The 57,671-nt window shown below is 29.0% G+C and carries 34 protein-coding genes, 1 tRNA gene and 2 pseudogenes (2 of these 37 running past the window's edge); 9 read left to right on the top strand and 28 right to left on the bottom strand.

Features of this window, described 5'->3' with window-relative positions; genetic code table 11:
- From APAC_RS05840 to APAC_RS05830, 3 genes are all read right to left on the bottom strand, one after another.
- On the bottom strand, nucleotides 1–908 hold the 5' portion of the coding sequence (locus APAC_RS05840; RefSeq protein WP_130233224.1) for a type II toxin-antitoxin system HipA family toxin. Its footprint begins 301 nt before the window's first position; the window shows 908 of its 1,209 coding nt (coding positions 1–908); the start codon lies at nucleotides 906–908; the stop codon falls past the left edge of the window.
- A gap of 76 nt (nucleotides 909–984) precedes the next feature.
- Entirely contained in the window at nucleotides 985–2,085 is a 1,101-nt protein-coding gene (dapE, locus tag APAC_RS05835) for a succinyl-diaminopimelate desuccinylase (RefSeq protein WP_130233223.1), read from the bottom strand.
- Between the two features lie 66 nt (nucleotides 2,086–2,151).
- Nucleotides 2,152–2,952: a DUF1853 family protein gene (locus APAC_RS05830; protein WP_130233222.1), complete on the bottom strand. Its 801-nt coding sequence runs from the start codon at nucleotides 2,950–2,952 to the stop codon at nucleotides 2,152–2,154.
- 91 nt (nucleotides 2,953–3,043) lie between these two features.
- Between APAC_RS05830 and APAC_RS05825 the strand changes: the two genes are divergently transcribed.
- From APAC_RS05825 to APAC_RS05815, 3 genes are all read left to right on the top strand, one after another.
- Entirely contained in the window at nucleotides 3,044–6,265 is a 3,222-nt protein-coding gene (locus APAC_RS05825) for a DUF748 domain-containing protein (protein WP_130233221.1), read from the top strand.
- 86 nt (nucleotides 6,266–6,351) lie between these two features.
- Nucleotides 6,352–6,900 carry a hypothetical protein gene (locus tag APAC_RS05820; protein WP_170170123.1) on the top strand — a complete coding sequence of 183 codons (549 nt, stop codon included), beginning with the start codon at nucleotides 6,352–6,354 and terminating at the stop codon, nucleotides 6,898–6,900.
- The gene (locus APAC_RS05815; RefSeq protein WP_130233219.1) at nucleotides 6,901–7,290 is read left to right on the top strand and encodes a DUF6858 family protein; all 390 of its coding nucleotides are present in this window, start codon (nucleotides 6,901–6,903) and stop codon (nucleotides 7,288–7,290) included. It begins immediately after the preceding gene.
- Between the two features lie 20 nt (nucleotides 7,291–7,310).
- Here the strand turns inward: APAC_RS05815 and APAC_RS05810 are convergent, their stop codons facing one another.
- The 5 genes and pseudogenes from APAC_RS05810 to APAC_RS05790 form a co-directional block, all read right to left on the bottom strand.
- Nucleotides 7,311–7,712 (bottom strand): PAS domain-containing protein, encoded by a 402-nt coding sequence (locus APAC_RS05810; RefSeq protein ID WP_130233218.1) that lies wholly within the window; start codon nucleotides 7,710–7,712, stop codon nucleotides 7,311–7,313.
- Between the two features lie 12 nt (nucleotides 7,713–7,724).
- Nucleotides 7,725–8,462: pseudogene (locus APAC_RS13525) on the bottom strand (methyl-accepting chemotaxis protein); the annotation flags it as partial.
- A 556-nt stretch (nucleotides 8,463–9,018) separates the two neighbouring features.
- The gene (locus tag APAC_RS05800; RefSeq protein WP_130233217.1) at nucleotides 9,019–10,602 is read right to left on the bottom strand and encodes a PAS domain-containing sensor histidine kinase; all 1,584 of its coding nucleotides are present in this window, start codon (nucleotides 10,600–10,602) and stop codon (nucleotides 9,019–9,021) included.
- A 15-nt stretch (nucleotides 10,603–10,617) separates the two neighbouring features.
- Nucleotides 10,618–11,268 carry a response regulator transcription factor gene (locus APAC_RS05795; RefSeq protein ID WP_170170122.1) on the bottom strand — a complete coding sequence of 217 codons (651 nt, stop codon included), beginning with the start codon at nucleotides 11,266–11,268 and terminating at the stop codon, nucleotides 10,618–10,620.
- Between the two features lie 40 nt (nucleotides 11,269–11,308).
- Nucleotides 11,309–11,668 (bottom strand): annotated as a pseudogene (locus APAC_RS05790) (GGDEF domain-containing protein); the annotation flags it as partial.
- Nucleotides 11,669–11,877: 209 nt separating this feature from the next.
- Here APAC_RS05790 and APAC_RS05785 point away from each other — a divergent pair.
- On the top strand, nucleotides 11,878–13,242 hold the full coding sequence (locus APAC_RS05785; RefSeq protein WP_130232179.1) for an IS4 family transposase: 1,365 nt from the start codon (nucleotides 11,878–11,880) through the stop codon (nucleotides 13,240–13,242).
- On the opposite strand, the gene APAC_RS05780 is transcribed toward APAC_RS05785, so the two are convergent.
- The 14 genes from APAC_RS05780 to APAC_RS05715 all read right to left on the bottom strand — a co-directional run bounded on the left by APAC_RS05780 (nucleotide 13,226) and on the right by APAC_RS05715 (nucleotide 30,956).
- On the bottom strand, nucleotides 13,226–14,275 hold the full coding sequence (locus tag APAC_RS05780; RefSeq protein ID WP_130233214.1) for a transporter substrate-binding domain-containing diguanylate cyclase: 1,050 nt from the start codon (nucleotides 14,273–14,275) through the stop codon (nucleotides 13,226–13,228). The two genes, APAC_RS05785 and APAC_RS05780, sit on opposite strands and share 17 nt — an antisense overlap.
- Nucleotides 14,253–15,617 (bottom strand): IS4 family transposase, encoded by a 1,365-nt coding sequence (locus tag APAC_RS05775; protein WP_130232179.1) that lies wholly within the window; start codon nucleotides 15,615–15,617, stop codon nucleotides 14,253–14,255. Before APAC_RS05775 ends, APAC_RS05780 begins: the two co-directional genes overlap by 23 nt.
- Nucleotides 15,618–15,810: 193 nt before the next feature.
- Nucleotides 15,811–17,811 (bottom strand): ABC transporter substrate-binding protein, encoded by a 2,001-nt coding sequence (locus APAC_RS05770; RefSeq protein ID WP_130233213.1) that lies wholly within the window; start codon nucleotides 17,809–17,811, stop codon nucleotides 15,811–15,813.
- Nucleotides 17,808–19,760, bottom strand: a complete 1,953-nt coding sequence (locus APAC_RS05765; protein ID WP_170170121.1) for a sensor histidine kinase — start codon at nucleotides 19,758–19,760, stop codon at nucleotides 17,808–17,810. Before APAC_RS05765 ends, APAC_RS05770 begins: the two co-directional genes overlap by 4 nt.
- A gap of 70 nt (nucleotides 19,761–19,830) precedes the next feature.
- Nucleotides 19,831–20,472 (bottom strand): rhodanese-like domain-containing protein, encoded by a 642-nt coding sequence (locus tag APAC_RS05760; RefSeq protein WP_130233211.1) that lies wholly within the window; start codon nucleotides 20,470–20,472, stop codon nucleotides 19,831–19,833.
- A 106-nt stretch (nucleotides 20,473–20,578) separates the two neighbouring features.
- On the bottom strand, nucleotides 20,579–22,783 hold the full coding sequence (locus APAC_RS05755) for an endonuclease MutS2 (RefSeq protein WP_130233210.1): 2,205 nt from the start codon (nucleotides 22,781–22,783) through the stop codon (nucleotides 20,579–20,581).
- Nucleotides 22,784–22,815: 32 nt separating this feature from the next.
- Nucleotides 22,816–24,150, bottom strand: coding sequence for an SLC13 family permease (locus APAC_RS05750; protein ID WP_130233209.1), 1,335 nt, complete (start codon nucleotides 24,148–24,150; stop codon nucleotides 22,816–22,818).
- Between the two features lie 9 nt (nucleotides 24,151–24,159).
- Entirely contained in the window at nucleotides 24,160–24,699 is a 540-nt protein-coding gene (gene mog, locus APAC_RS05745) for a molybdopterin adenylyltransferase (RefSeq protein WP_130233208.1), read from the bottom strand.
- The gene (bioV, locus tag APAC_RS05740) at nucleotides 24,696–25,214 is read right to left on the bottom strand and encodes a pimelyl-ACP methyl ester esterase BioV (protein WP_130233207.1); all 519 of its coding nucleotides are present in this window, start codon (nucleotides 25,212–25,214) and stop codon (nucleotides 24,696–24,698) included. Before bioV ends, mog begins: the two co-directional genes overlap by 4 nt.
- A complete protein-coding gene (locus tag APAC_RS05735; RefSeq protein ID WP_130233206.1) occupies nucleotides 25,201–26,673 on the bottom strand; it encodes an AAA family ATPase in 1,473 nt (490 codons plus the stop codon). The genes bioV and APAC_RS05735 overlap by 14 nt, the downstream gene beginning before the upstream one ends.
- Complete coding sequence (gene mtaB / locus APAC_RS05730; RefSeq protein WP_130233205.1) at nucleotides 26,654–27,922, bottom strand: tRNA (N(6)-L-threonylcarbamoyladenosine(37)-C(2))-methylthiotransferase MtaB; 1,269 nt, start codon at nucleotides 27,920–27,922, stop codon at nucleotides 26,654–26,656. The genes APAC_RS05735 and mtaB overlap by 20 nt, the downstream gene beginning before the upstream one ends.
- 23 nt (nucleotides 27,923–27,945) lie before the next feature.
- A complete protein-coding gene (locus APAC_RS05725; protein ID WP_130233204.1) occupies nucleotides 27,946–29,682 on the bottom strand; it encodes a mechanosensitive ion channel domain-containing protein in 1,737 nt (578 codons plus the stop codon).
- Nucleotides 29,683–30,717 (bottom strand): 3-dehydroquinate synthase, encoded by a 1,035-nt coding sequence (aroB, locus tag APAC_RS05720; RefSeq protein ID WP_130233203.1) that lies wholly within the window; start codon nucleotides 30,715–30,717, stop codon nucleotides 29,683–29,685.
- Between the two features lie 86 nt (nucleotides 30,718–30,803).
- Nucleotides 30,804–30,956, bottom strand: a complete 153-nt coding sequence (locus APAC_RS05715; RefSeq protein WP_130233202.1) for a diguanylate cyclase domain-containing protein — start codon at nucleotides 30,954–30,956, stop codon at nucleotides 30,804–30,806.
- Nucleotides 30,957–31,140: 184 nt separating this feature from the next.
- On the opposite strand from APAC_RS05715, the gene APAC_RS05710 reads away from it, so the two are divergent.
- The 3 genes from APAC_RS05710 to APAC_RS05700 all read left to right on the top strand — a co-directional run bounded on the left by APAC_RS05710 (nucleotide 31,141) and on the right by APAC_RS05700 (nucleotide 34,051).
- The gene (locus APAC_RS05710; protein ID WP_130232179.1) at nucleotides 31,141–32,505 is read left to right on the top strand and encodes an IS4 family transposase; all 1,365 of its coding nucleotides are present in this window, start codon (nucleotides 31,141–31,143) and stop codon (nucleotides 32,503–32,505) included.
- A 42-nt stretch (nucleotides 32,506–32,547) separates the two neighbouring features.
- Nucleotides 32,548–32,682, top strand: a complete 135-nt coding sequence (locus APAC_RS13520; protein WP_130234591.1) for a tyrosine-type recombinase/integrase — start codon at nucleotides 32,548–32,550, stop codon at nucleotides 32,680–32,682.
- Between the two features lie 172 nt (nucleotides 32,683–32,854).
- Complete coding sequence (locus tag APAC_RS05700) at nucleotides 32,855–34,051, top strand: Fic family protein (protein WP_130233201.1); 1,197 nt, start codon at nucleotides 32,855–32,857, stop codon at nucleotides 34,049–34,051.
- A gap of 87 nt (nucleotides 34,052–34,138) precedes the next feature.
- On the opposite strand, the gene APAC_RS13215 is transcribed toward APAC_RS05700, so the two are convergent.
- The 4 genes from APAC_RS13215 to APAC_RS05685 all read right to left on the bottom strand — a co-directional run bounded on the left by APAC_RS13215 (nucleotide 34,139) and on the right by APAC_RS05685 (nucleotide 54,053).
- Nucleotides 34,139–34,214, bottom strand: a tRNA-Glu gene (locus APAC_RS13215).
- A gap of 71 nt (nucleotides 34,215–34,285) precedes the next feature.
- On the bottom strand, nucleotides 34,286–49,426 hold the full coding sequence (locus APAC_RS05695) for a cadherin repeat domain-containing protein (RefSeq protein WP_130233200.1): 15,141 nt from the start codon (nucleotides 49,424–49,426) through the stop codon (nucleotides 34,286–34,288).
- Nucleotides 49,427–49,569: 143 nt separating this feature from the next.
- Nucleotides 49,570–51,759, bottom strand: a complete 2,190-nt coding sequence (locus APAC_RS05690) for a type I secretion system permease/ATPase (protein WP_188353753.1) — start codon at nucleotides 51,757–51,759, stop codon at nucleotides 49,570–49,572.
- Nucleotides 51,760–51,764: 5 nt separating this feature from the next.
- Nucleotides 51,765–54,053, bottom strand: coding sequence for a TolC family protein (locus APAC_RS05685; RefSeq protein WP_130233199.1), 2,289 nt, complete (start codon nucleotides 54,051–54,053; stop codon nucleotides 51,765–51,767).
- A gap of 118 nt (nucleotides 54,054–54,171) precedes the next feature.
- On the opposite strand from APAC_RS05685, the gene APAC_RS05680 reads away from it, so the two are divergent.
- Nucleotides 54,172–55,908 (top strand): HlyD family type I secretion periplasmic adaptor subunit, encoded by a 1,737-nt coding sequence (locus APAC_RS05680; RefSeq protein ID WP_130233198.1) that lies wholly within the window; start codon nucleotides 54,172–54,174, stop codon nucleotides 55,906–55,908.
- Nucleotides 55,905–56,513, top strand: coding sequence for a response regulator transcription factor (locus tag APAC_RS05675; RefSeq protein ID WP_130233197.1), 609 nt, complete (start codon nucleotides 55,905–55,907; stop codon nucleotides 56,511–56,513). Before APAC_RS05680 ends, APAC_RS05675 begins: the two co-directional genes overlap by 4 nt.
- A gap of 1 nt (nucleotide 56,514) precedes the next feature.
- On the opposite strand, the gene APAC_RS05670 is transcribed toward APAC_RS05675, so the two are convergent.
- Both APAC_RS05670 and carB read right to left on the bottom strand, forming a co-directional pair.
- Nucleotides 56,515–56,958, bottom strand: coding sequence for a Sua5 YciO YrdC YwlC family protein (locus APAC_RS05670; protein WP_130233196.1), 444 nt, complete (start codon nucleotides 56,956–56,958; stop codon nucleotides 56,515–56,517).
- Between the two features lies 1 nt (nucleotide 56,959).
- On the bottom strand, nucleotides 56,960–57,671 hold the 3' end of the coding sequence (carB, locus tag APAC_RS05665) for a carbamoyl-phosphate synthase large subunit (protein ID WP_130233195.1). 2,528 nt of this gene lie beyond the right edge of the window; only the last 712 of its 3,240 coding nucleotides appear in the window; the start codon falls outside the window, past its right edge — the gene reads right to left on this strand; it ends in the stop codon at nucleotides 56,960–56,962.

Here is a 57,671-nt window from a genome sequence, read left to right as displayed (position 1 = left end):
ACTGTATTTACTACATCATAGGCTGGACTAAACCATATTTTTGAGAAATCTTTATCGTATAAAACACCAAAGTTTTTAAGATGTGCATCACCATTTTTAAGTAAATAATTCATAACTATCACTTTATATAAACTCCTCATATCTTCAAGTTTTTGGGTACTTACACTATATATTACTTTTGCTATTTGTTCATAACTTCCTGAGTATTTTTCATCTTTGTTTTTACCAACTAAAGTTAAAATTTCTTCAAAACCTAAAAAACTATTATTTTCTTTTGCATAATTAAATCTCTCAACCAATAAAAATTTATTGTTTTTTGATAATTGTATATTTGGTATTTTCACACTTGATTTTTCAATTGCTTTTAAACAAAAATATTCATTTAATGCAAGTTGTTGATACTCTTCACCCCAAGTTTTTATAATATACTCTTTTGAAGAGATACTCTCTTTATCTTTTAATATAGCAAGTGATTTTGGCTGAACTCCTGATATTGCATTTTTATCTAAAAATGCAGTTACAATTTTAGTAAAAGTATCACTGCTATCATTTTGTAAAACTTCATTTAAATCAAATGATAAAAACTCTTTGGATTTAGTTTTAGTTTCATAGCTAAGTCTTCCTTGAATATTTGAGCATATGTGAGAAAAGACTAAAAAATCATCTATATATCCATAACTCTTAGTAAGATACTTTTTAAATAATTCAAATAAATACCCCTCAGGCATATTCATATCAAAAATAGGATGAAGTTTATAACTCCAAATATAAGATGATGATCTATAGGGCATAATTAGGGAGATAGGTTTAAAATCAACTGTATAGTTAAATCCATATTGATTTTTTTCTTTTTCAAAAAAAAGTTTTCCTACCTCTTTTGAGTCTACTTTTACTTTTATATCTTCCATATTTTTCACTCATAATGATAATTTTAGTTATCATTATAAGATATTTAATTAAAAATGTAAAGTAAATTTATCATTATTAAAAACTTTTGATTAAATCTTCATATACTTTACAAAGACCCTCTACTTCTTTAACTGTTGTTCTCTCACCAACACTATGTATAGTGTCATTTATAACACCAAATTCAATAGCTTCAATTCCAAAGCTACCAAAATATCTAGCATCACTAGTTCCACCATGAGTTGAGTGTTTTGTTTTAATTCCTAAAACTTTTAAAATTGATTCTTCCATAGCTTTTACTACTTTTGATTCTTTATTTGTTACAAAGGGAAAAGAACCTTGAGTTGTTCTAAAGTCATACTCTAAACCTTTTAGTTTTTCATGGATAAATGCTTCTACCGATTCCCTTGTAGTATTTGTAGAGTTTCTTACATTAAACATTAGTTTTAACTCATTTGGAGTTACATTTGTAACTTCCATACCACCTCTGATATCAGTAATTACCATTTTAGATGGAGCAAAATATTCATCTCCATTATCTAAATTATGTCCTGCAATTTTTGGTAGTACCTCAGCGAAATTATGAACTGGATTTATACACTTTTCTGGATAAGCTGCATGTCCTTGTTTACCTTTAATAGTAATATATCCATTTATACTACCACGTCTACCTACTTTAATAGCATCTCCAAATACTTCTTCACAAGTTGGTTCTGCTACTACTGCGTATTGAGGAATAAAATCTATTTCTCTTAGATGTTCTAACATCTTTATAGTTCCATAAGTTCCTTCACCCTCTTCATCAGAAGTCATTAAAATACTTAGTGTTCCATCAAAATTTTCTGCATGTTTACAAGCATATAAAAAAGCAGCATCTCCACTTTTCATATCTTGAGTCCCCCTAGCAGTTATAACTCCATCTATAATATCAGCTGCAAATGGGTCAACTTCCCATCCCTTTCCAGGTGGTACTACATCTATATGTCCAGCAAAACATAGGTGTTGAGGGTTGTCATTAAATTTTTTATAATAAAATCTATTTTTAACACCTTCCATATCTACACTAATACATTTCCAAGTATCACCTAAATACTCTTCTATAAAATCAAATGCTCCATCATCATCAGGAGTAACTGATTTAAATCTCAATAATTTTTGAAATAACTCTATAACTGTCATAATATATCTATCCTTTATATAAACGGATTGTATCTAATAATCTTTTATTCTCTATTTAACCTACTGCTACCACCATGTTATAAAAAACTCTTGGTAGACCTCATCATTTTTTAGCCATATAAGTGGTGATTTTCCTAAACTTATAAAATACTCTATCTCCTGTACTATATCTTCATAAGTTTTATACTCTATGTCTTTTGGTATATCACTTACCCAATCATATCTATGTGGCATGTAGTATTTATATGATTTAAATTTCTCTTCACACTTAAATTTTTCTATATTTATATAAAAGCCTTTTATACACTCTTTATTTACTAAACCTAGTTTTGGCTCTTTTTTATATGGTAAATATATATTAGCTTTAAAACAACTATTTTGATATACATTGCTATAATCTATATCTATATACTCTTTTGTTTTATTACTATATAGAAGTGGAAACTGTTTAGTATACAGCTTGTCTAGTTTTTTTAATAGCGTATCATCTCTATTTGGTCCTATATATCTATTAATCTCATTTTCAAAGCTTTCATCATATAAGTAGTATTTGTATACTAGTTCTGTATGTAAGTATTTCTCTTTTTCTTTATCATATAGTATAAAATCAATCTCACCTAAAGTGTTTTTATCTTCTATTACTTGAATATTCTTATATAGTAGTTTATATCTACTTACATGTTTTAAATACTCTTCAAAAAAATACTCTATTCTTTTTCCTAGTGGTAGTCTTTGATTTATTTGTATATTTATATCTATACTACTTATATCTATAGTTTCAAATTCAAACTGTTCTATATTTTTTATAGTGCTAAATAGCTTTGGAGTGCTGTAAAATCCAATAAACTGTTCTTTTATACTGGTCATAATATATAATTAAATCTCTCTTTATTTAATAACTAAGTAAGGATAATATACTACAATAATTATAAAATACAAAATTTAAGAAGATTTAATTATGGGAAAAATAGAAAAAACATTTTGGTGGCTTTGCTTTATATTAGCAATATATACTACCATTGGATTTAAGCTTATACCTGTTGTTTTAAAAGATCAATTAATAAAAAATCTAGATGCAAATCTTACAGCAAAAAGTAGTATTGAAAAAGTAGAATTCAACCCCTACTCTTTAACTGCAAGACTTTATAACTATAAACTAACAAATGAAGAAACGATTGCATCATTTGATAAACTAACTTTAGATTTGGGTTTAATTGCTTCAATCAGTGACTTACATGCGAATATACAAGAAGTAAAACTAGAAAAGCTATATTTAAATATCATAGAAGAAAAAGATGGAAGCTTCAATGTTGCTAAACTAGTAAAACCAACTCAAGAAGTACAAGAAGAACCTAAAGATGAATCAAGCTCACAAATAGAGTTCTTAGTATCTAAAATCTTTTTGGAAAACTCAAAAATTGATTTTACAAAACTAAAAGATAAAGAACCATATAAAATTAGTATAAATGATATAAATTATAAACTAAGAGATGTGGGAACTTTTAATAACTCTTTATCATCAAATGATTTAAAACTAAAAATAAACGAATTTACTAATCTTTCAATAGAAGGTGCGTTTAGATTAATACCATTTAAGATGTATGGTAAAGCTAATATTGAAGACTTAAGGGTTAAAGAGTTATTAGACTATGATATGAGTAGTTTTAATTTTAATTTAAATAAAGAGGCAAATATTAATCTAGGAATGGATTTTAATATTGATACTACTAAAAAAACAGATGTAGTTTTAAACTCAACAATTTTTAATATCAATAACTTAAATGTAATTCAAAATGAATTAAATACAGTAAGCCTGAAAAAACTAGATATTAAAAACTTTAAATTTGATTTAGATAAACAAGAAATCTTAGTTGATACACCAACTGTAAATACTCTAAATGTAAAAGTTCTAAACTCTAAAGATGGAATTAATTTAGCTAATTTAGTAAAAAGTCAACCAACAAAAGATGAAGAACCCATAAAGGAGACTAAGCCTTGGATTGTTAAAGTTTCTAATTCTATATTAGAGAATATAAATACAAACTATACAGATAAGATTAACTCTTTAGTAATTAATAGTAAAAATACAATTAAAATTAATAGATTTAATCTAGATGGTTCAAACATAGATTTATCAAATATTAATCTAAAAGCTTCTAATTTTAATTTTGAAGATAATAAAAATAGATTAACTATTTTAGATGAATTAATATCTATAAATATGGATAAATTAGATTTAAAAAACAACAAAATAGCAATCAATAGTATAAAACTAAATAGTGATAATTTAAATGTTAAAGATAAATCTTCTATTAAACTAAGTAGTGCTAAAAATAGTATTAATGTTAGTAAGATAAATATTGATGGTTCTAATATAGATATCAATTCTGTAAATACAACATTAGCAAATTTAAATTTTGATGAATTAAAATCTAAACTAAATATTAAATCGAAACAAACAAAAATAGATGCATCTAATTTAAAAATCAATGGTTCTAAAATCAATATTTCTAAAATATCATTAGGTACACCGAACTTAGATTTAAAAGATAGAATCAATAATATGACTATAGGAGTAAAATCAACTAATGTTGATTTAAACTCTCTTATATTAAATGGCTCAAATATAGATATAAAAACAATTAAGCTTTCAAGACCAGATATTAACTTTTATGACAAAAAAAACAACATTTCCTTAAAAGCCCAAGACTTACAAGTATATGTAAATAAATTGTCTCAAAAAGGAAGTAGATTAAATATAAACTCTTTAAGGGTTGTTCAACCTAAAGTTAATTTTCTTAATACTAAGGATAAAACAAATATCTTAGCTAATAATATTGATTTAAGTGTGAGTGGAATCTATAATTCAAATAGTCTACTAAAAGTTAATAAAACAACTGTGAATAGACCAATAATAAGTGTAATATTACCTAAATCTAATTCTACTAAGGATGAGGTAAAAAATGAAGTAGAAAAAAAGACAACTAAAGAGAACTCAAATGGTAAAAAAATTGATATTGGTCCTATTACTATTAGAAATGCAAAATTAAACTTTGAAGATAAAAACTTACCAATACCATTTAAAACAACTGTCTCAAAACTAAATGGAAGTATTAGTGAGTTTAAAAGTGATATTCAAAGTAAAACAAAACTTCAAGTAAGAGGTGTTGTTGATGAATATGGTACTACAAATATAACAGGGGTTGTAAATCCAAACAGTATAAAACTTTTAACAGATATTAATATGGTGTTTAAAAATATTGCCATGAAAAACTTCACACCTTATACAGGTAAATTTATAGGAAGAGAGTTAAAAAGTGGTAAGCTAGATTTAGACTTAAACTATAACATTCAAAGTTCAAACTTAAAAGCACAAAACAATGTAGTAATAAAGCAATTAGAACTTGGAAACAAAGTTGAAAGTAAAGATGCTGTTTCTCTACCCTTAGAACTAGCAATCGCCCTACTTCAAGATACAAGTGGGGTTATAGATTTAAACCTACCTATAAGTGGTAATGTTGATGACCCACAATTTTCTATTGCTCCAATTGTATTTAAAGAATTTGTAAATTTAATTACAAAGGCACTAACAGCACCATTTTCACTACTTGGAGCTATATTTGGATTTGATGCAAATGAAATCAATAGTGTAGACTTTAATTATGGAGAGAGTGAAATTACTCCTATACAAAGAGAAACACTAGATAAAATAAATAAAATCTTAACAAAACGTCCAAACTTAGTATTAGAAATTATTCCATCATATGAAAACCAAAAAGATTTACTTGCATTAAAAAACAATAAATTTATAAAAATAGTTAATAATGAATTACCTAATAAAAATATTAAAAACTATGATGAAAAGTATTTAGAACTATTAGAAGAGATTTATAAAGATTATGACAAAAAAGTTAAAGAGTTAAAAAACACTCATACAACAGATAATAAAATAAATATAAAAACCTATAAAAAAGCTCTTGAGTCATTTATTATAAACAAGCAAGATGTAAAAACTGAAGAGTTAGAAAAGATTGCAAAGATTAGAGCTATTAATATTAAAGAGTATCTTGTAAAACAAAAAGGTATTTCTGTAAAACAAGTTAAAGTTAGTAAGGCACTTAAACAAAAAGATTCAACATCAAAAACTTTAAATATTGATTTAGAAATAAAAAAATTATAAGATAAAGTTATATATAAACATAACTTTATTTTATGAAACTCTAATAATTTATCTATTATAATTTTCCTTTAAAAATAAGGAGAATTATGAAAAAAATTTTACCACTAATAATAATTGTTGTATTTTCAGTAATTTTTTATGCAATATATAAAGAATCTACTAAAAGTTTAAAAATAAAAAGACTTGCATGCCAAGCTAAGACAACTACTTTTGAAAGAGTTTTTGCACAAGGACCAGTAAAAGAAGGAATTGATGCATTACTTAATAAAAACTATATCATTAAATCAAATATAGAATATTCTAAATATATGAAAAGCAATATAAAGCAAAGTGTTTATATTGAAGACTTAGATAGATTATTGACAAGTGTGATTGATAGATACGCAAAACCTACAGACTCTACAGATACGAAAAAAGTGTTAATAGAGTATTATCTATATGAGAATGATAAAGAGGATAAAGGTAAAAACAATGACAAAGCTAAAGAGTATGCTGGTTATTTAATGTTTGATTTTAAATATGATAATAAACTAATATACAAAATCCAAACTGATTATAGTTTTGTTGATACAAGAGATGTTGAAGAAAGAATGGAATGTGCAATAAACTCATTCATATCACTAAAAGGAAAGTAAATGAAACAAAAAATATTTAAAGAAAAGTACCATATATTTGAAATTGAATATAATAAAAATGAATTAAAATATAAAAACGTGGATGAAATCATTAATCATTTAAAAGAAAAAATTGATAATCACCCCGTAATCTCTTTTATAGCTATTTTTGACCAATATAATCACACAAGCTGCGTAAATGGAGAAATAAATCCTGCTATTAAATCTGCTAAAAATATAGTATTTTGTTTTGGTAAAGAGTTACCAACTCCTGAAGTATTAGCAGTTCGACCTAGAAGTATTGGTGTTTGTGAATTAGAAGATAAATTTATATTAAATTTTTTAGAAGCACCAAACGATATGGCAAATAAAACAATGGAAGAGTTTGTTAAATCAATTTTAAATAATTAAAACTATATGATAGGAGAAAATTAGTTCTCTTCTTTTCTCCAAATATCATACAGGTTCTCAGCTTTTTGTATCTCTTCTAGATTAGCTCTTTTTCGACAAGATAAATAACCTTTTGAACCATCACTACTTTCAAATGGATATACCGTTGCAAATACCCAATAATAACCACCACTTTTTGTTGCATTTTTTACATATCCTGTCCAAATTTCTCCTTTTTGAACAGTATCCCATAGTGATTTAAATGCTTTTTTGGGCATATCTTTATGCCTAACCATACTATGAGGTTGTCCTAGTAATTCATTTAATGAATATTCTGCAACTTTACAGAAATCATCATTTGCAAATCTTATTATTCCCCTTGCATCAGTTTCACTAACTAAAAATGCATTTTTATCTAAAACTGTTTCTTTGCCTATAGACATATTTATCATCCTTTAGTTAAATTTTTTTGTTTTTGAATCAATTAATAATTCATGTGCAAGTTTTGATACTTCTTGAGCAATTAATTTTATTTGATTTGAATCATTTGCATTTTCTTGAGTAACTCTATCTAGCATATTAACAGCATCATTTATTTGCTCTATTCCTGTCATTTGTTCATTTGAAGCTTTTGATACATCCTCAATTATATGAATTGTTTCAGAAATATTTTCATTTAATTTTTTATATCCCTCAATCATATCTGATGAAACTATCTTTCCATCATTTGCTTTTGAGGTAGCTTCTTCAACAAGATTTTTAATTTCCCTTGCAGCCTCTGCACTTCTTGAAGCCAAGTTTCTAACTTCCTGTGCAACTACAGCAAAACCTTTCCCTGCTTCACCTGCTGTTGCTGCTTCAACTGCTGCATTAAGTGAAAGTATATTTGTTTGGAATGCAATTTGATCTATTACAATAATTGCTTCATTAATTGAGTTTACTTTTTGATTAATTTCTTCCATAGAAACAACTGTTTTAGAAGCTAGTTCTTCACCTGAAAAAACTGATTCTTTAACAGTTTGACCTAAAGATGCCATTTTAACTGCATTTTGAGCATTATTTCTAGTAATACTAGTAATCTCTTCAACAGCTGCTGCTGTTTGTTCTAAAGATGCTGCTTGTTCATTTGCTTTTTGTGAAAGATTAGTCATTGAACTATTCATTACATTTGCATTTTTTTCTAAAGTTTCACCATTTTGAAAATTTATTCTTGCATTATCACTAAGTACTTTTCCTAGCTTATTAATACTCTCCATCAAAAGTTTCATATCTTCTTTATATTTGTCAATTACTTTTATACTATCAGTAAAATCATCATTTGTATAACTACTAACAACTCTTAAAATTCTTTTTGTAGAGTCATCGATACTTGCAAGCATTTTATTAATTGTTGTTTTTAATGTAAGGATTGTTGGAGTTGAACTATTAGAGTTTATTCGAGAAGAAAATATACCTTGATCAACTTTATCAGCTGTAAGAACTATCTCACCTAAAACTCTCATATCTTCTTTATTTCTTTTATCAACTTCTCTTATATCTTGATTCCATTTTTTTAACATTTCATCAAGCTTTTTATTACCTGTGGATTCTATGTAATCAAACTCATTTTTTTCATAAGAAATAAATTTTACAAATTGATCAAAATAGTTATCTATTAGTTCCAATTCTTTATTTGAAATTGCACCAAACATAAAACTCCTTTTATTATTTATTTAATAGTACATAAAAAAAGTGATGTTTTTGTGAGTTTTAGTGAGGAATTTCTATTTTAAATCTAAGACCTTTATTAATATTCTCCACTTCAATTTTTCCATTTAAGTTTTGTTCAATTATTATTTTTGTCATATATAATCCAACACCTGTACCGTTAGAGTTTTGCTTTGTGGTAAAGTATAGCTCAAATATTCTTTTTAAAATATCACTATCTTTTATACCACCACCTGAATCTTCTATAGTTAAAACAGTTGAAATACTATTTTTTGTAGCACAAATTTCAATCTCTTTATTTTCCATATTATTTAATAATATTGCATCTTTTGCATTTAATAAAATATTTATTATTGATTGGTGAAGTTGATTCTCTAAACACACTAAAAAAATAGAATCTGAAATATCTATCTTTACTTTTATACCATTTGAATTTAATTCATATTTAATTAAAGATACTATTTTTAAAATAGTATCTTTTAGATTTATCTTCTTAAACTCTTCTTTTGGTTTATAAAAATTTCTAAAATCGTCAATTGTATTAGACATAAAAGTTAATTGCTTATCTATTCTTTGAATCCACTTAGTAAGATAATTTTTATTTAAATTTGAGTTTTCAAATTGATTAATTAAATCTATACACTGAAGAGATAAAGTGTTCAAAGGTTGTCTCCAATTATGTGCAATTGCTCCTATCATCTCTCCCATAGCTGCCATTTTTGATTGTTGTAAAAGAATTTTCTCTTGATCTCTTTGTTTTTCAACCTCTTCTTTTACTTTTTGTTCTAATTTTTGTTGTAACTCTTTTTCTTGAGTTATTACTTCAAAAGTACATACAAATCCATCATTATTTTTTACAACTTTATTTCTAAACCATTCTTTTATCCCATCACTTTCAAAATAGAATTCTAATTTTTTTGATTTACCAGTTAAAACAACTTCCTTATAATTTTCAAAAAGAGTTTGTCCATTTAATGAGTCTAAAGGTTTAAAGTTTCCACTAATAATCTTAGACAATCTTTGATTAATAATCTCTTCTTCTTTTAATTTTACTATTTTACAAGCCTCTTTATTCATCATTGTAAATATAAAATCAACAATTTCACCTTTTTCATCATAAAAAGGATCAAAAGCCATTATTCCACTTAATGAACTATCTAAAATAGCTTTTAATTCATTATTTTTTTTAATTAAATCCTCTTCAGCAATTTTTTGCTGTGTAATATCATTGTGAATCCCTATCATACGAATAGGTTTACCATCTTTATTTCTAAGAATATTACCTCTACATCTAATCCATACTGTATGACCTTTTTTATGTCTATATCTTACAACATGGTCATAAGGATGAGTCATATCAACATAATGTTTTTTATAGTTTTTAGTAGCTTTTTCTAAATCTTCATCAAAAATCAACTCTTGCCATTGGGAAACTAAATGCTCTTTTTCATTAGCTTCATATCCTAAAACCTCCCAAAATCTAGGACTCATCCATTCATTCTCAGAGTTTTCTAAATCCCAATACCAAACTCCATCTAAAGAGTTTTTTTCTAAAAAATCAAAAATTGTAGAGTCTTTATTTATTTTTTCATATAACTCTTTTCTTAAATAATGTTCTTCTTTCACACTTTCCCAATCTAATTAAATATTTACTTTGTATCCAACTTTAGGTACATTTTCTACAATATCATAAGATATTTTTTTTCTAATATTTTTAACTAAAGTTCGTAAACTAGTACTTGACATAACATTATCATTCCAAACTACTCTTTCAATTATTGAATAATGAACTGCTGAACCTCTTTTTTTTATAAGTAATTTCAAAAATTCTAATTCTTTTAGTGTAAGTTTTACACTGTTTCCTTCAAACATAAACTCTGAATTAACAGTATCTAATATGATTGAAGAGTTAATACTAATTCGCCCATTATGATACTCATTATTTTGATGTTGATATACTTTTTTTAGAATATACTGAATGTCTTCAAACTTCATAGGTTTTAAAATATATCCTTGTACATTACAATTTGAGGCCTTAAGTAAAGTTTCTGTATCAGAATATGCTGTAATTATTATAATTGGTACACTATAATCAACCTCTCGTATCTTAATTATAGTTTCAAGCCCATTTAATTTAGGGATATTAACATCACATAGTACAACATCTATTTTATTATTTTTAAACACTTCAATAGCATCATAACCATCAACCGCAGTAAATACCTTTGAAAATTTAGATTCAAAAATTTCTACCATAAGCTCTAAAGTTTCTAACTCATCTTCTATAATCAAAATATTTTGCTTAAGAAAGACCATATATTCCTTTCAAATATCATATATTTTCAACACAAACTCTGTTTCTTCCATTTTTCTTAGCTTCATAAAGTAAGTCATCTGCTTGTTTATATACTTCATCAACAATTATATCATTGGCATTTTTACATATAAGTCCCATAGATACTGTAATATAAGAACTAACACTACTAAATTCATGTTTAATTTTTAAGTCCTCTATACTTTCTCTTAATTTATTAGCAAATGATAAAGCAGCCTCTTTTGTTTTTGCTTGATAAACAACAGCAAACTCTTCTCCACCTAATCTAAAGCTATAATCAGAAGAACGATTTAAATTATTTTGTAAACATTCTGCTACTTTTATTAAAACATCATCACCTTTTTGATGTCCATAATTATCATTATATTCTTAACTTTCGCACGTTAAATTGATTAAAATTGTAGCTAAATCTCCCTAAAACATTACTCCTTTAGTTAATAATCTTATCCTTGTTGACATAAAAATAATTTAGTTGTTTTTCTATGATATTTTTCTATTTTGAACTCTCAATAAAGCCCTTAAATAGGCACTTTTAGCTATAATATCTATTATATTAAAGGGTAAGAATGCAGATAGAATCCAAGATCATCGGTATTATAAACGATAAGTTAAAAAATCCAATCTATGAAACATTACGTTTGTTAAATATGAAAACTATTTTAACCAAGAGCAATTTTTCTAAAAAAGAGGGAGTTGCTGTTCATATGGTTGTATTACATTTTGTATATATGCTGGTTATGAATAAAAAAATATCAACCTTTATGGATCAAAGTAATGATAGTTTCAAAAAAGATGTATATTATCGATTACTTTCCAATACTTCTTATAATTGGAGAAAACTATTATCTCTTAGTTCTTTAAAGATCTTATCACTACTTCATAAAGTGCAAGATTCAAAGCTAGTAAGAGTTCTTATACTTGATGATACTGTTGAAGATAAAGTTGGTAAAAATATAGAGGGAAGTTGTGACAACCTTTGGAGCAATAAAGCAAAGAGAAAAATCAGAGGTGTAAATGTTGTATCACTAAACTATAGTGATGGTTATTCAAATTTTATGTTGGACTTTGCAATTGCTATGAACAGTTATGCAAGGGTAAAGATAGAAGAGTTTACAAATATTATTGATCATCGAACCAATGCACATAAGCGAAGATTGGAAAGCTTAAAAGGGAAATCACAAATTGCTATAGAGATGATTAAAAGAGCAGTAGCTAGTGGTATATATGCAGATTATCTGCTTGTAGATAGCTGGTATTCTAAACCTGTATTTATAGAAACTATGAATGAACTTGGATTGCAAGTCATTTCAAGAATGGTAAACAATGACAGGATATGGAATTTTACAGGAGAGAAAAAGACCCTTGATGGCATCTATAACAAATTTAAAAAGCTTAAATCTATCAAGATGGGTCAATATGGCAAAAAGATAAAGTTTGAGTATTTTTCAACCATAGTTGAACATAAAAAAGCTGGTAAATTAAAAATTGTTTTTATAAAAACAAAAGAGAATTTAATACCAATCGTATCAACCAATCTTATACTTAGTGATGAAGAGATTATAGATATTTATAAAAGACGATGGGATATAGAACAAGGGTATAAAGAACTTCGTGAACACTTTGGATTCGGAAAAGAAGAGAATCGAATCTATGAAGCTTTGATAGCCAGAATTACACTATCTTTTTTTACATACAATGTTGTTAGCTATATAAATCGTATCAGCAATGAACCTAAAACAATTGGTGGATTGTTTAAAGATTTAGAATGTGAACTTCATACTCTAGCAATAGCTATGCAAGCATTTTTAGCTATTTTAGATGAGATTGCAAAAATTGAAGAAGTTGTCAATAGAAATGAGGATTTTACAGCTATCATTGATCTATTAAGAGATGTGACTGGAAAATTGCTTGGTTTTAGGTGCGAAAGTTAAGATTATATTGTTTAAAATGATCGAAATCCATAAATAAAAAGGCTAATAATTCATCTTTTCTTTTTGCATTGTTAATTATATTTGGAAAGGCATCATCGAAATATCTTCTATTATAAATATTTGTTAGTCCATCAGTTATTGAGATCTCTTCTATTCTTTTTTTATCAGTAATATCAACTCTAATAGCTGTGTATCCAATAATCTCTTTATTTTTATTAAACATTGGAGATATAGATGCTTCTACCCAATAATGTTCTTTATTCTTTTTAAGATTTTTTATCTCACCTTTCCATGTCTTTCCACGAGTTATTGTTTCCCATAAGTGCTTATAAGTAGAATCATTCATATCTGGATGTCTTATTATTCTATGATTACGACCTATTAATTCATCTTTTGTATATCCACTTATTTCACAAAAAGCTTCAGAAACCTTAGTAATATTACCATCTAAATCAGTTGATGATGTTAAAATATTTTTATCAACAATATCAATATATTTTTTCATCTGAGTATTAAGATTATTGATTTGTCTATTTTTAAAAGAAATAATAATAAGAACTAGTATAAAAACAGACCCAATAATTAAAACTTTTTCATAATTAATCTCTTTTTCATAGTTAATAGAAATCCAATTATTAAGCATCTTTTCTTTATTTTCATTTGTAATAGAATTAAGTAATTTATTAACAATATCATTTAATATTAAATTATTTCTAGAACTAGCAATTGAAATATTAATATTATTAAAAATCTCTTTTGATATTTTAAGACTATTTGAAAAGTCTTTTTGTATTTCATGTCCCACAACAGGAAGAATTTCAACTAAACCAAAAAAATCATCGTTATTAACTTTATTTAATCCTTCTTTTAATGAATCAACTTTTATAAACTCTATTTGTGGGTATTTTTTTATCAGCATTTCTTTGTATATCTCATCCACATATGCAATTTTTTTGCCATCCAAAAACTTTAAAGAAGAGATAAAAGTTTTATCAAGTTTTGTAACTAACTTAACTTTCGCACCTAAAACCAAGCAATTTTCCAGTCACATCTCTTAATAGATCAATGATAGCTGTAAAATCCTCATTTCTATTGACAACTTCTTCAATTTTTGCAATCTCATCTAAAATAGCTAAAAATGCTTGCATAGCTATTGCTAGAGTATGAAGTTCACATTCTAAATCTTTAAACAATCCACCAATTGTTTTAGGTTCATTGCTGATACGATTTATATAGCTAACAACATTGTATGTAAAAAAAGATAGTGTAATTCTGGCTATCAAAGCTTCATAGATTCGATTCTCTTCTTTTCCGAATCCAAAGTGTTCACGAAGTTCTTTATACCCTTGTTCTATATCCCATCGTCTTTTATAAATATCTATAATCTCTTCATCACTAAGTATAAGATTGGTTGATACGATTGGTATTAAATTCTCTTTTGTTTTTATAAAAACAATTTTTAATTTACCAGCTTTTTTATGTTCAACTATGGTTGAAAAATACTCAAACTTTATCTTTTTGCCATATTGACCCATCTTGATAGATTTAAGCTTTTTAAATTTGTTATAGATGCCATCAAGGGTCTTTTTCTCTCCTGTAAAATTCCATATCCTGTCATTGTTTACCATTCTTGAAATGACTTGCAATCCAAGTTCATTCATAGTTTCTATAAATACAGGTTTAGAATACCAGCTATCTACAAGCAGATAATCTGCATATATACCACTAGCTACTGCTCTTTTAATCATCTCTATAGCAATTTGTGATTTCCCTTTTAAGCTTTCCAATCTTCGCTTATGTGCATTGGTTCGATGATCAATAATATTTGTAAACTCTTCTATCTTTACCCTTGCATAACTGTTCATAGCAATTGCAAAGTCCAACATAAAATTTGAATAACCATCACTATAGTTTAGTGATACAACATTTACACCTCTGATTTTTCTCTTTGCTTTATTGCTCCAAAGGTTGTCACAACTTCCCTCTATATTTTTACCAACTTTATCTTCAACAGTATCATCAAGTATAAGAACTCTTACTAGCTTTGAATCTTGCACTTTATGAAGTAGTGATAAGATCTTTAAAGAACTAAGAGATAATAGTTTTCTCCAATTATAAGAAGTATTGGAAAGTAATCGATAATATACATCTTTTTTGAAACTATCATTACTTTGATCCATAAAGGTTGATATTTTTTTATTCATAACCAGCATATATACAAAATGTAATACAACCATATGAACAGCAACTCCCTCTTTTTTAGAAAAATTGCTCTTGGTTAAAATAGTTTTCATATTTAACAAACGTAATGTTTCATAGATTGGATTTTTTAACTTATCGTTTATAATACCGATGATCTTGGATTCTATCTGCATTCTTACCCTTTAATATAATAGATATTATAGCTAAAAGTGCCTATTTAAGGGCTTTATTGAGAGTTCAAAATAGAAAAATATCATAGAAAAACAACTAAATTATTTTTATGTCAACAAGGATAAGATTATTAACTAAAGGAGTAATGTTTTAGGGAGATTTAGCTACAATTTTAATCAATTTAACGTGCGAAAGTTAAGTAACTAAAACAAAAGGGAAAGAAAAATGTGAATCAGATAGATTAACTAATTTATTTTTTTCATCTGTATTTTGAATAAATGTAGCTAAATCACAATCAAGTGTTAATAATTTATCTAAACCTTCTTTAAGTGACTTAGTTGATACATAATTGAAATTTACATTCAATTTTTCTTTAAAAATATTTATATATTCAGAAGTTATTCCCGTTAAATTACCATTTTCTATCTTTTCAATAGGCATTAAATTAGAATTAATACAATAATTAATATTCCTTTTATTTGATAAATAATCTTGCTGTATTTGAGTTAATTTTATCTCTTCATAAAAACTATTCTTTAGCCATTTATCTACTAATTTTCTAATCTCTTTTTCTGGTATTTGTTCATTAACTTTTTCTAAAATTGATTTTAGAATTAAGTTATCCTTTTTTACACCCATATGCAAAGGCGTTATAGTTTGTATATTGTTCTCTTTTACAACTATAGTTTTTATATTACTTAACCAATTTTTATTTATAAAATACTCAATTGTAGATAAATTATCTACAACTGCATCAACTTTATTTGATGCAACTGCTTCTATAGCCTCTTTTATTGTTTCTGTAGTATATAATTGAATTTCGGGATAATTGTTTTTTAATATATTTTCTAAAAAAGAATTTTTTAAAACAGAAACTTTTTTATTTTTTAAGTCTTCTAAAGTTTTAATAGTTGACTGTTTATTTACACCTAAACTCATTTGAAAATTGACTAATGAAAAATTTGTAAAATCTATAATCTCTTCTCTTTTTTCGTTTATTGCTATATTTGGAAGAATATCAAGCTGATTATTATTAAGCATATTAAATGAATCTTTCCATGACACATTTTGAATAAATTCTATTTTAACACCTAAGATTTTTCCAAATAGTTCCATATAATCAATCACAAAACCTTTTGGATGATTATTCATATTAAAATTATATGGAGGAAAAGAGTTAAAATTATAAACCTTTAAAATAGGATTATCTTTTAAATATTTAATCTCTTCATTATTTAATATTATTTTCTTATCATCTTTTGAAATTTCTTCAAATAGAAAGTTATTTAAATCTATTTTTGATTGAGTTAAACCATAATATTTATACATCTCACTTATGTATCTAATTCTTCCTTGGTCTAAATATCCAAGTGGTGTAGCATTCATATTAATTAATGATTCAATTGCATCTGCTTCATATCTTAAGTGTTCAATAGATTTTTCTTTAGTATATTTTTCACTTATAAGCTTTATTATCTCTTCTTTATTTTCTAAAGCATATTTCCAACCTTTAAGTGTTGCTTCTTTAAACTTTTCTACTCTTTTAGGATGATTTCTTGCTTCATCTTCATTTGTAAAAAGTATATCTCCATACATATCAAAACCATAATTAGTAGGATTTATAATATTTACATCATAACCTTTTTGCTTAAATAAAAATGGCTCATTTGTAATATATGCAGGCATTACATCAACTTCATTATTAATAAGTCTTACATAATCATTTTTATATCTTTCTCTAATTAAATTTACATCTATATCAAAGTTTTTAATCATTGCAAGAAGAGAAAAACCATCAGTATCACTTGGATAAAAAAGAACATTTTTATTATTTAACTCATAAACTGAAGAAATTTTATTTTTCTTTAGAGATATAAAAACACTAGGAGAGTGTTGAAAAATAGGAGAAATAATAACTACAGGCTGTTGTTTTAGTCTATATAAAATTAAAATAGAATCAGCAATACCATACTGAGCATTTCCATTTATTACTTCATCAATATTATTATATTTTAAATCTCTTTGTTTAATTTGTACATCTAAACCAACTTCATCATAAAAACCTTTCTCTTTTGCAGCATAATACCCTGCAAATTGAAACTGATGAAACCATTTTAGCTGTAACACAACTTTTTCATTGGCACTTAAAAAAGTAGTAAAAAATATAAGTATTAAATATAATAAGTTTTTTTTCATTTTATATCTTTATCTAAATTTATTGGAATTATTATTTTAAATTCTGCACCCAAATGATTCTCATTTTCATATTTATATTCGACATTTGAAACTAAAATTTCACCTTTCATACTAGTTTCGATTATTTGTTTACAAATATATAACCCAATACCTGTTCCACCACTTTTCTCTTTAGTAGTAAAATATGCATCAAAAACTTTATTTAGGTTCTCTTTTGAAACTCCACCTGCATTATCTTTTATTTTAATAGTAACTTTATTTTGATTATTTTCTACTGTTATAAAAATGTATTTATTTAATAAATTAGAATTTTCAACTAATGCTTCTTTTGAATTTTTTAATATATTTATAAGTACTTGTAACAATTCGTTTTTATAACCAAATAACTCAATATCTTTTATATTTTTAATTATAACTATATCATTATTTTTAAATTGTGTATTAATTAGTTTAAATGTATCTTCAACTGCATCTAGAATATTAAATGTAACTTTCTCTTTATTTGGACTAAAGAAATTTTTAAAATCATCAATAGTTTGAGATAAGTTATGTACTGAATTATCAATATTATCTATAGCATTAGTAATTTCTTGCAGTGTTGAAAAACCTTTTTCTTGATTATTTATTTTTAATAAACCATTAGAGATTGAAATTAAATTTAAAGGTTGTTTCCATTGATGGGCAATACTAGCTATCATTTCACCCATTGTTGCCATTTTAGATTGTTGCATTAGAAGTTTTTCTTTTTCAAGGGTATTATTCATCTCTAAATCAATTCTTTTTTTATAATCAAGAAAGATATTATTGATAATATTTGATAAGTAAAAAGATACTATTATCATCAAAAATGTAGTTATTATAGCTATTAAAATTATTTCATTAATAGTTTTTTTATTAGAAATAATTAAATCTTCTTTTTTTTCAATAATCCTTTTTTTAAGCTCTTCTAAATAAAAACCACTTCCTATCATCCAATTCCAATCTTCATATAGTTTTACAAAAGATATTTTGTCATTAGAAATCAATGATTCATTTAATTTAACTGTTGAATTGTATTGGATAAAGCCCTCTTTATTTTTAATAGAGAAATCAATCAAATCTCTTAAAATAAATTTTCCATCTTCACTTTGTACATTGTATCTATTAGTTCCTATTAGCTCTTTTTTAGGGTTAACTAAACATGTCCCTTTTAAATCATAAATAAAAATGTGTTCAGGTTCTTTTAATTTAAGACTATTTAGTTTTTTTAAAATTCTCGTTTGAGTTCGTTTCTTCAAGTTTTTTTCATAATAACCTGCACCAATAAACATATTTAGTTCAGGTATTCTTTTAAAAAAACCTATTTTTTTATATTCTAATTTATCACTAGGTTTTTCTTTCCAAAACCATTCATAAAAAGTCTCATCTTTATTTTTTAAAATACTATACATCTCTTTTAATAAAAAAGTACCTTTTGAATCTTTATGTTCCCATAAATTTTTTCCTTCAATTGCTGGAAATTCCCCATTGAAGATATTTTTTCCATCCATAGTATATAAAAAAAGATATCCATCATTATTAAATCTAATATCTCTTAAAGCATTTTTTATACTTCCTATAAATTTTTCTTGAGAAAACTCTTTTTGATTTATTTTTTCATTATAAAGGGATAAGATTAAAGAATAAGCTTGAGTTACTTCTTCTTTTATTTCTGAATTAAAGTCTTCTTTTTCAAAATCTTTTTCTAATTCAATTAAGTTATATATTTTATTTACAAGATTTTCGATAGTTCTGTTATTTAAAGATAAATAATTCTCTTCTATCTTCTTTATATCAGAAGACAAAAGATCATTTTTTTCTTTTACGAAAAGTATTGTTATAAGAAGTGAAACAATTATTATTGAAATTAATGCCCCATATTTTATCAATTTTAAGACACTGTTCTCTTTTTTTAGAATTGTTTCACTCACATTATACTCCATTATTATTTTGTTATTATAACGGAAAAAGGGAAAAATGTTTACTTATTTATACAAATTTTTACATATTACACTTTAGTTTGTCCTCTTTTGAAAACAATTCTTTATATTTACACTCAAACCATAGTTTTTCCTCAGAAACTTTCCAACTCCAATCTAAGCCACTATGAAGCCAACCATCAACAACTCTTTCACCCTTAAATTGTCCATCTTTAGCTTTTCCACCCTCATAGCCATCAACTAATGTCCATACATTTGTATAACCTTTTTTTGCTAGTGCATTTACAATAGGTGCTGCTCTTGTAGAACCAGATCTACAAGTAACAAATATAGCTTCATCTTTTTTAACTTTTTTATTGTTTAATTCAAAAACAATCTCTTCAACAGCATATTTATTTTTTTTCATTGCATAACCACCTTTTTTAGGATTATACTTACTTGGATCAACTAACATTAAAGGCACATGTATATCCATTCTACTTGCTGCACCAATAAACTTTAATTCCCCTGGACTTCTAACATCTATTAAAATCGATGATTTATTAGCTTCTAAATACTTTGAAGCTTCTGTAGCAGTTACATAAAGCCCTAAATCTGTTTTGGCTTTTTCTTTTTTTGGAGTAGGAGCTTTAGTAATATCCATACCATTTAGATAAATTGTTGAACTTAATACTACTAAAGTAGTTAATATTTTTTTATTCATAAAATTTCCTTATTTATTTTATTGAATATAATATTAACTTTTCTTATATTAATTTTGAATTAATATATAAGTTTTAATTAATTTAAAATTATAATTTATACTTATACTAAAGCTTTATAATTTTTGCTCCAAATCCACCTTGATTTGCAGGTGCATCTTCAAAACCTCTTACACTTGGATGTGTTCTTAAGAACTCTTTTACAGCATATGCAAGTTTTCCTGTTCCTATTCCATGATATACTAAAACTTCATCAAATCCAGCAATAAGTGCATCAGATAAAAACTTATCTAAGTTTTCAATTGCTTCATCTGCTCTTTGTCCATGTAAATCAAGTTTTACATGACCAGAATCTGGTCTTTGAACAGTAACAGTTGCTTTTTTAGGTTTTACTTTTGGAACAATTGGATTTCCACTTCTAGTTAAATCAGCTAGCATTACTTGAACTTTCATTCCCATATCATTTTCAATAAATGCTTTTTTTCCTTTTATTGATACAATACTTCCTTTTGTATTTCTATATTTAACTCTATCTCCTACTTTAAGCTCACCTACATCTTGAACTTTTTGCGTTTTAATCTCACTTGCTTTTTTATGTGCTACATTTAAATGCTGATGTGACTCTTTTACTAATTTTGCTTTGATAGCCTTTTTAGCCTCATCCCTAGCATCTTTATACTCTTTATGAAGTTTAGATTTTTCTGAGTAAATATGTTCATCCAGCTTCTCTTTTTGCTCTTCAAGATTTTTAGTTAATCTTTGCATTTTAGATATTTCATCTTCTAAAGCTTTTAGTTTTAACTGATAATCTCTCTCTAATGAACTACTTCTTTCAATTAAATCATTTAACTTATCTTTATCGTCACCATAAACCTCTTTTGCTCTTTTTACTACACTTAAAGGTATTCCATATCTACTTGCAGTTTCAAAAGCATAAGACCTACCAATAGTTCCTTGTAAAAACTCATAAGTTGGTTTTTGATTTTCTTCATCATAAAGTGCAGCTATTAACTCTACATTTTCATTTGCAGCCATTAGTGAAGCTAATCTTTTATGGTGAGTAGTGATAATTATTTTAATATCTCTTTGAATTAAATCTTCAATTATTACTTTAAACAAACTTGCTGCTTCATCTGAATCAGTTCCAAGTTCAATCTCATCAACTCCAACTATTGCACTTTTAGTAGCAAAAAGTTTAGAAAACTCAACCATACGTCCAGCAAAAGTTGAAATATCATTTTTAACACTTTGAGGATCATCTAAAACTGCATTTATTGATTTAAAATTTCCAACAACTGTTTCTTTACTTGCCTTATAAGGAATTAAATATTTTGATAAAAATACAGCTGATAATATTGACTTTAACATCATTGTTTTACCACCTGCATTAACTCCTGTTATCATTACAACTGATTTAGTAAAATCGATTGTGATTGGTTTTGGATCATGCAGTGCTGGGTGAGAAAAGTTTACTAATTTATTTTGATTCTTTTTAGATGGAATAATAAAATTTTTATCTCCTATTTTAGCAAAGAATAATCTTGCTTGATAATGGTCAAATCTATCAAACTCTTTATTTAAGAATTTTAAAAATAGTAAGTTTTTTTCAAATAAACTACTAATCTCTTTACAAACTTTTAAAATAATCTCTTCTTGTTTATTTTTTAAATCACTTTGTCTTTGCTTTAGTTCACTAACACTATGGGGAACTACATAGAAAAAACCTGAATTTGACCTATGAATTACAGAAGCTTTCAATACATGATTAAAACCCCCTCTAACTAATAAACACTCTTCACTATTTATATAATGAACCTGAGAATCAACTAAATAACTTCTAACTTTTGAAGAGTTGATTGTCTTATATAAACTCTGTTTTATCTCTTCTTTATTTTTAGAAATTGCATATTTAATATTGTCATAATCCTCATTAATACCATCTCTTAAATTTGCTTTTTCATCAAAGTAATCAGTTATTTTTGAAATATCAGAAGGAATGATAATTTTATCAATCCATTGGGCTAATTTACCTTCAAAGTTAAATCTTTTTAAGTATAAAAAATATTTGATGATTTTTATAAACTCATAAATATCATCTATTTTTAAGATACCTTGTTTTTGTATATGAATTAATGCTGTATCTAAAGATGCTACTGTTTCTGGTTGTTTGATATCATACTTTGAAAGTTCATTAATTAAATTATAATGTATATTAATATCACCTTCTAAAACTATGGGTTTTTCTCTAGCTAATAGTTTTGAAAATGAGTCAATATAATCTTGTAAATCTAGTTTTTTTAAAATATTTTGCATGGCAGGATTATAGCCAAAAGGCTATAATATTTTTATAAATAATTCTGCCAATAAATAAGGGCAATAAATGTAATGGATAAAATACCTATAATATTAAAAATAAACCCAAACTTTGCCATATCTTTTACCTTAACTGCTCCACTACTCATAGCTATTGCATTTGGTGGTGTTGCTATTGGAAGCATAAATGCATAAGAAGCACAAATTGTTGCAACTAAAAGAATAAAAGTTGGATCAATATTTGCTGCATTACTTAAAGAGTAAATAATTGGTAAAGCAATAGAAATTAATGCAGTATTTGATGTAATTTCTGTTGTAAATGTAATTAAGGTAGCAACTAATAAAACTAAAAATATTATTGGAAGATTTGTTAGTTCCATTAAATAATTTGCAATTTCATTAGCTAAACCTGTTTGTGAAAAAGCAGCTGCGATTGAAAAACCTGCACCAAATAAAAATATAATTTCATAAGGAATTTTTTTAGTATCTTCCCAAGTTAAAAAACCAATTTTTGGTAAAAACATTAAAAGACCATAAGATAATAATATTACTTTTTCATTCATTCCAAGGCCTGAATAAAATGGCTCAATTTTAGAGTTTGCAAATAATAAAACAATTAATGAAGCTAAAATATATAAAAGTCTTTTTTGCTCAGTATTTAAAATCATCTTATTTTTTAAATCAACATCAAACTTTAACTCTTTAACCCCAAGAGATAATATAAAAGGAATGATTAGCAACATTATTAATGCTAAAGGGGCTGTTAAAAGCATCCAATTAATAAAAGATATATTCTCCATTGCATTTTGTTCCATAAAGCCCATCAAAATAAGATTTGGAGGAGTACCTATAGGAGTAATAATACCTCCAATACTCGCTCCATAAGCAATTGCTAGAACTAATCTAAACTTTAGTTTTGAATCATTAGTTAAAAACATTGCAACAGGAATTAAAAGTAGTGCTGTTGTTGTATTTGAAATAAGTGAACTTAAAAATGCAGAGGTAAAAGATAATGAATATATAACACCCCTTGTGGTAGCTGGAAATAGTGTTAAAAGTTTATTGGATACAAATTTATGTAGATTAGTCTTTTCAGTTGCAATTGCAATCATAAAACCACCCAAAAATAAAAAAATAATAGAGTTAGAATAGTTTGCAGTTGTTTCATTTGTACTTAAAATATCAAAAGAAGGAAACAATAAAATAGGCAATAAAGAGACTACACCTAAAGGTAAAGCCTCATTAGTCCAAAGGACAACAAGTAATACAATAATAGCTAGTAAAATTGAGTGACTTACTCCAAAAGCTAAACTAGCAAGAAAATAACTTACTAGTGATAAAACTAATGGAAATAAATATTTCAACATAAAAATTGTCTATTTTTTCTTTGGTCTAAAAGGTTTTATAACCTCTTCATTACACTCTAAAAATGGTCCTTCCATTAAATCAATACAATATGGAATTGCAGGGAAAACTGCATCTAAACACTCTCTAATAGATTTTGGTTTTCCTGGAAGATTTACGATTAAAGAGCTTCCTCTAAGTCCTGCTGTTTGTCTTGAAAGAATTGCTGTTGGTACAAACTTTAATGATTCTGCTCTCATAAGCTCACCAAAACCTGGCATCATTCTATCACATACAGCTTCTGTTGCTTCTGGAGTCACATCACGAGCTGCTGGTCCTGTACCACCTGTTGTTACTACTAAACAACAACCTTCATTATCTACTAAATCTTTTAAAGTATTTTCAATAGTTGTTTGGTCATCTTCAATACATCTATATACTGCTTCCCAAGGAGATGTTAAATAATCATTCATTGTATCTTCAATAGCTTTTCCAGATATATCTTCATAAATACCTTTACTTGCTCTATCACTTGCTGTTATAATTCCAATTTTTGCAATTTCTTTACTCATAAAATATGTCCTTTCTTTTTTATATAATATGTTGTTGAATAATTTAAAAAAAACTCTTTAGCTTTTAGTGGGTCAATGATTTTATCCTCACTTCCTAAATAGACTTCTATTTTAGTTCCTCTATTTACTAATTCTTGAAGTTTTTCTTCACTCCATTCATAGTTTAGTAACTCCTCAAGCTCTTCATAAGTTCCCATACTAAAATATTTATCTATATTTGTATTTGTAGGATTTACCACATTTTTTAAAAAGTTTTTACAATAAGAGTCTGAATCTTTTTTAAAAAACATTAGTTGCATTCTTTTGTATTTTTTATCTTGTGTTTGAAAAAAAGCTGGTGAGAAAAGCTGAAGTTTATCTACTCTTTGCTTAGAATTTAATACCTCTTCAAAAGCTTTAATAGCTCCATATGAAAATCCACTAACTGTAAAATCATTTTGAATTAAATACTCACTAAAAAGCTCTGACTCATTTTTAAAACAAAATCCACTAAAGAATCTTTTAGATATCATCAGTTGTTATTACCTCATTTTGAATCATAATATTTTTAAGTCTATTAACTTCTGCACTATTTTGTGATAATTCTGCTCGAAGGATATTTTTAATATCATCTAATAAATCATCAACATTATTAGCCATATCATAAGTTTCAACTATATCTGTGGCAGTTTTTTTTGCATTTTGTAAGTCTTTTTCACTTATTGCATACTTCTCTTTTTTTAAAACTTCAACACCAATGATTCCAGCTAAATCTCTTTTGATATTTTCACAAAGTTCTTGATATGATGGATAAGTTGAGTTTATCTTTGAAACTCCTTCATCAAATAATGCTACTTTTGATTTAGAAATATATGCCTTACTAGCTTGATAAATAGATAATATCTCTTTTTGTTTCTCATCTAAAATCTTAACTTGTTTTTTACCAAATTCAAGTTTATTTTTAGCAACTTCTATGTCATCCATATCTAAAATTTTTGAACTTCTTTTTATCATATTTAACATAGCTTCATTTATAAGTGTAGCAAGTGCAGCAGAACTAAATCCAGCCGTACTATTTACAAGCTTTTCTAAATCTAATTCATGATTTTTACCATTTAAATATAGTTCTAATATTTTTCTTCTATCATCAACATTTGGAAGTCCTACATGTAATCTTCTATCAAATCTTCCAGCTCTTAAAAGTGCATCATCTAAAACTTCAATCTTATTTGTTGCAGCAATTACAATAACACCACTATCACCATCAAATCCATCCATTTGAGTTAATAGTTCATTTAGTGTTGATTCTCTTTCATCATTTGATTTACCACTTCTAGCTTTTCCAACTGCATCAATTTCATCAATAAATACAATAGCTGGAGCACTTTGTTTTGCTTTTGCAAATAGTTCTCTCACCTTCTTAGCACCCATACCAACATAGATTTGTACAAAACTAGCACCACTTTGATAAAAAAATGGTACATCAGCTTCACCTGCAACAGCTCTTGCAATTAAAGTTTTACCAACACCAGGAGGACCTACTAGTAAAACACCTTTTGGTAATTTAACACCATGTTTTAAGTATTTGTTTGGTTCATTTAAAAAGTCAACTATCTCTTCAAGTTCTTCTTTAATTTCATTAATTCCAGCAATATCTTTAAAAGATACATTTGAAGATACAGAAGATATATTTGTACTTAACTCTTCATTTGAAACAGATGCTCTTGATTTGAGCAACTCTTCATTAAATGCAGATTTTGTAGACTTGTTTTTATTTAAAAACTTTCTTACTTTTTCTTGATTTGCTTTTAAAAGTAATGCTAAAAAAAGCAAGAAAAAAAGAAAAATAACTCCAATATAATAAGAGCTATCTTGAATATGAGAACTACTTTTATAAATAGTGTATAAAAATAAAACCAGCAGAACAACTGCTGATAAAGCCATTAGTTTAAAATTTTTATCAATATTTTTATTGTTATTTGAATTTTGCAACATTTTTATCACTCTTTACTTCATAATCATCAATAAAAATCCAATCACCAACTAAGTCAACTGGCGAATCTACTTCTATTTGATTAAAGAATTGATCTAAACCTATATACTTTCCATTTTTTTCTTGTTCTATTAAAACTTCCAATGTTTTATTATTGCTTTTTCTAAAATCTATATTTTTTTGTTCAATTATTGATGTTAATTCATTGTATCTGATTTTTGCAATATCACCTTTAATTTCAGGTTTCATTGTTGCACTTGGTGTTCCATCTCTTTTTGAGTAAGTGAAAGCATGTACATGAGTTAATGGGAATCTATGTAGATTTTCCATAGCTTCTGCCCAAATTTGATCTGTTTCACCTGGATGTCCAACTATAAAATCTGTTCCTAAAGCATAACCATTGTCTCTTAAAAATTCAAAAAGTTCTAAGTCTGATAATACTTTATTTCTTCTATTCATGATTTTTAACATATCTTTTGATGTGTGTTGCAGTGCGATATGAAGATGTTTTGCCATAAATGGCTCATTAATAATCTCTTTAAATTCATCATCAATTTGAATAGGTTCAATACTTCCCATTCTTATACGTCTAACACCTTTTATTTGAGACATTTTTTTAAGAAGTTTTGCTAAAGAAGTGTGTTGTTTTTTACCATAACTTCCTACATTTGTTCCAGTTAAAATAAATTCACCAAAACCATTTGCAGCTAGTGTTGTAACTTGCTCTAAGATTTTATCTTCTTTATAGCTTCTTGCATCACCTCTTACATAAGGAATAATACAATATGAGCATCTAAAGTCACATCCTTCTTGAATTTTAATAAATGCCCTACTTTTTCCTACAAACTCTTCAACAATAGTTTCATCAATATGCTCTAAATCACCTGCTTGAAAAAATCTCTCTTCTTTTTTTAGAAGTTCATTAATATTCTCTTTTTCACTATGTCCAAAAAGTGAATCAATTTTATCTTCTTTAAAAAGAGTTTCACCCTTAGTCCAAACACCACAACCTGTAAAAACAACCCTTGGGTCTTTTGGAAGTTTTTTAAGACCATTAATATAACCACGAGCTGTGCTATCTGCTCCATTTGTAACTGTACATGAATTTATTACAACAACATCTGCATTTTTTTCATCTTGTGTTATTTCAAAATCTTTTAAATTACTCATCATAACTTGAGTATCAAAAACATTTGTTCTACAACCAAAAGTTTTAAAGTATACCTTTGGTTTATTGCTTGAAAAGTTCATTAAAATCTTATTCCTTAATTTTTCTATCTTTGAATAATTTCATCTTCTAGCTCTTTTATAACTTTTGCTCTAGAAGGTCCATATGCGTTTTGCGTATCATTAATATTAATTTGTTGAGTTGGGTATGCTATATGAATATCTGGTTCTTTCATAAAAGCTTCAAGTATCTCTGGACTCATAGTACTTCTTAATACTAATGCTGCATAAGAGTTTGTTAAATACCATGATGAAATTACAATACCGTGAGGTTCAACAAAAGTAAATACTCTAGGTTCAACTCCCGTTGCTCTTAATTGATATTTACTTCTCATTTTTGATAATTGTTTTCTAGTAATATCAGTATAACCTTTTGAGTAGTGCTTTAAAATATCCCTAGCGATTTTTTGAGCTTTTTTATGGTTTGAATCAAAAGTAATTGTAATATCAATTCCATCCCAAACAGTTCTTAATCCTGAGTGTGTATAGTTTGCAATCATTTCAGAGAAAATGTAGTTATTTGGTATGAAAAAAATTCTTCCTGTTCTTCTATTTACTGTATATGAAGTAAGTGTAATATCTTCTCTAATAGTAATTTTAAATAATGAAATATCTAAAACATCACCAACTGTTTCAACACCATTTCTCATAACTTTAATTCTATCTCCAACTTGGATAGAACCAGATGTTACAATTACCATCCAACCAAATATAGACATAAACCAATCTTTTAATGCAATTGCAATACCAGCTGATGCAAATCCTAGGATTGTAACTAGGTATGAAACATTATCAATGTATGAGAAAAGTAAAACCATAACAATTAAGAAAACAACTGTAAAGTTAATAATCTTATTTGTCATATAGTAACTCTCATTTTGAGAGAAATACTTTTTAAGTGTTAATTTTACTAAAAATGCAAGAATTGATAAAACAACAATAATAGTTAAAATAACTAATATTTTTTGTCCTTGGTCTTGGATTTGATTTTTAATCTCTAAAATTACTTGTTCAATTTTTCTTGTATAAACTTCTTCTGTAGTTGATACAATTTCTAAAACCATATTAAAGTCTTTTTTTTGTTTATCTAAAAAAGTGATTTTTTCTTTATATAGTGCCTGTTGATCTAAATTAAACAACTCTAAATAAAGTAATAACTCTTCATCCAAAAGTGCTGTTAATTTCTCTAAATCTTTTTCCAATTCTTTAAATTGTTTTTGATTATTTTCTAATTTTTTAATTTGAGAAAGAGCATTTATTATTCCAAAGGGATTAGATATATGCTCATATTTTTCAATCTCAGGAGGATTAATTAGTCCTCCAATTGGTGAACCTCTATACTCTTCAATTAGTTCTAACTCATTTTGTTTAACTCTAATTTTATTATGCAGTTGATAGATTTGTTCATCAGAAACATTTCTTTTTTTCTTTAAAGAAGCTTCTAAAGTGGCTAGTTCTGATGATATTTTACTATAAGATACATAGTTCGAATATCTTTTTAGTAAAATATTATTCTTTAATCCATTCTCTATTGTTCCAATTTTATTTTTTAAAAGCTCTATTTGTGCAAGATTTTGCATATCAAGTTCTTGAGCTTTTTTTTCTGCAATCTCTTGAGCTTTTTGCTCTTCTAATTCTTTTTGGGCTTGTGCATATTTTTGCTCGATAATTTGTTGCTCAATTTGTTTTATCTCAGCTTTATCTTTACTATCAATAATATCTACATTTTGAGCTGAAAAACCCAAAGTAGATAAAAAAACTAAAACTAGAATTTTATTTAGCACTTAGAACCCTTTTAATATTTCAATAACATCATCTTTTGAAACTTCATCAGTGATTTTACAATCACCAATACCTATAGGTAAAATAAATTTGATTTTGTTATCAAGTGATTTTTTATCTAAGAAAAAATGTTCATAGAAATCTTCAACATCTTTAATTTTATAAGTTGTTGGTATATCATATTTTTCTAATAATACTTTTACCCTATTCTCTTCATCACTTGTCATAAGACCAAGTTTAACAGCAAGTGCATTTGCCATCATCATACCAATACCAACAGCTTCACCATGTAAATATGTGTCATAATTTGTTTCATTTTCTACAACATGACCAAACGTATGTCCATAGTTTAATGCAGCTCTAATTCCATGTTCTTTTTCATCTTGTGATACAACGTAGGCTTTTGTTTCAACTGATTTTGCAATTGCTATTTGAACATTTTCTTCAACATTTAAATCATTCTGTTCTAACCACTCAAAGAAATCTTTATTAAAAGTTACAGCCATCTTAACAATCTCAGCAACACCTGCACCAAACTCTCTTTTTGGAAGAGTTTTTAACATAAATGGGTCAATATAAACAGCTTGTGGCTGATGAAAAGCACCAATAAGATTTTTTCCAAATTTATTATTGATTCCAGTTTTACCACCAACACTTGCATCAACTTGAGAAAGTAGTGTTGTAGGGATTTGAACAAAGTTAATTCCCCTTTGATAAATTGAAGCAGCAAAACCTGTCATATCTCCAATAACACCACCACCAAATGCAATAAGTAAAGACTTTCTATCTAGTCTATGCTCGAAACAGTGTTCTAGTATCATATCAATTGTTTGCATATTTTTATACTCTTCACCATCAGGAATAGTAACAATACTAAACTCTTTTGCGTCTAATTTAGATTTTAAATAATCTAAATGAAATCCACTAACTGTTGGGTTAGTTACAACAACTACTTTTGTATCAAAGTATAACTCTTTTAGTTCTTCAATAAATATATCATATGAATTATTATTTGGTAAGTCTATTTTAACAGTCATTATTTATCCATAAATTAATCTTAAGTGTATATATATTATCTAATAGAAGCTAAAAATCGAATGAATATAATATCAAATATAATTTTTTAATTATGTCGAATTTGATTTCTTCCAAACTCTTTTGCTTCATATAGTAAATCATCACTTTGTTTATAAAATATATCAGGGTTTTGAATGTTTTTGGCAAAAATATGATTAACACCAATAGAAACAGTAACATATTTACTTAACTTTCGCACGTTAAATTGATTAAAATTGTAGCTAAATCTCCCTAAAACATTACTCCTTTAGTTAATAATCTTATCCTTGTTGACATAAAAATAATTTAGTTGTTTTTCTATGATATTTTTCTATTTTGAACTCTCAATAAAGCCCTTAAATAGGCACTTTTAGCTATAATATCTATTATATTAAAGGGTAAGAATGCAGATAGAATCCAAGATCATCGGTATTATAAACGATAAGTTAAAAAATCCAATCTATGAAACATTACGTTTGTTAAATATGAAAACTATTTTAACCAAGAGCAATTTTTCTAAAAAAGAGGGAGTTGCTGTTCATATGGTTGTATTACATTTTGTATATATGCTGGTTATGAATAAAAAAATATCAACCTTTATGGATCAAAGTAATGATAGTTTCAAAAAAGATGTATATTATCGATTACTTTCCAATACTTCTTATAATTGGAGAAAACTATTATCTCTTAGTTCTTTAAAGATCTTATCACTACTTCATAAAGTGCAAGATTCAAAGCTAGTAAGAGTTCTTATACTTGATGATACTGTTGAAGATAAAGTTGGTAAAAATATAGAGGGAAGTTGTGACAACCTTTGGAGCAATAAAGCAAAGAGAAAAATCAGAGGTGTAAATGTTGTATCACTAAACTATAGTGATGGTTATTCAAATTTTATGTTGGACTTTGCAATTGCTATGAACAGTTATGCAAGGGTAAAGATAGAAGAGTTTACAAATATTATTGATCATCGAACCAATGCACATAAGCGAAGATTGGAAAGCTTAAAAGGGAAATCACAAATTGCTATAGAGATGATTAAAAGAGCAGTAGCTAGTGGTATATATGCAGATTATCTGCTTGTAGATAGCTGGTATTCTAAACCTGTATTTATAGAAACTATGAATGAACTTGGATTGCAAGTCATTTCAAGAATGGTAAACAATGACAGGATATGGAATTTTACAGGAGAGAAAAAGACCCTTGATGGCATCTATAACAAATTTAAAAAGCTTAAATCTATCAAGATGGGTCAATATGGCAAAAAGATAAAGTTTGAGTATTTTTCAACCATAGTTGAACATAAAAAAGCTGGTAAATTAAAAATTGTTTTTATAAAAACAAAAGAGAATTTAATACCAATCGTATCAACCAATCTTATACTTAGTGATGAAGAGATTATAGATATTTATAAAAGACGATGGGATATAGAACAAGGGTATAAAGAACTTCGTGAACACTTTGGATTCGGAAAAGAAGAGAATCGAATCTATGAAGCTTTGATAGCCAGAATTACACTATCTTTTTTTACATACAATGTTGTTAGCTATATAAATCGTATCAGCAATGAACCTAAAACAATTGGTGGATTGTTTAAAGATTTAGAATGTGAACTTCATACTCTAGCAATAGCTATGCAAGCATTTTTAGCTATTTTAGATGAGATTGCAAAAATTGAAGAAGTTGTCAATAGAAATGAGGATTTTACAGCTATCATTGATCTATTAAGAGATGTGACTGGAAAATTGCTTGGTTTTAGGTGCGAAAGTTAAGTTAGTAATAAATATTAAGAAAGATTTTAAGAATAATAGTACATACAAAACCTTTTTAATGATGATATTGATAAAAATGATAGAAAAAATAAAATTGTATTTCACTCACTAAGACATACCTTTGCAAGTCATTTAGCTATAAATGGCACACCAATATTTAAAATTCAAAAACTATAGTTTTAAAATTAGTTACACTTATCTAAGTAAATTAAACAAATAAAATATCTTATAAACACCATAATATAGATGTTATAGAAATAAATATAATTTCAAAATTAGTTACACTTTTTATTTGTTTTTTCACAATATATGTTATACTTTTAAGTAAGTAAATTAAAAAGGAATTATATTGCAATTTTCACCATTAGCACCAATACAACTAGATGGATCGTTTAGTGATGAACTTTTAGAAAAAGCTGAATATATTTGTATTGAAAGTCCAAAGCTATTAGGTGGCTATAATGATGTTGTAATAGATGAAATTAAAAATTTACTAAGAGTAACTAATAGTTATTATTCAAATAGAATAGAATCAGAAGGAACTCACCCTATAAATATTGAAAAAGCAATGAAAAAAGAGTTCTCAAAAGATACAAAAGAAAAACAATTACAATATTTATCACTTGCATATATTCAAACTCAAATTCAATTGGAAAAAGAACTAAGTTTTGATAAAACACCTTTTGATACACAATTTCAAAAACAAATACATAAAAACTTTTATACTTATGAAGGAATGGAGTCTTTTTTAAAGATTAAGAAAGATGAAAAAGATATAAATATGATTCCAGGGGAACTTAGAAATATGGATGTTCAAATTGGTTCTCATATTGCTGTACCATATCAAGAAATAGAGAATACGCTAAGTGATTATAATAATGCATATAATACATCTATAAAACATGGATTAAAAGCAAAAAAGATTATAAATATTTTTTCTTCTCATCATAGATTTGTATGGATACACCCTTTTTTAGATGGGAATGGAAGAACTTCAAGATTATTACTTGATACATTGATTAAATTTATTGGAATTGAGGGATATGGATTATGGAATATCTCAAGAGGACTTGCAAGGGATAATTCTAAATATAAATCACTTTTAGCCAAAGCTGATGAAATTAGAACTAGTGATTATGATGGAAGAGGAAATCTTACAAATAAAGGTTTATATGAATTAGTTAATTTTATGCTTGATATTGCAATAGATCAAATTAATTATATGAAATCAGTTCTTGGAATAAAAGAATTATCTTTAAGAATAGAAAACTATGTGGAGTTTTCTAAAAAGAAAATGTATAGGATAGAGCCTCTACCTAAGAATACAGATAGACTTTTAAAAGAACTACTAATAAAAGGAACTATAAAAAGAGGTGAAGTAGAAAAAATCATAGGTACAAAACAAACAGCAGCATCAAAACTTATGAAAGAACTTTTAGAGAGAAACTACATTCAATCAGATAGTCCAAGAGGAGATATTAGAATTAAATTTAATGCACATTTTGCGATGAAAATATTCCCTGAGTTGATGCCTGATATTGAATAAAGTTTTTAACTGTTAAATTTAATTTTTAAATTAATATTATAGTTGACAAGATTATAGTAATTAGCTCACAAGAGCCCTTTAAATCAATGGCGACCCCGGGATGATTTGAACATCCGTTTTCAGGAGGAAATCCTGACGTCCTTGGCCACTAGACGACAGGGTCAAAAAAAAAGAATTATATATAAACTATTATTCATTTTTTCTTAAAAACCCCACTTTATGTGGGGTTTTTATTTAATTATCATCAGTTTGTATTGAATCATCAATTTCTATATTTGCAATTAAATTACTTGAACTCTCTTCTAATACTTTAAATGGACAATATTCTCCAGATGAATCGGTACTTTCATTTGTAGTATCTTCTGTTTTTAATTCATCTAGTTTAGTAATATTTTTATCCTCTTCCGTTTCACCTAAAAGATTTGATAAACTCTCATCAACTTCATCACTTGTTAACATATCTCCTATTGATAATTCAGTTTCTTCATCAATATCTTTTTCAAAAACAGTATTATCTTCACTATCTAAAATTTCGCTTAGATTATCAAAGTCTAACTCTAAATCATCAAAGTCTATTTCTGTTTGATTTAATGTTTCAAGTTCATTAAATGTAATCATTGAATCATTTCCAATAGCAGATGAATCTATAGTTGATAAAACTTCTCCATTTTGCATGAATGTGATTTCATCACCATCATTATATTCAAATATACCATCTTCACCTGTAATACCACTAATTCCTGAACTAGTTGTATACTCAATACCGCTTTGTGGCTCTTTTCCTAAAGTTGCACTTATTATATCTTCATCATCTTCAACTCTTTCATCAAACTCTGAAGCTTCCATTCCAGCATACTCTTCAAGCATCTCTTGAACGTGAGACATAGCATCATCTTCATCAACATAAGTTCCACCAATTGACTCAATTAGAGATTTAATATCTTCTTCACTTGCAGTTGTTAAATCAATATTTACATCTGCTAAAGCATCATGCATAGCTTGAGTTATTACAATATTATCTCCACTATCTGCTGTATCAATTGATTGTAAGAATACTGCCATATTTTCTAGATATTCATCATTTAAATCTGTTCTGTCAACATCTGCTATATCTTGTAAGAATGTTTGTCCAGACGCTATATCTGAAGCTGTTGCAGTACCAAGTGTAACTCCACCAACGCTAAATATTACATCATCCCCTGCTCTAAAGTTGAAGTTACCATTTTCATCTGTATAACCACTTAATCCAGATGATGTTTCATAATAAATACCTTCAACAATACCATCAACTAATACTGCTGTTTGAATAGCTTCTTCACCACCATTTGATTCAGTAGAAGTTGCTTCAACTGAGATTTTTAATCCACCATCACCATCACTAACTAATTCAGTTGATGAAGTAATTTTTACATCACTTAAATCACTTGTATCTAAAGTATATGTTCCATCAACTGGAGTGATTTCAACTCCATTTTGAGTTATAACTGCATCTTCTGGTAAATTTTCAACTTTTATTACAACTGATGTAATAGTTTCACTTCCATCAGTATCATTTTGAGAAACTGATACAGCAATTGTTGTTTCATAAGTTGTAGAGCTTTCTCCTGTATTTAACTGAAATGAAACATTATCAAATACAGTTCCATCTCCACTAATAACTGTGCCATCGCCTAATTTAATATTTTCAAAATTTGAAACTCTTGATTGTATATTATCAACATTATTAGACCAATCATTTGCTGTGTAATTATTAAGTAAAATAGAGTCTGTACCAGTTCCACCATCAATTGAGTTTTTCACTTGACCATCATGGATAATGATATCATTTCCTTCTGCACCGTAAATATTTCCTTGAACATAATTTCCAACATGTAAAATATCATTTCCATCTTGTAAATCTATACTTCCATTGACATAACCATCTACATCAACTATATCGTTTCCAGTACCTGCTGCAATATTTCCACTGACATAACCATCAATATTTAAATTATCATCTCCACCACCTAAATATACTGATCCATTAACATAATTATTTACAACTATAGAATCATTTCCTTCATTTGCATCAATATTCCCAGTTACTCTTGAAACCTCTATTGTATCATCTCCTGCTCCAGAGCCAATTGATCCATTAACTGTCCCACCAACATAAATAGAATCACTACCTGAACCTGAGTAGATATTAGAAGAATTATTTGTTATATCTATAATATTATTCCCATCATGTAAATCAATAGCACTATTTGCAGTGCCACCTACACGAATAGAGTCATCTCCTGCACCAACATAAATAGCTTGGGAATTTCCATCTATATCTATTCTATTGTTTCCTTCTCCGGCATCAATTGCACTATTTTGTGAACCATCTACATTTATTACATCATCACCACTATATGTAGCAATTGTATTTGAATTAGTATTTACTTCAACATAATCATTAATATTGTTACTTGATGTATATAGTGCGCTATTCATATTATCAAATTCATATGTACTATCACCATCCATAGCTAAAGTAGTTACATTTTCAATATCATCAAGTCTTGTTACACTTGGTGATAAGTTTTCAACAACTTCAACATTTGAACTAACCACACTAATATCTATATTAACGCCATCTGCTGTCAAATCTTCTTCTAAATCATTTACATTTATAGTAATATCTTTAGTCGTTGATGTTCCATCTGCACTTGTTGCTGTTACTGTAAACGTATAACTATCTTGTGTTTCATAATCTATTTCACCATCAGTTACAATTCTTCCATTTTCATCTATACTAAATGGTACATCATCAGGTAATGAGTAAGTTACAGTTTCTCCATCTGCATCTGTTGCTTCTAGTGTTACTCCTGTGTATGTTCCATCTGCAACATTTTCATCTATTGTATTTGCTGTATCATCACTATCATTAATATCTGAAACGTCATGGCCAACAACGGTAGTTGCTATATCAATATCATTTGTAGAAGTTTCTGTTGTAGATACACTTCCAGAAATTGAATTTATTTCACTTGGACTTAGTTCTTCACTTGATACTAATACTATATTTAAAGTTTCACCAGAATTAACTTGAATCTCAACTTTTCCATCAATAATTGTTAATTCATTTCCGTTTAAGTCTTTAACTGATGAAACACTACTTGGAATATCAACAATTACATTGGATAATAATTCACTTCCATCAGTATCATTTTGAGAAACTGATACAGCAATTGTTGTTTCATAAGTTGTAGAGCTTTCTCCTGTATTTAACTGAAATGAAACATTATCAAATACAGTTCCATCTCCACTAATAACTGTGCCATCGCCTAATTTAATATTTTCAAAATTTGAAACTCTTGATTGTATATTATCAACATTATTAGACCAATCATTTGCTGTGTAATTATTAAGTAAAATAGAGTCTGTACCAGTTCCACCATCAATTGAGTTTTTCACTTGACCATCATGGATAATGATATCATTTCCTTCTGCACCGTAAATATTTCCTTGAACATAATTTCCAACATGTAAAATATCATTTCCATCTTGTAAATCTATACTTCCATTGACATAACCATCTACATCAACTATATCATTTCCAGTACCTGCTGCAATATTTCCACTGACATAACCATCAATATTTAAATTATCATCTCCACCACCTAAATATACTGATCCATTAACATAATTATTTACAACTATAGAATCATTTCCTTCATTTGCATCAATATTCCCAGTTACTCTTGAAACCTCTATTGTATCATCTCCTGCTCCAGAGCCAATTGATCCATTAACTGTCCCACCAACATAAATAGAATCACTACCTGAACCTGAGTAGATATTAGAAGAATTATTTGTTATATCTATAATATTATTCCCATCATGTAAATCAATAGCACTATTTGCAGTGCCACCTACACGAATAGAGTCATCTCCTGCACCAACATAAATAGCTTGGGAATTTCCATCTATATCTATTCTATTGTTTCCTTCTCCGGCATCAATTGCACTATTTTGTGAACCATCTACATTTATTACATCATCACCACTATATGTAGCAATTGTATTTGAATTAGTATTTACTTCAACATAATCATTAATATTGTTACTTGATGTATATAGTGCGCTATTCATATTATCAAATTCATATGTACTATCACCATCCATAGCTAAAGTAGTTACATTTTCAATATCATCAAGTCTTGTTACACTTGGTGATAAGTTTTCAACAACTTCAACATTTGAACTAACCACACTAATATCTATATTAACGCCATCTGCTGTCAAATCTTCTTCTAAATCATTTACATTTATAGTAATATCTTTAGTCGTTGATGTTCCATCTGCACTTGTTGCTGTTACTGTAAACGTATAACTATCTTGTGTTTCATAATCTATTTCACCATCAGTTACAATTCTTCCATTTTCATCTATACTAAATGGTACATCATCAGGTAATGAGTAAGTTACAGTTTCTCCATCTGCATCTGTTGCTTCTAGTGTTACTCCTGTGTATGTTCCATCTGCAACATTTTCATCTATTGTATTTGCTGTATCGTCTGTGTCTACAACTTGAGTTATTGAATCATTTGTATCACTTACACTTGGATCTAAGTTTTCAACTGTTGCAGTTGAGATTAAATCTCCTGCACTTGTTGCTGTTACATTAAATGCTGGTAAGTCTGCACCTGAATCTGCATTTGCAAGTTCTGCTCCTGCTGCTGTAAGTGTTACTTCTCCTGTAGTTGGATCGATTGCATAGTTTGTTGTATCAGAAATTGTATATGTAATAGCTCCACCATCTGGATCTACTGGTGCAGTTTCTACTGTTGCTACAGTTTGTCCTTGGGCTGCTGAACCTTCTGTGAAGTCATTTACATTACTCATTGTAAATTCTGTTAAGGCATCATTTGTATCACTTACACTTGGATCTAAGTTTTCAACTGTTGCAGTTGAGATTAAATCTCCTGCACTTGTTGCTGTTACATTAAATGCTGGTAAGTCTGCACCTGAATCTGCATTTGCAAGTTCTGCTCCTGCTGCTGTAAGTGTTACTTCTCCTGTAGTTGGATCGATTGCATAGTTTGTTGTATCAGAAATTGTATATGTAATAGCTCCACCATCTGGATCTACTGGTGCAGTTTCTACTGTTGCTACAGTTTGTCCTTGGGCTGCTGAACCTTCTGTGAAGTCATTTACATTACTCATTGTAAATTCTGTTAAGGCATCATTTGTATCACTTACACTTGGATCTAAGTTTTCAACTGTTGCAGTTGAGATTAAATCTCCTGCACTTGTTGCTGTTACATTAAATGCTGGTAAGTCTGCACCTGAATCTGCATTTGCAAGTTCTGCTCCTGCTGCTGTAAGTGTTACTTCTCCTGTAGTTGGATCGATTGCATAGTTTGTTGTATCAGAAATTGTATATGTAATAGCTCCACCATCTGGATCTACTGGTGCAGTTTCTACTGTTGCTACAGTTTGTCCTTGGGCTGCTGAACCTTCTGTGAAGTCATTTACATTACTCATTGTAAATTCTGTTAAGGCATCATTTGTATCACTTACACTTGGATCTAAGTTTTCAACTGTTGCAGTTGAGATTAAATCTCCTGCACTTGTTGCTGTTACATTAAATGCTGGTAAGTCTGCACCTGAATCTGCATTTGCAAGTTCTGCTCCTGCTGCTGTAAGTGTTACTTCTCCTGTAGTTGGATCGATTGCATAGTTTGTTGTATCAGAAATTGTATATGTAATAGCTCCACCATCTGGATCTACTGGTGCAGTTTCTACTGTTGCTACAGTTTGTCCTTGGGCTGCTGAACCTTCTGTGAAGTCATTTACATTACTCATTGTAAATTCTGTTAAGGCATCATTTGTATCACTTACACTTGGATCTAATTTTTCAACTGTTGCAGTTGAGATTAAATCTCCTGCACTTGTTGCTGTTACATTAAATGCTGGTAAGTCTGCACCTGAATCTGCATTTGCAAGTTCTGCTCCTGCTGCTGTAAGTGTTACTTCTCCTGTAGTTGGATCGATTGCATAGTTTGTTGTATCAGAAATTGTATATGTAATAGCTCCACCATCTGGATCTACTGGTGCAGTTTCTACTGTTGCTACAGTTTGTCCTTGGGCTGCTGAACCTTCTGTGAAGTCATTTACATTACTCATTGTAAATTCTGTTAAGGCATCATTTGTATCACTTACACTTGGATCTAAGTTTTCAACTGTTGCAGTTGAGATTAAATCTCCTGCACTTGTTGCTGTTACATTAAATGCTGGTAAGTCTGCACCTGAATCTGCATTTGCAAGTTCTGCTCCTGCTGCTGTAAGTGTTACTTCTCCTGTAGTTGGATCGATTGCATAGTTTGTTGTATCAGAAATTGTATATGTAATAGCTCCACCATCTGGATCTACTGGTGCAGTTTCTACTGTTGCTACAGTTTGTCCTTGGGCTGCTGAACCTTCTGTGAAGTCATTTACATTACTCATTGTAAATTCTGTTAAGGCATCATTTGTATCACTTACACTTGGATCTAAGTTTTCAACTGTTGCAGTTGAGATTAAATCTCCTGCACTTGTTGCTGTTACATTAAATGCTGGTAAGTCTGCACCTGAATCTGCATTTGCAAGTTCTGCTCCTGCTGCTGTAAGTGTTACTTCTCCTGTAGTTGGATCGATTGCATAGTTTGTTGTATCAGAAATTGTATATGTAATAGCTCCACCATCTGGATCTACTGGTGCAGTTTCTACTGTTGCTACAGTTTGTCCTTCAGCTGCTTCACCCTCATTAAATGAAGCTACATTACTCATTGTAAATTCTGTTAAGGCATCATTTGTATCACTTACACTTGGATCTAAGTTTTCAACTGTTGCAGTTGAGATTAAATCTCCTGCACTTGTTGCTGTTACATTAAATGCTGGTAAGTCTGCACCTGAATCTGCATTTGCAAGTTCTGCTCCTGCTGCTGTAAGTGTTACTTCTCCTGTAGTTGGATCGATTGCATAGTTTGTTGTATCAGAAATTGTATATGTAATAGCTCCACCATCTGGATCTACTGGTGCAGTTTCTACTGTTGCTACAGTTTGTCCTTCAGCTGCTTCACCCTCATTAAATGAAGCTACATCACTCATTGTAAATTCTGTTAAGGCATCATTTGTATCACTTACACTTGGATCTAAGTTTTCAACTGTTGCAGTTGAGATTAAATCTCCTGCACTTGTTGCTGTTACATTAAATGCTGGTAAGTCTGCACCTGAATCTGCATTTGCAAGTTCTGCTCCTGCTGCTGTAAGTGTTACTTCTCCTGTAGTTGGATCGATTGCATAGTTTGTTGTATCAGAAATTGTATATGTAATAGCTCCACCATCTGGATCTACTGGTGCAGTTTCTACTGTTGCTACAGTTTGTCCTTCAGCTGCTTCACCCTCATTAAATGAAGCTACATCACTCATTGTAAATTCTGTTAAGGCATCATTTGTATCACTTACACTTGGATCTAAGTTTTCAACTGTTGCAGTTGAGATTAAATCTCCTGCACTTGTTGCTGTTACATTAAATGCTGGTAAGTCTGCACCTGAATCTGCATTTGCAAGTTCTGCTCCTGCTGCTGTAAGTGTTACTTCTCCTGTAGTTGGATCGATTGCATAGTTTGTTGTATCAGAAATTGTATATGTAATAGCTCCACCATCTGGATCTACTGGTGCAGTTTCTACTGTTGCTACAGTTTGTCCTTGGGCTGCTGAACCTTCTGTGAAGTCATTTACATCACTCATTGTAAATTCTGTTAAGGCATCATTTGTATCACTTACACTTGGATCTAATTTTTCAACTGTTGCAGTTGAGCTTAAATCTCCTGCACTTGTTGCTGTTACATTAAATGCTGGTAAGTCTGCACCTGAATCTGCATTTGCAAGGTCTGCTCCTGCTGCTGTAAGTGTTACTTCTCCTGTAGTTGGATCGATTGCATAGTTTGTTGTATCAGAAATTGTATATGTAATAGCTCCACCATCTGGATCTACTGGTGCAGTTTCTACTGTTGCTACAGTTTGTCCTTCAGCTGCTTCACCCTCATTAAATGAAGCTACATCACTCATTGTAAATTCTGTTAAGGCATCATTTGTATCACTTACACTTGGATCTAAGTTTTCAACTGTTGCAGTTGAGATTAAATCTCCTGCACTTGTTGCTGTTACATTAAATGCTGGTAAGTCTGCACCTGAATCTGCATTTGCAAGTTCTGCTCCTGCTGCTGTAAGTGTTACTTCTCCTGTAGTTGGATCGATTGCATAGTTTGTTGTATCAGAAATTGTATATGTAATAGCTCCACCATCTGGATCTACTGGTGCAGTTTCTACTGTTGCTACAGTTTGTCCTTGGGCTGCTGAACCTTCTGTGAAGTCATTTACATCACTCATTGTAAATTCTGTTAAGGCATCATTTGTATCACTTACACTTGGATCTAATTTTTCAACTGTTGCAGTTGAGCTTAAATCTCCTGCACTTGTTGCTGTTACATTAAATGCTGGTAAGTCTGCACCTGAATCTGCATTTGCAAGGTCTGCTCCTGCTGCTGTAAGTGTTACTTCTCCTGTAGTTGGATCGATTGCATAGTTTGTTGTATCAGAAATTGTATATGTAATAGCTCCACCATCTGGATCTACTGGTGCAGTTTCTACTGTTGCTACAGTTTGTCCTTCAGCTGCTTCACCCTCATTAAATGAAGCTACATCACTCATTGTAAATTCTGTTAAGGCATCATTTGTATCACTTACACTTGGATCTAAGTTTTCAACTGTTGCAGTTGAGATTAAATCTCCTGCACTTGTTGCTGTTACATTAAATGCTGGTAAGTCTGCACCTGAATCTGCATTTGCAAGTTCTGCTCCTGCTGCTGTAAGTGTTACTTCTCCTGTAGTTGGATCGATTGCATAGTTTGTTGTATCAGAAATTGTATATGTAATAGCTCCACCATCTGGATCTACTGGTGCAGTTTCTACTGTTGCTACAGTTTGTCCTTCAGCTGCTTCACCCTCATTAAATGAAGCTACATCACTCATTGTAAATTCTGTTAAGGCATCATTTGTATCACTTACACTTGGATCTAAGTTTTCAACTGTTGCAGTTGAGATTAAATCTCCTGCACTTGTTGCTGTTACATTAAATGCTGGTAAGTCTGCACCTGAATCTGCATTTGCAAGTTCTGCTCCTGCTGCTGTAAGTGTTACTTCTCCTGTAGTTGGATCGATTGCATAGTTTGTTGTATCAGAAATTGTATATGTAATAGCTCCACCATCTGGATCTACTGGTGCAGTTTCTACTGTTGCTACAGTTTGTCCTTGGGCTGCTGAACCTTCTGTGAAGTCATTTACATTACTCATTGTAAATTCTGTTAAGGCATCATTTGTATCACTTACACTTGGATCTAAGTTTTCAACTGTTGCAGTTGAGATTAAATCTCCTGCACTTGTTGCTGTTACATTAAATGCTGGTAAGTCTGCACCTGAATCTGCATTTGCAAGGTCTGCTCCTGCTGCTGTAAGTGTTACTTCTCCTGTAGTTGGATCGATTGCATAGTTTGTTGTATCAGAAATTGTATATGTAATAGCTCCACCATCTGGATCTACTGGTGCAGTTTCTACTGTTGCTACAGTTTGTCCTTCAGCTGCTTCACCCTCATTAAATGAAGCTACATCACTCATTGTAAATTCTGTTAAGGCATCATTTGTATCACTTACACTTGGATCTAAGTTTTCAACTGTTGCAGTTGAGATTAAATCTCCTGCACTTGTTGCTGTTACATTAAATGCTGGTAAGTCTGCACCTGAATCTGCATTTGCAAGTTCTGCTCCTGCTGCTGTAAGTGTTACTTCTCCTGTAGTTGGATCGATTGCATAGTTTGTTGTATCAGAAATTGTATATGTAATAGCTCCACCATCTGGATCTACTGGTGCAGTTTCTACTGTTGCTACAGTTTGTCCTTGGGCTGCTGAACCTTCTGTGAAGTCATTTACATTACTCATTGTAAATTCTGTTAAGGCATCATTTGTATCACTTACACTTGGATCTAAGTTTTCAACTGTTGCAGTTGAGATTAAATCTCCTGCACTTGTTGCTGTTACATTAAATGCTGGTAAGTCTGCACCTGAATCTGCATTTGCAAGTTCTGCTCCTGCTGCTGTAAGTGTTACTTCTCCTGTAGTTGGATCGATTGCATAGTTTGTTGTATCAGAAATTGTATATGTAATAGCTCCACCATCTGGATCTACTGGTGCAGTTTCTACTGTTGCTACAGTTTGTCCTTCAGCTGCTTCACCCTCATTAAATGAAGCTACATTACTCATTGTAAATTCTGTTAAGGCATCATTTGTATCACTTACACTTGGATCTAAGTTTTCAACTGTTGCAGTTGAGATTAAATCTCCTGCACTTGTTGCTGTTACATTAAATGCTGGTAAGTCTGCACCTGAATCTGCATTTGCAAGTTCTGCTCCTGCTGCTGTAAGTGTTACTTCTCCTGTAGTTGGATCGATTGCATAGTTTGTTGTATCAGAAATTGTATATGTAATAGCTCCACCATCTGGATCTACTGGTGCAGTTTCTACTGTTGCTACAGTTTGTCCTTCAGCTGCTTCACCCTCATTAAATGAAGCTACATCACTCATTGTAAATTCTGTTAAGGCATCATTTGTATCACTTACACTTGGATCTAAGTTTTCAACTGTTGCAGTTGAGATTAAATCTCCTGCACTTGTTGCTGTTACATTAAATGCTGGTAAGTCTGCACCTGAATCTGCATTTGCAAGTTCTGCTCCTGCTGCTGTAAGTGTTACTTCTCCTGTAGTTGGATCGATTGCATAGTTTGTTGTATCAGAAATTGTATATGTAATAGCTCCACCATCTGGATCTACTGGTGCAGTTTCTACTGTTGCTACAGTTTGTCCTTCAGCTGCTTCACCCTCATTAAATGAAGCTACATCACTCATTGTAAATTCTGTTAAGGCATCATTTGTATCACTTACACTTGGATCTAAGTTTTCAACTGTTGCAGTTGAGATTAAATCTCCTGCACTTGTTGCTGTTACATTAAATGCTGGTAAGTCTGCACCTGAATCTGCATTTGCAAGTTCTGCTCCTGCTGCTGTAAGTGTTACTTCTCCTGTAGTTGGATCGATTGCATAGTTTGTTGTATCAGAAATTGTATATGTAATAGCTCCACCATCTGGATCTACTGGTGCAGTTTCTACTGTTGCTACAGTTTGTCCTTGGGCTGCTGAACCTTCTGTGAAGTCATTTACATTACTCATTGTAAATTCTGTTAAGGCATCATTTGTATCACTTACACTTGGATCTAAGTTTTCAACTGTTGCAGTTGAGATTAAATCTCCTGCACTTGTTGCTGTTACATTAAATGCTGGTAAGTCTGCACCTGAATCTGCATTTGCAAGTTCTGCTCCTGCTGCTGTAAGTGTTACTTCTCCTGTAGTTGGATCGATTGCATAGTTTGTTGTATCAGAAATTGTATATGTAATAGCTCCACCATCTGGATCTACTGGTGCAGTTTCTACTGTTGCTACAGTTTGTCCTTGGGCTGCTGAACCTTCTGTGAAGTCATTTACATTACTCATTGTAAATTCTGTTAAGGCATCATTTGTATCACTTACACTTGGATCTAAGTTTTCAACTGTTGCAGTTGAGATTAAATCTCCTGCACTTGTTGCTGTTACATTAAATGCTGGTAAGTCTGCACCTGAATCTGCATTTGCAAGTTCTGCTCCTGCTGCTGTAAGTGTTACTTCTCCTGTAGTTGGATCGATTGCATAGTTTGTTGTATCAGAAATTGTATATGTAATAGCTCCACCATCTGGATCTACTGGTGCAGTTTCTACTGTTGCTACAGTTTGTCCTTGGGCTGCTGAACCTTCTGTGAAGTCATTTACATTACTCATTGTAAATTCTGTTAAGGCATCATTTGTATCACTTACACTTGGATCTAAGTTTTCAACTGTTGCAGTTGAGATTAAATCTCCTGCACTTGTTGCTGTTACATTAAATGCTGGTAAGTCTGCACCTGAATCTGCATTTGCAAGTTCTGCTCCTGCTGCTGTAAGTGTTACTTCTCCTGTAGTTGGATCGATTGCATAGTTTGTTGTATCAGAAATTGTATATGTAATAGCTCCACCATCTGGATCTACTGGTGCAGTTTCTACTGTTGCTACAGTTTGTCCTTGGGCTGCTGAACCTTCTGTGAAGTCATTTACATTACTCATTGTAAATTCTGTTAAGGCATCATTTGTATCACTTACACTTGGATCTAATTTTTCAACTGTTGCAGTTGAGATTAAATCTCCTGCACTTGTTGCTGTTACATTAAATGCTGGTAAGTCTGCACCTGAATCTGCATTTGCAAGTTCTGCTCCTGCTGCTGTAAGTGTTACTTCTCCTGTAGTTGGATCGATTGCATAGTTTGTTGTATCAGAAATTGTATATGTAATAGCTCCACCATCTGGATCTACTGGTGCAGTTTCTACTGTTGCTACAGTTTGTCCTTCAGCTGCTTCACCCTCATTAAATGAAGCTACATCACTCATTGTAAATTCTGTTAAGGCATCATTTGTATCACTTACACTTGGATCTAAGTTTTCAACTGTTGCAGTTGAGATTAAATCTCCTGCACTTGTTGCTGTTACATTAAATGCTGGTAAGTCTGCACCTGAATCTGCATTTGCAAGTTCTGCTCCTGCTGCTGTAAGTGTTACTTCTCCTGTAGTTGGATCGATTGCATAGTTTGTTGTATCAGAAATTGTATATGTAATAGCTCCACCATCTGGATCTACTGGTGCAGTTTCTACTGTTGCTACAGTTTGTCCTTGGGCTGCTGAACCTTCTGTGAAGTCATTTACATCACTCATTGTAAATTCTGTTAAGGCATCATTTGTATCACTTACACTTGGATCTAATTTTTCAACTGTTGCAGTTGAGCTTAAATCTCCTGCACTTGTTGCTGTTACATTAAATGCTGGTAAGTCTGCACCTGAATCTGCATTTGCAAGGTCTGCTCCTGCTGCTGTAAGTGTTACTTCTCCTGTAGTTGGATCGATTGCATAGTTTGTTGTATCAGAAATTGTATATGTAATAGCTCCACCATCTGGATCTACTGGTGCAGTTTCTACTGTTGCTACAGTTTGTCCTTCAGCTGCTTCACCCTCATTAAATGAAGCTACATCACTCATTGTAAATTCTGTTAAGGCATCATTTGTATCACTTACACTTGGATCTAAGTTTTCAACTGTTGCAGTTGAGATTAAATCTCCTGCACTTGTTGCTGTTACATTAAATGCTGGTAAGTCTGCACCTGAATCTGCATTTGCAAGTTCTGCTCCTGCTGCTGTAAGTGTTACTTCTCCTGTAGTTGGATCGATTGCATAGTTTGTTGTATCAGAAATTGTATATGTAATAGCTCCACCATCTGGATCTACTGGTGCAGTTTCTACTGTTGCTACAGTTTGTCCTTCAGCTGCTTCACCCTCATTAAATGAAGCTACATCACTCATTGTAAATTCTGTTAAGGCATCATTTGTATCACTTACACTTGGATCTAAGTTTTCAACTGTTGCAGTTGAGATTAAATCTCCTGCACTTGTTGCTGTTACATTAAATGCTGGTAAGTCTGCACCTGAATCTGCATTTGCAAGTTCTGCTCCTGCTGCTGTAAGTGTTACTTCTCCTGTAGTTGGATCGATTGCATAGTTTGTTGTATCAGAAATTGTATATGTAATAGCTCCACCATCTGGATCTACTGGTGCAGTTTCTACTGTTGCTACAGTTTGTCCTTGGGCTGCTGAACCTTCTGTGAAGTCATTTACATTACTCATTGTAAATTCTGTTAAGGCATCATTTGTATCACTTACACTTGGATCTAAGTTTTCAACTGTTGCAGTTGAGATTAAATCTCCTGCACTTGTTGCTGTTACATTAAATGCTGGTAAGTCTGCACCTGAATCTGCATTTGCAAGTTCTGCTCCTGCTGCTGTAAGTGTTACTTCTCCTGTAGTTGGATCGATTGCATAGTTTGTTGTATCAGAAATTGTATATGTAATAGCTCCACCATCTGGATCTACTGGTGCAGTTTCTACTGTTGCTACAGTTTGTCCTTCAGCTGCTTCACCCTCATTAAATGAAGCTACATCACTCATTGTAAATTCTGTTAAGGCATCATTTGTATCACTTACACTTGGATCTAAGTTTTCAACTGTTGCAGTTGAGATTAAATCTCCTGCACTTGTTGCTGTTACATTAAATGCTGGTAAGTCTGCACCTGAATCTGCATTTGCAAGTTCTGCTCCTGCTGCTGTAAGTGTTACTTCTCCTGTAGTTGGATCGATTGCATAGTTTGTTGTATCAGAAATTGTATATGTAATAGCTCCACCATCTGGATCTACTGGTGCAGTTTCTACTGTTGCTACAGTTTGTCCTTGGGCTGCTGAACCTTCTGTGAAGTCATTTACATTACTCATTGTAAATTCTGTTAAGGCATCATTTGTATCACTTACACTTGGATCTAAGTTTTCAACTGTTGCAGTTGAGATTAAATCTCCTGCACTTGTTGCTGTTACATTAAATGCTGGTAAGTCTGCACCTGAATCTGCATTTGCAAGTTCTGCTCCTGCTGCTGTAAGTGTTACTTCTCCTGTAGTTGGATCGATTGCATAGTTTGTTGTATCAGAAATTGTATATGTAATAGCTCCACCATCTGGATCTACTGGTGCAGTTTCTACTGTTGCTACAGTTTGTCCTTGGGCTGCTGAACCTTCTGTGAAGTCATTTACATTACTCATTGTAAATTCTGTTAAGGCATCATTTGTATCACTTACACTTGGATCTAATGATACTTCATTATCTTGATTCTCATCCAATGGTACTATATCTTCAATAACATCTTCTACAAAATCAATTGTGCTTTGTGTTTGTGTAATATCTGGATTAACTTCAGTTATTTCAGTATCTTGATTATTTAATTGTGTATCTAATTGTTCAGTTTGGAGATTTATAGCTAAGTTATTTTGTGATAAAGTTGAATCTTGATATTCTTCTTGAATCAATGATTCATCAAATTCATTATTTATATAATCTAAACTTGCAAAATCACTTATCTGTGTTATTGAGTCTTCAAATGTAATTTCATTAAAAAAGCTTGAATCTAAATTAAAAGTTACAGGTCCTGTAACTTCAACAACTCTACCATCATCAAAAATAATTGTTGCAAACTCAGTAATAGTTAATAAACCACCGTGTTCTGAAATTACATCTTTATTTTTTAAGATTTCTTCTGAAATTCCATTATCAATTGAAACTAATCCTCTAATATCTGAAATTCTAGCAATTGCCATAATAAATCCTTTTTACACAAATTATTATGACTATATTATAAAAATTATTTTGATTTGTAAAGTATACTTTGGTATAAATTATTTTTTAAGAAAGGTTAACTAAAATAGTCAACCTTCTATTTATAGAGAAGAGATTTAAAGTTTTATTTTTTATTATTTAGTTTATTGATAATAATATCTTTTTTACCGTCTAAGACAATTTGCCCATCTTCAACAACAATTATTCTATCCACAAGTTTTAATAATGAAGTTTTATGAGTAACAAGAATAACAGTTTTATTTTCTTGATAATTTCTAATACTATTGATAAATCTATTTTCAGAAGAAGTATCCATTGAACTTGTTGGTTCATCAAATAATACAATTGGATAAGGTAATAAAATTGATCTAGCAATTGATATTGCTTGTTTTTGACCACCAGAAAGGAATGAACCTCTCTCTCCAACAGGCATATCAAATCCCTTTGGATGTTTATTAACAAAATCTAAAACACCACTAATTCTAGCCGCTTCAAGTATTTTTTCATCATCAATATTTGGAGTTCTATAAACTATATTTTCTTTAACAGTACCATCAAACAATAATACATCCTGAGATACATAAGCAATATGTTTTCGCAGTTCTGAAGGATCTAATTGTTTGATATCAATATTATCAATTAAAATTGAACCTTCAGTTGGGTCATATAAAGAAACTAATAGTTTTTGAATAGTAGTTTTTCCTGAACCAATTTTACCAATTATGGCAACTTTTTCACCTGGTTCTACACTAAAAGATATATTAGACAATGTTTCATTATCAGCATTTGGATATTTAAAGCTTACATTTCTAAAATTAATTTTTCCTTTATATTCAGGTCTAGTTACGAATTTTTTACCTTGAGGGTGTTCAACAGGTAAATTCATAATATCATTTAAAGCTTCATATGTAGTTTTTGTATGTTGAAATGTTGATAACAGTGATGATACTTGTCCCATAGGTGAAATAGCACGTGATGAAATAATAATCGTTGCAATTAAACCTCCCATTGTAAGTTCATTATCCATAATTAAATATGTACCTAGAATTACCAAGGCAACTGTATTTAACTGTACTAAAAAAGATGTAACAGTAGTAATTGAAGAAGATATCATTTTTGTATCTATACTTTTATCTGCAATTTTTGATGTCGCTTCTTCCCATCTCCATTGAGAATAACCAGTAGCACCTAAAGATTTAATAGTTTCAATTGAAGACAAACTTTCTATTAAAACTCCATTTTTATTTGAACCTGCATCGTATGACTCTTTAATACTATTTGCTAATTTAATTTTTGAATAAAATGTATAAATTAGAATAATTATAATAATAGAAATTGGCACCATAACTAAATATCCACCAATAAAATATATAGCAATTAAAAATATAAAAATAAATGGTACATCAATTAAAAGTGCAATTGTAGATGAAGTTAAAAAACCTCTAATACTTTCAAACTCTTTTAAAATATTAGCTAAAGAGCCAACTGAATTAGGAACAGAAGACATTTTTAAATCTAGCACTTTTTCAAATATAATTGAAGAAGCGATAACATCTGTTTTCTTTGCAGCAGTTTCTAAAAAATATGAACGTAAAAACTTTAGTGCGATATCAATGGCATAAATAAAAACTACACCAAAAGCAAATACCCAAAGTGTATCAACTGCATTATTTGGAATTACTCTGTCATATACATTCATAGTAAAAAGTGGAGTTGATAATACAAATAAGTTTATTAATAGTGAAGCAATAATTACATCTCTATAAACATTTCTTACGATTTTAACACTTCCCCATAACCAGTGACTTTCTTTTATAGATAATGATGATTTATTTTCTTTAAAATCAAGTTCTTTTTTAAGAAGAATTGAAAATCCAAAATATCTTTTTTCTAATTCTTCAATTGGAACTAAACTTTCAACATCAGGAACTTCAGGGAAAATCACCTTTGCATGTTTATATTCATCATCAAAACCTAAAAGAATACATGCTTCTAATTCGTCTTTATCTTTTTTATTATCTAAAAGTAAAATACATGGTAATGTTAATGGATTAATATCATATAACTTAGTTCTTAAAATCTTAGTTTTAAAACCTGCTTTTGAGGCAGCTCTTGAAAAAAGTGATTTAGAATTTGATTTAGAAAATAAAATAGGAATATTTCTTCCAGCTTCAACAGGTAAACCTGCAATTAGTGACTCTTTTGAATAAGGTCTACCATTCATTTTACAATAAATAGTAAGAGTATCTAAAATTGAGTTTTCTCGGTTGTACTCTTTTATAGAGTTAAAATCAATATTATCAGTATGTGGCATTTAGGTTATATACTCCCAAGATTTGTAGAATAGTTTTTATTGTATTTGTGAAATAAAGCTTGCTTGATTGAAACCTTTTCTACTCTTGGTCTATTTGATTTTAAACCTTTAGGTAAAGAAGCCATAGCTTTTAAAGCTTCTCCTTTAGAGTCAAAAACTCCAAGCATGATTTTTTGTAATGGATTTTCATATCTAAATTTAAAAAAGAAACCATTGTTTGATAATCCATACTTATGTAACAAAGCTTGTGCCTTTTTTTCAGAATCTGAATATGCTAAATTTATAGTATATTTATCTTTTGAAGCATTTAAAAATTTATCTTTAAAGTTATCAAAATTAATATTACCAATTTTTTTATTATTACTTGGTTCCATAGTTGAAAAAGTTACTTTTTTTATTAATGGTTTATTAATAACTGGGGAAACTCTAACAAATTTAACATCTTTAGCTATAGCGTCATTTTTAGAATGATATTTATTGTAAAGTTTTTGTTTAATAACAATTTTTTCTACTGTTGGCTGATTATTTTTTAAATTGTTATGAAGTTTAGATATAGCATTTTTTGCTTCTTGTTTTGAATCAAAAATTCCCATCATAATTTTTTGCAGAGGATTTACTTCTCTAAAACTAAAGAAGAATGCATTATCATTAAGCTCATATCTATCTAAAAGTCTTTGTGCTTTGATTTCAGAATCAGATAAAGCAAGATTAATTGTATATTTGTTTTTAGATGCATTTAAAAACTTCTCTTTAAATGTATTATTTATAGTTGTAGTGATATTTTTTTCAAGATTAGTATTAGTTTTTTCGTATGTTAAATTATCAAATGAAACTTTTTTCACCATGTTTTTAGGTTTAATATTTGAAATTTCTTTTTTCTTATTCTCAATAGGTTTGATAACTGTTAATTTTTTTTCTTCATATTTTGTATCTCTATCAAATGAAAAATCTAAATCATTTTGCATATTTAAAACTAAATCATCTGCATCAATTTTATCTAAAGTGGGAAGCTTATCTTCTAATGCCTCACTTAATTTACCCATTGCATTTAAAATCTCATAATTAGTAATCATTAAATCATATGTATTTCTGATTAAATCTTTTTTAATATCAACATATTCAATATTTGTTTCTAAAAGTGTATTTAAATCTTTAAGTCCTAAATCAAATTCTTTATTTGTAGCATCTAAAACATCTTTTTTTACAATTAGATATTGTTTTAAACTCTCTTGTTTTTCTTTGTTTAATTTATAAGCATTCCATGCTAATCTCAGATCAGTTTTAACTTGATATTTACTTTTTTTAACTAAAAGTTCTTTATCTTTAATATTTTGTAATGCTTTTTTATCACTTAAAGTATCTCTTCCACCATTAAATAAATTGTATGAAATTTCAAAACCAACTTTGTATTCATTGTATTCTTGATCATTTTCTTTAAACAAAGCATTATTGACATTATATGAACTAACTAAATCTAAATTTGGATAAAAATCTTTTTGATTTCTTTTTTGCTCAAACTTTGCTACATATACATTAGTTTTCGAAACATTAATAGAAGGGTTTTCTCTATATGCAATTTCTAATGCTTCACTTACAGTTTTTGGTAATTTAACATTTAAATTTGGTTTTTCTAGCTCACTACTATCAAAATCACTTTGAACAAATAATTTTAAGTTTTCAATTGCTTCTTTTAAATTTATTTTTTGGATATCTAGATTAACTTGGCTTTCTACCATATTTGATTTAACTTCTTCAAACTCTAATTTTGTTCCATATCCAATATTTACTTTCTTATATACCTTATTAAATATATCTTTACTAATTTGTAAATTTTCCTTACTCAAACTAAATAAATCTTTTTCTCTCAAAGTATTTACATATGCAATTACATAGTTTAAAGCAACATTATTTTGGCTCTCTTTCAAATAATAAATTGCAGATTTAGATCTTTGCTCTTGTAATTTTTTTTCATATGATGATTCGAAACCATCAAAAATAGGTTGTGTTAATTTTAATTCGTAGTTATCAGATTTTGTTAAAGATTCATTATCTGGAGTTAGTTTTCCTTGAGTTAATCTACTAGCTTCGACATTAGCAGAAAAATCCAAAGATGGATATAATAAAGAATCAGCAATCTTTTTATCAATACTTATATTATTTAAATTATTTTTATTGATTTTAAAATCCATATCATTTTCTAATGCTAGTGGATAACCATCTTTTATAGAAAATCCAAAAAGTGAAGAAACCATTAAAAAGTGAAAAATAACAAATAAATTAATATATATTTTCACTATATTCTCCTAACAACCAAATATTTATGTATATATTACCAAATTTTTATAAAAGTTTTTATAAAATAAGAACTAATTTTAATGATTTCTTAGATTTTATCTAATAATAAGGTTTACAGTGGAAGAAAAAAAAGGTTTTGACGACCAACTCAGAAAAAGTTTTAAATTTCAAAATAGAGAACTTTTAGATAACTATGTTATGTTAGCACTTACAGATAAAGATGGAACAATAAAACATGTAAGTACGAGTCTTTGCAATGTTTTTGATTATAAACCATCAGAATTAATTGATAAACCTTACACATTATTGATAAAAAAAGATTCTATAATAAACTTTAATAATCAATTTAAAGAAGCCAGTAGTTTAAAAACTGTTTGGAAAGGGGAAGTAAAACATAGTTCATTTTCTGATTCAGTAATTTGGACTGATACTATTATAACTCCATTATTTGACGATAATAAAGAACATATAGGTTTTATTATTACAAGTAATGATATTACAAAAGAAAAGATACTAAAAAAAGTAAATGAAGAAAACCTTCTAAAGAAAAAATATGATAAGTCAACATTAGAATTTATGTCATCATTTTCATCTGCAATTTTACTTAAAACATCAAGTAGCTTACATAAAGTTTTATGGTTAATTTCATTTACCCTTTTATTTTTATTAACATGGTCATATTTTTCAGAGATTGATGATATCGTTAAAACAAATGGAAAAGTCATAACAAGTACAAATATTCAAACTATTTCATCACTTGAAGGTGGAATTTTAAAAGAAAGCTTTATAAAAGAGGGGGATAAAGTTAAAAAAGGTGAAGTATTATTTAATTTATCAGATGTTAACTTTAAAAGTGAAATTGAAAAAAACAGATACAACCTTAATACATTTTTAGCTAAAGCGCAAAGATTAAAAGCTCAAGCAGAAAACACTGAAATTAAAGTAAATAAGGAAGTTATTAAATATGATCCTGAAATAATGGAAAATGAGATACAACTATTTAAAATCAACGAGAAAAAATACCAAGCAGCAATAAATATTCTAAAAGAACAACTGTCTCAAAGAAAAAATGATTTAAAAGATGCCTATAAAAATCTAAAAATTACTGAAAACAATTTTGCCTTAATCCAAAAAGAGATGAAAATAAAAATGCCTTTGGTTGAGGAAAGAATTATCTCTAAAGTTGAGCTTTTAGATTTACAAAGAAAGAAAAATGATGTGGATGCTGAACTTAAAACTTTAAAAGGTTCTATTCCTACTTTAAAATCATCTATTAAAGAGATAGAAAGAAGTATTGATGAGACAAAAGAAGATTACAGATCAAAAGCAAAAGATGAACTTTTAGTTGTATATAATGATATTAAAACAGTAAAAGAAGACTTAAAATATTTAGAAGAAAAATTAACTGAAACTATTATCAAGTCACCCGATGATGGAATTATCAAAAAAATCTCAGTGAAAACAAAAGGTGAAGCAGTATCTCCTGGAACTATTATGGCACAGATTGTCCCTGACTCAAAATATATGTTGGCAGAGATTAAAGTAGACCCTGCAGATATTGGTTTTTTATACGAAGGTCAAGAAGTAAGAATAAAACTTAGACCCTATGACTTTTCACTTTATGGATCAGTTAAAGGTGAAATCTCTTATATTTCAGCGGATACATTGATTGATGAAAAAGACCCAGAAAAAGAGAATTATATCGTACATATCAAAGCTGAAACAAAATTTCTTAACAATAATAAAAAACTTGAGATTAAACCAGGTATGACTGTAGATGCAGATATTTTAATTGGAAAGAAAACTATTTTAAGTTATATTCTAAAACCAATTGTAAGGTCACTTGATATATGAAAATAATAGCTTTAACTAAATATGATTTTTTAGAAAATGAGATAAACAAATCTACAAAATTTGATATTATTTTAATCAAAAACTTTGAAGATTTTTACGATTTAAATATATCAAATGAAGATAAGATATTATTTTTACAACATCTTGATAGTCATGAAAGTGATGAAATTTATGATGAGTTAAATCAAAACAATAACTGTAAATTTATTGCTTTAAGAAATACTACAAATAATATTGAAGGTTGTACACTTCTAAAAAAAGGTTACAAATCTTATATTCATGCCTTATCAAATATTTCAATTTTAGAAAGTGTTATTGATACAGTAAATGATGGAAATACTTGGGTTTACCCAGAATTGATGCAGTTTTTAATAAATTCTATTCCTATAAACGACACAAAGAAAAACACACTTTTTAATGAATTAAAGGTTAAAGAGCTTGAAGTTTTAGAATTAGTTGCACAAGGTCTTACAAATAGTAAAATTGCAAATACCCTTGATATAGCGGAAGTAACTGTAAAAAAACATATAAGTTCATTATTTAAAAAACTAAAAGTTAAAGATAGATTAGCATTAGCACTTGTTTATAAAAACTATGTGAATTAATTTATCTAATCCTAAAAATAGTATTTTTAGAGACTTTAATAATTTTTGATGCTGTAGTTTCAAAAAAATTATTTTTATCTTCAACTATAACTTCAGATCTTTCATTAGCAAACTCTTTTTGATACATTTTACCTGTTCTATTTGCAGAAGTTGAAAATAAAATATTAAACTTATGTATAAAATCATAAAAATCTGAATCTGTAGAAATTACTCTGAATGACATTTTATTTGGATAAATATATGTAGTTCTTTTAGAATTTCTAATTCTTTTTCTATATTTTTTTGGAACCCTAGTATTTTGTTTTAATGTTTTAAAAGAATCAACTGTTTGAAGAATTTTTTGAGTAGGAGGTCTTTCTTTCAACTTTGAGAGCTTTTCATCATCAGATGATGAAAAACCCACAGTTGTGTCAGTTTGTACTAGATAAACTAGCTTTGAATCCATTTTAGTCGTTTAAGAATTCTTGAATAGATTTAGGTGTAGAAACATCTTCAGTTTTTAATACTTTGATAGCTTCAACTGCTGCTTGTGCAGCTGCTACAGTTGTAAAGTAAGGTACATTCTCTTTTAATACTGTTCTTCTAATCTCTTTACCATCGTCTTTAGATGTTTCTTTAGCTTCACTTGTATTAATAGCCATAGAGATATCACCGTTTGTTAATAAGTCAGTAATATTTGGTCTACCTTCACTTACTTTTAGTACTTTTTCACACTCAATTCCAGCTTCACTAATAGCTTTATGAGTTCCACCAGTAGCAACAACACTAAATCCATTATCAGTTAATCCTTGAGCAATACTTGCTGCAAAACCTTTATCTAAATCACATAAAGATATAAATACTTTTCCATCTTTTGGTAAGTTATTTTTAGCTGCACTTTGAGACTTAGCAAAAGCCATACCAAAGTTATCAGAAATACCCATTACTTCACCAGTAGATTTCATCTCAGGGCTTAATAATAAATCTGCACCAGATAGTTTATTAAATGGGAATACAGCTTCTTTAACTGCAACGTGACCTTTTAATTTTGGTTTTAGCACACCATTTTCTTCACTTACGATATCTTTATCATAAACTGCTAAAGCATCTCTTAAAGACTCACCCCACATAACTCTAGTAGCTACTTTTGCTAAAGGCATACCTGTTGCTTTTGATACA

This window comes from Malaciobacter pacificus (genome assembly GCF_004214795.1).
GTDB lineage: Bacteria > Campylobacterota > Campylobacteria > Campylobacterales > Arcobacteraceae > Malaciobacter_A > Malaciobacter_A pacificus.
This window is presented reverse-complemented; position numbering and strand designations above follow the sequence as displayed.

What these genes read in the sequence shown, in the direction of transcription:
- APAC_RS05815 (WP_130233219.1), top strand. Translation starts at nt 6,901, where the DNA reads ATGAAACAAAAAATATTTAAAGAAAAGTACCATATATTTGAAATTGAA.
- APAC_RS05735 (WP_130233206.1), bottom strand. Translation starts at nt 26,673, where the DNA reads ATGTTGCAAAATTCAAATAACAATAAAAATATTGATAAAAATTTTAAA.
- APAC_RS05760 (WP_130233211.1), bottom strand. Translation starts at nt 20,472, where the DNA reads ATGAATAAAAAAATATTAACTACTTTAGTAGTATTAAGTTCAACAATT.
- aroB (WP_130233203.1), bottom strand. Translation starts at nt 30,717, where the DNA reads ATGACTGTTAAAATAGACTTACCAAATAATAATTCATATGATATATTT.
- APAC_RS05825 (WP_130233221.1), top strand. Translation starts at nt 3,044, where the DNA reads ATGGGAAAAATAGAAAAAACATTTTGGTGGCTTTGCTTTATATTAGCA.
- APAC_RS05785 (WP_130232179.1), top strand. Translation starts at nt 11,878, where the DNA reads ATGCAGATAGAATCCAAGATCATCGGTATTATAAACGATAAGTTAAAA.
- mog (WP_130233208.1), bottom strand. Translation starts at nt 24,699, where the DNA reads ATGAGTAAAGAAATTGCAAAAATTGGAATTATAACAGCAAGTGATAGA.
- APAC_RS05820 (WP_170170123.1), top strand. Translation starts at nt 6,352, where the DNA reads ATGAAAAAAATTTTACCACTAATAATAATTGTTGTATTTTCAGTAATT.
- APAC_RS05770 (WP_130233213.1), bottom strand. Translation starts at nt 17,811, where the DNA reads ATGAAAAAAAACTTATTATATTTAATACTTATATTTTTTACTACTTTT.
- APAC_RS05695 (WP_130233200.1), bottom strand. Translation starts at nt 49,426, where the DNA reads ATGGCAATTGCTAGAATTTCAGATATTAGAGGATTAGTTTCAATTGAT.
- APAC_RS05810 (WP_130233218.1), bottom strand. Translation starts at nt 7,712, where the DNA reads ATGTCTATAGGCAAAGAAACAGTTTTAGATAAAAATGCATTTTTAGTT.
- APAC_RS05755 (WP_130233210.1), bottom strand. Translation starts at nt 22,783, where the DNA reads ATGCAAAATATTTTAAAAAAACTAGATTTACAAGATTATATTGACTCA.
- APAC_RS05670 (WP_130233196.1), bottom strand. Translation starts at nt 56,958, where the DNA reads ATGGATTCAAAGCTAGTTTATCTAGTACAAACTGACACAACTGTGGGT.
- APAC_RS05690 (WP_188353753.1), bottom strand. Translation starts at nt 51,759, where the DNA reads ATGCCACATACTGATAATATTGATTTTAACTCTATAAAAGAGTACAAC.
- APAC_RS05830 (WP_130233222.1), bottom strand. Translation starts at nt 2,952, where the DNA reads ATGACCAGTATAAAAGAACAGTTTATTGGATTTTACAGCACTCCAAAG.
- mtaB (WP_130233205.1), bottom strand. Translation starts at nt 27,922, where the DNA reads ATGAACTTTTCAAGCAATAAACCAAAGGTATACTTTAAAACTTTTGGT.
- APAC_RS05775 (WP_130232179.1), bottom strand. Translation starts at nt 15,617, where the DNA reads ATGCAGATAGAATCCAAGATCATCGGTATTATAAACGATAAGTTAAAA.
- APAC_RS05750 (WP_130233209.1), bottom strand. Translation starts at nt 24,150, where the DNA reads ATGTTGAAATATTTATTTCCATTAGTTTTATCACTAGTAAGTTATTTT.
- APAC_RS05710 (WP_130232179.1), top strand. Translation starts at nt 31,141, where the DNA reads ATGCAGATAGAATCCAAGATCATCGGTATTATAAACGATAAGTTAAAA.
- dapE (WP_130233223.1), bottom strand. Translation starts at nt 2,085, where the DNA reads ATGACAGTTATAGAGTTATTTCAAAAATTATTGAGATTTAAATCAGTT.
- APAC_RS05675 (WP_130233197.1), top strand. Translation starts at nt 55,905, where the DNA reads ATGAAAATAATAGCTTTAACTAAATATGATTTTTTAGAAAATGAGATA.